This window comes from Micromonospora sp. CPCC 205554, assembly GCF_036902745.1.
GTDB lineage: Bacteria > Actinomycetota > Actinomycetes > Mycobacteriales > Micromonosporaceae > Micromonospora > Micromonospora tulbaghiae.
This window is the reverse complement of record NZ_JBAKHP010000005.1, coordinates 114529-171157: the sequence shown is the minus strand read 5'-3', so window position 1 is coordinate 171157 and position 56629 is coordinate 114529. Positions and strand designations below refer to the sequence as shown.

50 protein-coding genes (2 of these 50 running past the window's edge) are annotated in these 56629 nt (G+C 74.4%); 16 read left to right on the top strand and 34 right to left on the bottom strand.

Translation table 11 applies throughout. The features are described 5' to 3' along the window. From V6U82_RS09935 to V6U82_RS09875, 13 genes are all read right to left on the bottom strand, one after another. Positions 1 to 252, bottom strand: partial view of a chorismate mutase gene (locus V6U82_RS09935; RefSeq protein WP_334460634.1) — the 5' portion only. 105 nt of this gene lie to the left of the window's left edge; 252 of the gene's 357 nt are visible here — the first part of the coding sequence; it begins with the start codon at positions 250 to 252; the stop codon falls past the left edge of the window. Further along, positions 249 to 596, bottom strand: coding sequence for a cupin domain-containing protein (locus tag V6U82_RS09930; RefSeq protein WP_128137331.1), 348 nt, complete (start codon positions 594 to 596; stop codon positions 249 to 251). The genes V6U82_RS09935 and V6U82_RS09930 overlap by 4 nt, the downstream gene beginning before the upstream one ends. Then, positions 586 to 1290: a flavodoxin family protein gene (locus V6U82_RS09925; protein ID WP_258544894.1), complete on the bottom strand. Its 705-nt coding sequence runs from the start codon at positions 1288 to 1290 to the stop codon at positions 586 to 588. The genes V6U82_RS09930 and V6U82_RS09925 overlap by 11 nt, the downstream gene beginning before the upstream one ends. A 57-nt stretch (positions 1291 to 1347) precedes the next feature. After that, positions 1348 to 2652 (bottom strand): TrpB-like pyridoxal phosphate-dependent enzyme, encoded by a 1305-nt coding sequence (locus V6U82_RS09920; RefSeq protein ID WP_128137333.1) that lies wholly within the window; start codon positions 2650 to 2652, stop codon positions 1348 to 1350. A gap of 28 nt (positions 2653 to 2680) precedes the next feature. Continuing rightward, positions 2681 to 3904, bottom strand: coding sequence for an MFS transporter (locus V6U82_RS09915; protein WP_334460632.1), 1224 nt, complete (start codon positions 3902 to 3904; stop codon positions 2681 to 2683). Next, positions 3895 to 5130, bottom strand: a complete 1236-nt coding sequence (locus V6U82_RS09910; protein ID WP_128137335.1) for an ATP-grasp domain-containing protein — start codon at positions 5128 to 5130, stop codon at positions 3895 to 3897. The genes V6U82_RS09915 and V6U82_RS09910 overlap by 10 nt, the downstream gene beginning before the upstream one ends. Then, positions 5127 to 5912 carry a B3/B4 domain-containing protein gene (locus tag V6U82_RS09905; protein WP_334460629.1) on the bottom strand — a complete coding sequence of 262 codons (786 nt, stop codon included), beginning with the start codon at positions 5910 to 5912 and terminating at the stop codon, positions 5127 to 5129. The genes V6U82_RS09910 and V6U82_RS09905 overlap by 4 nt, the downstream gene beginning before the upstream one ends. Before the next feature lie 133 nt (positions 5913 to 6045). Then, a complete protein-coding gene (locus tag V6U82_RS09900; protein ID WP_334460627.1) occupies positions 6046 to 7344 on the bottom strand; it encodes an amidohydrolase family protein in 1299 nt (432 codons plus the stop codon). Beyond that, positions 7341 to 8033 carry a prephenate dehydratase gene (locus V6U82_RS09895; RefSeq protein WP_334460625.1) on the bottom strand — a complete coding sequence of 231 codons (693 nt, stop codon included), beginning with the start codon at positions 8031 to 8033 and terminating at the stop codon, positions 7341 to 7343. The genes V6U82_RS09900 and V6U82_RS09895 overlap by 4 nt, the downstream gene beginning before the upstream one ends. After that, the gene (locus tag V6U82_RS09890) at positions 8017 to 9438 is read right to left on the bottom strand and encodes a phenylacetate--CoA ligase family protein (protein WP_334460623.1); all 1422 of its coding nucleotides are present in this window, start codon (positions 9436 to 9438) and stop codon (positions 8017 to 8019) included. The genes V6U82_RS09895 and V6U82_RS09890 overlap by 17 nt, the downstream gene beginning before the upstream one ends. A gap of 24 nt (positions 9439 to 9462) precedes the next feature. Next, positions 9463 to 10173 carry an SDR family NAD(P)-dependent oxidoreductase gene (locus V6U82_RS09885; protein ID WP_334460621.1) on the bottom strand — a complete coding sequence of 237 codons (711 nt, stop codon included), beginning with the start codon at positions 10171 to 10173 and terminating at the stop codon, positions 9463 to 9465. A 16-nt stretch (positions 10174 to 10189) separates the two neighbouring features. Beyond that, positions 10190 to 10780 (bottom strand): anthranilate synthase component II, encoded by a 591-nt coding sequence (locus tag V6U82_RS09880; RefSeq protein WP_334460620.1) that lies wholly within the window; start codon positions 10778 to 10780, stop codon positions 10190 to 10192. Further along, positions 10777 to 12234: an anthranilate synthase component I family protein gene (locus V6U82_RS09875; protein WP_334460619.1), complete on the bottom strand. Its 1458-nt coding sequence runs from the start codon at positions 12232 to 12234 to the stop codon at positions 10777 to 10779. The genes V6U82_RS09880 and V6U82_RS09875 overlap by 4 nt, the downstream gene beginning before the upstream one ends. Before the next feature lie 302 nt (positions 12235 to 12536). Between V6U82_RS09875 and pdxR the strand changes: the two genes are divergently transcribed. The 5 genes from pdxR to V6U82_RS09850 are packed head-to-tail and all read left to right on the top strand — an operon-like array spanning position 12537 to position 18916. Beyond that, positions 12537 to 13991: a MocR-like pyridoxine biosynthesis transcription factor PdxR gene (gene pdxR / locus V6U82_RS09870; RefSeq protein WP_334460618.1), complete on the top strand. Its 1455-nt coding sequence runs from the start codon at positions 12537 to 12539 to the stop codon at positions 13989 to 13991. Positions 13992 to 14032: 41 nt separating this feature from the next. Then, positions 14033 to 14842: an ABC transporter ATP-binding protein gene (locus V6U82_RS09865; protein ID WP_128138713.1), complete on the top strand. Its 810-nt coding sequence runs from the start codon at positions 14033 to 14035 to the stop codon at positions 14840 to 14842. Positions 14843 to 14870: 28 nt separating this feature from the next. Next, positions 14871 to 15860 (top strand): iron-siderophore ABC transporter substrate-binding protein, encoded by a 990-nt coding sequence (locus V6U82_RS09860; RefSeq protein ID WP_334460617.1) that lies wholly within the window; start codon positions 14871 to 14873, stop codon positions 15858 to 15860. 5 nt (positions 15861 to 15865) lie between these two features. Then, entirely contained in the window at positions 15866 to 17968 is a 2103-nt protein-coding gene (locus V6U82_RS09855) for an iron ABC transporter permease (RefSeq protein ID WP_334460721.1), read from the top strand. Between the two features lie 45 nt (positions 17969 to 18013). After that, the gene (locus tag V6U82_RS09850; protein WP_334460616.1) at positions 18014 to 18916 is read left to right on the top strand and encodes a siderophore-interacting protein; all 903 of its coding nucleotides are present in this window, start codon (positions 18014 to 18016) and stop codon (positions 18914 to 18916) included. A 54-nt stretch (positions 18917 to 18970) separates the two neighbouring features. Here V6U82_RS09850 and V6U82_RS09845 read toward each other — a convergent pair whose 3' ends face one another. From V6U82_RS09845 to V6U82_RS09830, 4 genes are read right to left on the bottom strand one after another with little or no spacing between them, the layout of a single operon-like run. After that, positions 18971 to 20755 (bottom strand): IucA/IucC family protein, encoded by a 1785-nt coding sequence (locus V6U82_RS09845; protein WP_334460615.1) that lies wholly within the window; start codon positions 20753 to 20755, stop codon positions 18971 to 18973. Next, entirely contained in the window at positions 20752 to 21336 is a 585-nt protein-coding gene (locus tag V6U82_RS09840) for a GNAT family N-acetyltransferase (protein WP_334460614.1), read from the bottom strand. Before V6U82_RS09840 ends, V6U82_RS09845 begins: the two co-directional genes overlap by 4 nt. Continuing rightward, positions 21333 to 22619, bottom strand: a complete 1287-nt coding sequence (locus V6U82_RS09835; RefSeq protein ID WP_334460613.1) for a lysine N(6)-hydroxylase/L-ornithine N(5)-oxygenase family protein — start codon at positions 22617 to 22619, stop codon at positions 21333 to 21335. Before V6U82_RS09835 ends, V6U82_RS09840 begins: the two co-directional genes overlap by 4 nt. 23 nt (positions 22620 to 22642) lie before the next feature. Beyond that, positions 22643 to 24196 carry a pyridoxal phosphate-dependent decarboxylase family protein gene (locus V6U82_RS09830; RefSeq protein ID WP_334460612.1) on the bottom strand — a complete coding sequence of 518 codons (1554 nt, stop codon included), beginning with the start codon at positions 24194 to 24196 and terminating at the stop codon, positions 22643 to 22645. Between the two features lie 228 nt (positions 24197 to 24424). Here V6U82_RS09830 and V6U82_RS09825 point away from each other — a divergent pair, with 228 nt between their 5' ends. Together V6U82_RS09825 and V6U82_RS09820 are read left to right on the top strand one after the other, a co-directional pair. Further along, positions 24425 to 26461 (top strand): penicillin acylase family protein, encoded by a 2037-nt coding sequence (locus V6U82_RS09825; RefSeq protein ID WP_334460611.1) that lies wholly within the window; start codon positions 24425 to 24427, stop codon positions 26459 to 26461. Continuing rightward, positions 26458 to 27015, top strand: a complete 558-nt coding sequence (locus tag V6U82_RS09820) for a GNAT family N-acetyltransferase (RefSeq protein ID WP_128139218.1) — start codon at positions 26458 to 26460, stop codon at positions 27013 to 27015. Before V6U82_RS09825 ends, V6U82_RS09820 begins: the two co-directional genes overlap by 4 nt. A gap of 13 nt (positions 27016 to 27028) precedes the next feature. On the opposite strand, the gene V6U82_RS09815 is transcribed toward V6U82_RS09820, so the two are convergent. Continuing rightward, positions 27029 to 29254 carry a hypothetical protein gene (locus V6U82_RS09815; RefSeq protein WP_334460610.1) on the bottom strand — a complete coding sequence of 742 codons (2226 nt, stop codon included), beginning with the start codon at positions 29252 to 29254 and terminating at the stop codon, positions 27029 to 27031. A gap of 185 nt (positions 29255 to 29439) precedes the next feature. Here V6U82_RS09815 and V6U82_RS09810 point away from each other — a divergent pair, with 185 nt between their 5' ends. The 3 genes from V6U82_RS09810 to V6U82_RS09800 are packed head-to-tail and all read left to right on the top strand — an operon-like array spanning position 29440 to position 32295. Beyond that, positions 29440 to 30141, top strand: coding sequence for a DUF1223 domain-containing protein (locus tag V6U82_RS09810; protein WP_334460609.1), 702 nt, complete (start codon positions 29440 to 29442; stop codon positions 30139 to 30141). Further along, positions 30141 to 31043: a redoxin gene (locus tag V6U82_RS09805; RefSeq protein WP_334460608.1), complete on the top strand. Its 903-nt coding sequence runs from the start codon at positions 30141 to 30143 to the stop codon at positions 31041 to 31043. Before V6U82_RS09810 ends, V6U82_RS09805 begins: the two co-directional genes overlap by 1 nt. 22 nt (positions 31044 to 31065) lie before the next feature. Next, positions 31066 to 32295, top strand: coding sequence for an epoxide hydrolase family protein (locus V6U82_RS09800; protein ID WP_334460606.1), 1230 nt, complete (start codon positions 31066 to 31068; stop codon positions 32293 to 32295). Between the two features lie 52 nt (positions 32296 to 32347). Here V6U82_RS09800 and V6U82_RS09795 read toward each other — a convergent pair whose 3' ends face one another. Further along, positions 32348 to 33313, bottom strand: a complete 966-nt coding sequence (locus tag V6U82_RS09795; protein WP_128138080.1) for a golvesin C-terminal-like domain-containing protein — start codon at positions 33311 to 33313, stop codon at positions 32348 to 32350. After that, the gene (locus V6U82_RS09790) at positions 33313 to 33465 is read right to left on the bottom strand and encodes a hypothetical protein (protein ID WP_181726665.1); all 153 of its coding nucleotides are present in this window, start codon (positions 33463 to 33465) and stop codon (positions 33313 to 33315) included. The genes V6U82_RS09795 and V6U82_RS09790 overlap by 1 nt, the downstream gene beginning before the upstream one ends. A 210-nt stretch (positions 33466 to 33675) precedes the next feature. Between V6U82_RS09790 and V6U82_RS09785 the strand changes: the two genes are divergently transcribed. Next, a complete protein-coding gene (locus V6U82_RS09785; protein ID WP_334460604.1) occupies positions 33676 to 34959 on the top strand; it encodes a glycoside hydrolase domain-containing protein in 1284 nt (427 codons plus the stop codon). A gap of 73 nt (positions 34960 to 35032) precedes the next feature. Continuing rightward, positions 35033 to 35839: a cysteine hydrolase family protein gene (locus tag V6U82_RS09780; protein ID WP_128138079.1), complete on the top strand. Its 807-nt coding sequence runs from the start codon at positions 35033 to 35035 to the stop codon at positions 35837 to 35839. Between the two features lie 40 nt (positions 35840 to 35879). Here V6U82_RS09780 and V6U82_RS09775 read toward each other — a convergent pair whose 3' ends face one another. After that, entirely contained in the window at positions 35880 to 36770 is an 891-nt protein-coding gene (locus V6U82_RS09775) for an SGNH/GDSL hydrolase family protein (protein ID WP_334460601.1), read from the bottom strand. Positions 36771 to 37169: 399 nt separating this feature from the next. Here V6U82_RS09775 and V6U82_RS09770 point away from each other — a divergent pair, with 399 nt between their 5' ends. Beyond that, positions 37170 to 38207 (top strand): hypothetical protein, encoded by a 1038-nt coding sequence (locus V6U82_RS09770; protein ID WP_334460599.1) that lies wholly within the window; start codon positions 37170 to 37172, stop codon positions 38205 to 38207. 54 nt (positions 38208 to 38261) lie between these two features. On the opposite strand, the gene V6U82_RS09765 is transcribed toward V6U82_RS09770, so the two are convergent. From V6U82_RS09765 to V6U82_RS09705, 13 genes are all read right to left on the bottom strand, one after another. Continuing rightward, entirely contained in the window at positions 38262 to 40115 is a 1854-nt protein-coding gene (locus V6U82_RS09765) for an AfsR/SARP family transcriptional regulator (protein ID WP_334460597.1), read from the bottom strand. 101 nt (positions 40116 to 40216) lie between these two features. Next, complete coding sequence (locus V6U82_RS09760) at positions 40217 to 41173, bottom strand: Gfo/Idh/MocA family oxidoreductase (protein WP_334460595.1); 957 nt, start codon at positions 41171 to 41173, stop codon at positions 40217 to 40219. Then, complete coding sequence (locus tag V6U82_RS09755) at positions 41157 to 42029, bottom strand: inositol monophosphatase family protein (protein ID WP_334460594.1); 873 nt, start codon at positions 42027 to 42029, stop codon at positions 41157 to 41159. The genes V6U82_RS09760 and V6U82_RS09755 overlap by 17 nt, the downstream gene beginning before the upstream one ends. Beyond that, entirely contained in the window at positions 42026 to 42559 is a 534-nt protein-coding gene (locus V6U82_RS09750; protein WP_334460593.1) for a flavin reductase family protein, read from the bottom strand. The genes V6U82_RS09755 and V6U82_RS09750 overlap by 4 nt, the downstream gene beginning before the upstream one ends. Further along, on the bottom strand, positions 42559 to 44049 hold the full coding sequence (locus V6U82_RS09745) for an amino acid adenylation domain-containing protein (RefSeq protein ID WP_334460592.1): 1491 nt from the start codon (positions 44047 to 44049) through the stop codon (positions 42559 to 42561). Before V6U82_RS09745 ends, V6U82_RS09750 begins: the two co-directional genes overlap by 1 nt. 67 nt (positions 44050 to 44116) lie before the next feature. Beyond that, the gene (locus V6U82_RS09740; RefSeq protein WP_334460591.1) at positions 44117 to 45157 is read right to left on the bottom strand and encodes an acyl-CoA dehydrogenase family protein; all 1041 of its coding nucleotides are present in this window, start codon (positions 45155 to 45157) and stop codon (positions 44117 to 44119) included. Between the two features lie 67 nt (positions 45158 to 45224). Next, on the bottom strand, positions 45225 to 46385 hold the full coding sequence (locus V6U82_RS09735; RefSeq protein WP_334460590.1) for an acyl-CoA dehydrogenase family protein: 1161 nt from the start codon (positions 46383 to 46385) through the stop codon (positions 45225 to 45227). Next, a complete protein-coding gene (locus V6U82_RS09730) occupies positions 46382 to 46636 on the bottom strand; it encodes a phosphopantetheine-binding protein (protein ID WP_334460588.1) in 255 nt (84 codons plus the stop codon). The genes V6U82_RS09735 and V6U82_RS09730 overlap by 4 nt, the downstream gene beginning before the upstream one ends. Positions 46637 to 46640: 4 nt before the next feature. Then, positions 46641 to 47888 (bottom strand): type III PLP-dependent enzyme, encoded by a 1248-nt coding sequence (locus V6U82_RS09725; protein WP_334460587.1) that lies wholly within the window; start codon positions 47886 to 47888, stop codon positions 46641 to 46643. After that, positions 47881 to 49380, bottom strand: coding sequence for a class I adenylate-forming enzyme family protein (locus V6U82_RS09720; protein ID WP_334460586.1), 1500 nt, complete (start codon positions 49378 to 49380; stop codon positions 47881 to 47883). Before V6U82_RS09720 ends, V6U82_RS09725 begins: the two co-directional genes overlap by 8 nt. Continuing rightward, a complete protein-coding gene (locus V6U82_RS09715; protein ID WP_334460584.1) occupies positions 49377 to 50621 on the bottom strand; it encodes an acyl carrier protein in 1245 nt (414 codons plus the stop codon). Before V6U82_RS09715 ends, V6U82_RS09720 begins: the two co-directional genes overlap by 4 nt. A 77-nt stretch (positions 50622 to 50698) precedes the next feature. Then, positions 50699 to 51919, bottom strand: coding sequence for an inositol-3-phosphate synthase (locus V6U82_RS09710; RefSeq protein ID WP_334460583.1), 1221 nt, complete (start codon positions 51917 to 51919; stop codon positions 50699 to 50701). A gap of 37 nt (positions 51920 to 51956) precedes the next feature. Beyond that, the gene (locus V6U82_RS09705; RefSeq protein WP_334460582.1) at positions 51957 to 53231 is read right to left on the bottom strand and encodes a DegT/DnrJ/EryC1/StrS family aminotransferase; all 1275 of its coding nucleotides are present in this window, start codon (positions 53229 to 53231) and stop codon (positions 51957 to 51959) included. A 126-nt stretch (positions 53232 to 53357) separates the two neighbouring features. On the opposite strand from V6U82_RS09705, the gene V6U82_RS09700 reads away from it, so the two are divergent. The 3 genes in view from V6U82_RS09700 to V6U82_RS09690 are tightly spaced (at most 38 nt apart) and all read left to right on the top strand, a layout consistent with a single transcriptional unit that may run on beyond the window. Further along, entirely contained in the window at positions 53358 to 54494 is a 1137-nt protein-coding gene (locus V6U82_RS09700; protein ID WP_334460581.1) for a glycosyltransferase, read from the top strand. A gap of 14 nt (positions 54495 to 54508) precedes the next feature. Continuing rightward, on the top strand, positions 54509 to 55948 hold the full coding sequence (locus V6U82_RS09695) for a condensation domain-containing protein (RefSeq protein ID WP_334460580.1): 1440 nt from the start codon (positions 54509 to 54511) through the stop codon (positions 55946 to 55948). A 38-nt stretch (positions 55949 to 55986) separates the two neighbouring features. After that, positions 55987 to 56629, top strand: partial view of an MFS transporter gene (locus V6U82_RS09690; RefSeq protein WP_121684151.1) — the 5' portion only. The gene runs 593 nt beyond the window's last position; 643 of the gene's 1236 nt are visible here — the first part of the coding sequence; it begins with the start codon at positions 55987 to 55989; its stop codon lies off the right edge, out of view.

The window sequence follows — 56629 nt, the reverse complement described above, 5'->3', positions numbered from 1 at the left end:
GTACGTGGCCACCGCGACCTCCGGCGGCATGCCGTGCCGGCCGGCCAGCTCGGCGACCCGGTCGAGCACCTGCCGGACCCGGTCCGGCGACCGCACGGCCGCCTCGTCGGACTTGTGCGCGGTCAGTTCCCGGACCACCCGGGTACGGACCGCCAGCAACTCGACGATCCGCTGGTCGAGCCGGTCCACGGCGGCCCGCAGCTCGGTGATGCGGGCCGCACCGTCGGTCCCGGCGCCGGGCGCGTCGCTCACGGCTGGCCGGTCCGGTCGACCACGAACACGACGGTGGGCTCGTCCGCGCTGCCCTGCGAGCGGTGCTCCTCGTCGTCGGGGATGACGAAGCCCATGCCGGGGCGGCAGGGCACCGAGCGGTCCCGGAAGTGGATGGTGAACTCGCCCCGCAGCACGTAGCCGGTGTGCCCGCGCAGGCACCAGTGGTGCTCGTCGAACCCGGCGGGCAGCTCCAGCAGGCGCAGCCGCTGCCCCCCGACGTACGCGATCTTGACCCGGCCCTCGGCGCCGGGCTTGTCCCACTTCTCCCACTCGGCGGCGGGGAAGTCGATGCCGACCGGGACGGTCGCCTGCTCAGTGGACATTCTCGGTGTCTCCTCTGGTCGGTAGGGATTCGGCGCGGCGGGGCCGCGGCACGCGTTCGTTGCGGTCCCGCGAGGGCAGCACCGGGCCGCCGGCGACCCGCTGGTGGCGTTTGAGCAGCTGCACCATGTCGACCATGCGGTGCACCATGCGTTCCAGCGCGTCGACGCCCTCGGGGTCGGTCAGGCCGGGCGTGCCGGTGGTGTTGCGCAGCAGGACCGGGAAACCGCTGCCCACCAGGATCATGCGGTTGAGCAGCAGATTGTTGACGATCTGGTTGTGCACCGACGAGTCGCTGTAGCGGCGGCCGGTGACGATGATGCCGCCGACCTTGTCGGCCAGCGGGCGGGTGAAGCGCAGGTAGCCGACCCCGGCCCGCTCGATGAAGATCTGCATCAGGTGGGCCAGGCCGAACCCGTGCACCGGCGCCGCGTAGATCAGCCCGTCGGCACTGACCATCTGCTCCACCAGGGCGGGGACGTCGTCGTCCACTGTGCACGGCAGCGTACGGCTGTTGCAGTCGCCGCACGGGCTGCACGGCGAGATCCGGTGCTCGCGCAGCCGGATGGTGCGCAGGACGGCCCCGCGCTCGGCGATCAGGCGTCCGGCGTGCGCGACCGCGAGGTCGGTGTTGCCGCCCGCCCGTTCGGAACCGTTGATGGCCAGGATGGTGGCTGCTTCGCTGGGCAATCGCACCCCCGAGGGCTCGTCGGCCGGGACGCGGCGCCGCACCGCGCCGCGTCCCGCCCGGTGTCAGTCCGTCAGCTTTCCGGCGAAGTAGTCGATGTACGCCTGCATGTCGAAGTGGCCGTGCCCGGACAGGGAGAACAGGATCGCCTTCTCCTCGCCGGTCTCCCGGCAGCGCAGCGCCTCGTCCACGGCGACCCGTACCGCGTGGCTGGACTCCGGCGCCGGCACGATCCCCTCGCTGCGGGCGAACCGCACGCCCGCCTCGAAGCAGGCGGTCTGCGGCACGGCCCGCGCCTCGATCAGGTCCACCTCGCGCAGCGCGCTCACGATCGGCGCCATGCCGTGGTAGCGCAGCCCGCCGGCGTGGATCGCGGGCGGCCGGAAGTCGTGGCCGAGCGTGTGCATCTTGGCCAGCGGGGTGAGTCCGGCCGTGTCGCCGAAGTCGTAGTCGTAGCTGCCCCGGGTCAGCGACGGGCAGGACGCCGGCTCGGCGGCCACGAACCGCACCGTGGGACCGCCGTCGAGCTGGCGGCGCAGGAACGGCAGGGCCAGGCCGGCGAAGTTGGAGCCGCCGCCGGCCGCGCCGACCACCACGTCCGGGTAGTCGCCGGCCAGCCCCATCTGCGCCAGCGCCTCCTGGCCGATGATCGTCTGGTGCATGAGCACGAGGTTCAGCACCGAGCCGAGTGCGTACCGGGCGGCGCCGCCGCTGTGCAGCGCGGCCTCCACCGCCTCGGAGATGGCCAGGCCGAGGCTGCCGGTGGAGTCCGGGTCGGTGGCCAGCACCGCCCGGCCGGCCTCGGTGCGGTCGCTGGGACTGGCGGTGACCGAGGCGCCGAACGTCTCCATCAGGCCCCGCCGGTACGGCTTCTGGTCGTAGCTGACCCGCACCATGAAGACCTCGCACTCGAGGTCGAAGTACGCGCACGCCATCGACAGCGAGCTGCCCCACTGGCCGGCGCCGGTCTCGGTGGTCAGCCGCCGTACGCCGTCGAGCTTGCTGTAGTACGCCTGCGGGACGGCGGTGTTCGGCTTGTGGCTGCCGGCGGGGCTGACCCCCTCGTACTTGAAGTAGATCCGCGCCGGGGTGTCCAGGTCGCGTTCCAGCCGGCGGGCCCGGATCAGCGGGCTGGGCCGCCACTGCCGGTAGATGTCGAGCACCGGGCCGGGGATGTCCACGTCCCGTTCGGTGGAGAACTCCTGCGCGATCAGCTCGGACGCGAACAGCGGCGCCAGGTCGGCCGGGGTGATCGGCTCCCGGGTGCCGGGGTGCAGCATCGGCGGCAGCCCCTTGGGCAGGTCGGGAACCACGTTGTACCAGGTCGTCGGGATGTCGCTCTCGGGCAGGACGAACTTCGTGGCGGTCATGGGCCTCTTCCGGTGAGGGGTCGGGCGGTCAGGGACGGGCGGGGGCCGGCGCGGCGGACTCCGGCACCGGCCGGGCCTCGGGCCGGATCCGCAGCGCGGCGAACGCGAGGACGCCGGCCAGCGGGGTCAGCAGCAGCAGGAGCAGCACGGGCCGGTGCCCGTGCGCCTGCCAGACGAAGCCCAGCCCCATCGGCACCACCAGCCGGGCGGAGCTGAGCACGAAACCGTTGAGCGCCATGAAGGCGCTGACCCGGCGTGGTTCGACGTGGTCGGCGATGTAGGTGGGCACCACCACCGAGGCGATGATCTCGCCGAGCGTCCAGACGACGGTGGACAGCAGCACGGCGGGCAGCGAGAACGCGAACACCAGCACCGCCATCCCGGCCGACCAGAGCAGGCCGGCGACGACGAGCAGCGTGCGCGTCGGGTACGCCTCGATCCGCTTCTCGATCAACATGCCGGCGCCCACCACGACGATGCTGTTGATGGTGTAGACCGCGCCGACCACCGCCACCGACGAGTTCAGCACCCCGGTGACCGCCAGCGGCAGCGTGTACTCCAGCCCGATCAGCGGCGCCACGTAGCAGAACGAGAGCACCACCAGCACCGCGACGTCCAGGTCGCGCCGCAGCGCCGCCCGGCGCAGCCCGGCCTTCGCCGGTGTCCCGGCCGCGTCGCGGCGGGTGTCGGCGGGCACGCTGAGCCGGATGGTGAGCGCCGCGAGCAGCCCGAGCAGGATGTTCCCGGCGAACATCAGGCCGTACGAGTACGCCGCGGCCAGGCCGCCCAGCAGCGGCCCGACGCCCATGCCGAGGTTGTTGGCGATGTAGCTGACGGTGTATGCGAACGGCCGCTGCTCGGGCTCGGCGAGGTCGGCGATCAGCGTGTTGGCCGCGGGCGCGAACATGCCCATGCCGACCAGCGCGACGAACAGCAGCGCCGCGTACGTCCACGGCGGGCCGTCCAGCACCGCCAGCCCCAGGTATCCGGCCGCGTTGAGCAGCAGGCTGGACACCAGCGCGGCCCGCCGCCCGGCGCGGGCGCAGACCGGGCCGCTGAGCAGGCTCCCGGCGAGCAGGCCGGTGCTGCCGACCGAGATCAGCACACCCGCCTCGCCGGTGCTCAACCCTCGGCTGCGCACCAGGTAGACCGCGAGCAGCGGGAAGACGAACATGCCCGCGCGGTTGATGAACGAGGCGAGCACCAGCATCCGCAGCGGGCGGGGCAGCGCCCGGAACCGGCTCAGCCACATGACGCCTCCCCGGCCGGCTCGGTACGCACCCGGAAGGCGTCCCGGATGGTCTTGAACCGGGCGCGTACGTCGTCGAAGTCCCGGCCCTCGCAGACGTACCAGCCCAGCACGTCGTTGGAGGCGGTCGGCGGGGCGAGCACGTCGCCGACGCCCTTCCACACGTCGGCGTCGAGGACCGAGTCCAGTGCCCGCAGCTCGTCGGCGGTGGTGATCGCGGTGATCCGGCCGTACCGGTCGGAGCAGAGGTATTCGGTGCCGGTCTCCGCGCCCAGCGCGGCGGCGGGCCGGTGCCCGGGGTCCAGTTCCAGCCGGCACCACTCGCCGGCCAGGTTGATGCCGCGCCCGGCCTCGATGGCCGGGACGATCGACCCGCCGCCGGCCCGGGCCGCCGCCTCGCCGAAGATCACCTCGCCGTCGTCGCGGAGGAAGAACTCGACGTGCGCGACACCGGTACGCATGCCGAAGCCGCGCAGAAGGCCCGCGTTGGCGGTCAGGATGCGCCGCTCCGCGGGGGTCAGGTCGTGCTTGCGGGAGATCGTGCCGCCGGGCTCGTCGCGGAACTCCAGCACCGAGTACGTGTAGCGGGAGAGCTGCTCGAAGACCACCTCGCCGTCGCGCAGCAGCGAGTCGACGTGGTACTCCGCGCCGCGGACGTACTCCTCGACCCGGTAGTCGTGGCGCGCGTCGGCCACCAGCGGCCACACCCGGGCCAGGTCGTCGGCCGAGTCCACCCGGTGGGTGTCGCCGCAGGCCCAGCCGGCGTACGGCTTGACCACGACCGGCCAGCCCACCTCGGCGGCGAACTCGGCGACCGCGCCGATGGTGTCCGGGCGGCAGGAGCGGGCCACCGGCACGCCCAGCTCGACGGCGCGGCGGTGCATCACGTTCTTGTCCCGGAAGGCGAGCGCCTGCTCCGGGTCCAGGCCGGGGATGCCGTGGTCGCGCCGGCACCGCGCGGCGGTCAGCACGTCGCCCTCGAACAGCGGGAAGATCCGCTCGATCGGACGGTCGGCGACGATCGCCGCGACCGCCGCCCGGACCGCGTCCGGGTCGTCCAGGTCGGCCCGGTGGCAGGACAGCCCGGCGGTCTCCGGCGCCGGCTGGCCGGTGGGCAGCAGCACCACGCTGTCCACACCGAGGTCGGTGGCGGCGGCGACCACGCTGCGGAACTGGGCGGCGTAGCGACCGGCCGCGGGCCGGTAGACGATCAGGATCGCGCGGTTCACGAGCGGCCTCCCGGGGTGCCGGCGGGGCTGAGCGGCGCCTCGACGGCGAACACGGCGTCACGGGTGTCCCGGTCCAGCACCGCCCGGTGGCGGGGCGCGATGGTCAGCTCGCCGAGCACGGCGCCGAGCCGGTCCAGCGCCGCCTCCACCTCCGCCCGGCCGCCCGGATGAGCCGCCTCGACGGTGAGCAGCAGCCGCCGCCGGCCCAGGTCGGTACGGACCAGGTGGCCCTGGCGCCAGTTCCAGCGCCGGGAGTGGGCCCGCCCGTGGTCGTCGGCGTAGACGATCTCGCCCGGTTCGGGCCGCTCCGGCGCGTCGGGCGCGCCCAGCGGCAGGTACGTCTCGGTGCCGTCGGCCGGCCGGACGGCGAGCGCGGCGATGCCGTCCACCGCGCACGAGGCGACCGGCAGCGCCGAGTCCAGCGAGACGGCGTTGCAGAGGTCCACGAGCGCGTTGATCCGGGGCAGCCGGTCGCCCCGGGCCACCCGCCGGGCGATCGACTCGGCGGCGCACGGGAACCGGTTCGGGTTCACCGCCACCGCCCGGTACGCCGCCCGCCAGCCGGCGACGCCTGGCAGCTCGGAGACCCCGGCCTTGTCCAGGCCGGCCCGGTGCAGCGCGTCCTCGGCGGCGGTGAGCCGGTCCGCCACGGCCGGGTGGGCCGGCCCGACCTCGATCGCCGGCACGGCGAGCAGGCCGAGGACGTAGTCCGGCACGCTCGCCGCCACCCGGTCGTCGATCCGGACGGACAGCCGGCCGGCGCCGTCGCTGAGCTGGGTCATCGTCATCCCCGTCGGTTCGGTTCACACGGTCGCCCCGACCGTACGAAGCGGCGCCGCCACCGGTTGTGGCCAATCCCCGCCGATCCGGTGAGGCCAATCCGGGGCTGTGGGCCGCTTCGCCGTGCCGGCCGCATCAGGCCACCCCGGCCGGCCGGCGGTCCCGGAATGCGGCGGCGTCCCCGGCGACCACCCGTCCGCCCAGCAGGACCATCTCGATCGCCTCCGGCCGACCCAGCACGGTGATGTCCCGCGCCGGGTCGCCGTCGGTGACCACCAGGTCGGCCAGCCGGCCCGGCTGCACCGTCCCGGCCTCGTCGCCGCGCCCGGCCAGCCGCGCGCCGTTGGCGGTGGCCCAGGTCAGCACCGTCGGCGCGGGGATGCCGGCCATGCTCACGTACGTCTCCAGCTCCTCGGCGTACCGGCCGTGCGGGGTCCAGGCGAAGCCGAAGTCGTCACCGGCCACGATCGGGATGCCCATCTCCACCATCAGCGGCAGGATCCGCAGGGTGTTCTCCACCTCGGCCCGGAACTCCAGCGTCTCCAGGTATTCCGGGGTCTTGCCGTGCGCGGTGCCGGTGGTCAGCAGCCGGTGCGGCTGGTGCAGGCTGGGCACCACGAAGATGCCGCGCTCGGCGATCGCCTCCAGCGCCGCGTCGTCGGCGTACGTGGCGTGGTCGATCACGTCCACCCCGGCGGCGATCGCGTTGCGGATGCCGCCCAGCCCGCGCGAGTGCGCCCGGATCCGTACCCCCCGCTCGTGAGCGGCGCGGGCCGCGACCACCAGCTCCTCGGCGGTGAACAGCAGCTCGTGCGAGCGGCCGTTGGGGAAAGTGTCGTCGCCGGTGGAGAACACCTTGATGATCTCGGCGCCCTGGGCGACCTCGGTGTCGACGTACTCGACCAGCTCCTCCGGGGTGTCGGCCAGCCGCATCAGGTCGGTGGGGATGCGCTGCTTGACCGCCGGACTGCGCCGCTGCGGCGGCCCGGAGACCATCAGGTCCCGGCTGCACGGCGTGATCCGCGGCCCGGGCAGCCGCCCGGCGTCGATCGCCCGGCGCAGCGCCATGTCGATGCCGGCCACCGAGCCGGCGCCGACGAACGCGGTGTAGCCCAGCCGGAGCATGGCGGCCGCGTTCGCCGCCGCGCCCAGCGTCACCTCCGGGATCGAGTACTTGAACAGCGTCTCCCGGCCGTCGAGCACGTCGAGGTAGGCGATGTGGGTGTGGCCGAGCGTCATGCCCGGCATCACCGTCCGCCCGTCCAGGTCGAGCACGTCGACGTCCGGGTCGTGCAGCGGGGCCTGCGCCTCGGGCAGCACCGCGACGATCCGATCCCCGTCGAGCAGCACGCTGTGGTGCGGCCGGGACGCCGCCCCCAGCCCTTCCTGGACGGTGGCGCGGTGCAGCAACGTTCGTCGGGACACGACTGTCACTCCGGTTCTCCTCGAAGGTGCGGGCGGCGGTGGCCGAAGATCAGCCAGACGATCTCCGCGCCGGGGCGGCGGACCACCCAGCGCAGCGCGTGCCGGCGTACCCCCGGGGCATTCGTCACCGCGAGGTCGGCGGCCCCGGCGGCGAGCAGCTCGGCGGCGTGCTGGGTGGACTCGGCGTCGAGCCACCGCATCGGACGGTCGCGCAGCGCGGGCGGGGCGAGGTCGGCGAAGATCCGCCGGACCTCCCAGAGCGCGGCGACGGTCACCTCCCCGTCGCCGCGGGGCGCGTCCCGCTCCCGCGCCGCGATGCCGTACTCCGGGGTGGCCTGGGCGAAGTAGGCGTCCAGGCGCAGGTCGCGGTGCCAGTGGAAGCGGGTGGCGCCCTGGTAGGCGCTCGGCACCAACGCCTGGTCCACGCGTCGTTCCACGAGCGCGCCGAGCACCTCCTCGAACGTGTCGCACAGCTCGATGCGCAGCCCGTGCCGCTCGGCCAGGAACGCGGCGGTCAGGTGGCTGGACGTGCCGGCCGGGCCCAGCGTCGCCACCGCCGTGCCGGGGTGGCCCGCCCACCGGTCCACCACCGTCCGCCACCGCCGCCCGTACGCCCCGGCGAGCGGACCGGGCAGCGCGGGCACCGGCTCGGCGGCTGTGGTGTCGGGTGTCGCCGTGGTGTCAGGTGTCGTAGCCACGCCTGCCCGCCATCCGCCGGGCCGCCCGGGTCTCGTGGTCGTCGGCGACCCGCCGGTCCACGATCCGCGCGGCCTTCCAGCTCACGAACGCGCCGGTGCTGACGATCGGGTCCAGCCCGTCGCTCAGCTCGACCTCCACCGGCACGCCGAGCGCGGCGGCGGCCCGGCGGCGCACCCCGTCGGCCACCGCGGCCGGATCGTCGACCAGGTCCTTGAGCAGCTCCAGCCGGACGGTGAGCCGGTCGCCGCCGGCCGGGTCGCTGTCGATCACCACCTGGTAGCCGGCCGAGCCGGTGACGCCGGTGAGCACCGCGCTCTCGATCTGCCCCGCGGTACGGCGCTGCCCGCCCAGGTCGATGCGGTCGAGCGTCCGCCCGACGATCCGCACCAGGTCGCCGGGCATCTCGCAGTCGCAGTCCGGCGCACCGACCACCACCGCGTCGCCGGTGCGGTAGCGGATCAGCGGCTTCACGCCGTCGACCAGCATGGTCACGGTCAGCTCGCCGGTGCCGCGCGGGCCGTGCGACGCACCGGTCTCCGGGTCGACCACCTCGATCAGGTAGTTGGTCTGGGACAGGTGCATCCGCTTGTTGCGGCAGGCGGTGGCGATCACGAACGCCTCCTGCGAGCCGTACAGGATGTTGTAGACGTCGGCGCCCCAGACCGACTCCAGGTTGCGCGCCAGCGCCGGCGTGCACATCTCGCCGGTGACGAACAGCAGCTTGACCGCGAAGTCCTCGCGCAGCCGGTAGCCGTGGTGCTCGGCGGCCTTGGCCAGCATCAGCGCCACGCCCGGCGTACAGCAGATCACCTCCAGTTCCAGGTCCCGCATGAGCTGGAGGGCCTTGGCGAACCCGATCACCGGCGAGTACGGCCAGATCTTGGCGTTCATCGCGCCGGTGTTGCGGGCCACGTCGCCGAGCGTGTCGCCGAACGAGTGCACCTCGGTCGGGCCCATCAGCCCGACCCGGGGCGCGTGGTCGCCGAAGTGGTGGCGGAAGATCGACGCCCAGGACTCGGTGACGTGCGCGTTGCTGGCCACCACCTCGCGGCCGTCGCGGGGACACGGCGTGGCGGGCCCGGTCGTGCCGGTGGTCTCGTAGAAGAAGACGGCCTCGGCCAGCGGCCGGCTGAGCACGTCGAGCATCTCGTCGCGCAGGTGCGCCTTCGTGGTGAAGGGCAGCTGGTCGAGCGTGGCCGGGGTGATCGTGGTCAGGTCGATCCCGGCGAGGTGCCGGGCGTAGAACGGCGAGCCGGTGCCGACCTGGTCGAGCACCCGGCGCAGTTGCCGGTCCCGCCAGTCACCGAGCTGTGCGTCGGTGAGCGTGCGGTCGTAGAACGCGCGGTGCAGGCGCAGGTAGTCGGCGGCGAAGCCGGCCGCCGGGCCGGTGGTGGGAAGCCACATGGATCGGGGTCCTCTCGGTGTACGTCAGTGCAGGCCGCCGTCGACGTCCAGCACGGAGGCGGTGACGTAGCTGCTGTCCGGGCCGGCCAGCCAGGCGACGGCGGCGGCGATCTCGTCCGGGGCGCCGAAGCGGCCGGCCGGGATGCGGGCCCGGTAGTCGTCCCGGCGGGCCGCCGGGATCCGGGCGGCCATCGGCGTCTCGACCAGCCCGGGGGCCACCGCGTTGACCCGGATGCGGTGCACGGCCAGCGCCCGGCCGAGGCTGCGGGTGAGCGCGACGACAGCGCCCTTCGAGGCGCCGTACGCGGCGTCCGGGCTGCCGATCCGGCCGCTGATCGAGGCGACGTTGACCACCGTGCCCGGACGTCCGGCGGCCACCAGCGCCCGGGCGTACGCGAGCGTGCCGAAGAACGTCGCGCCGAGGTTGGTGTCCAGCACCTCGGCGTACGTGCGCGGGTCGTAGTCGAGGAAGTCCCGGGCCGGGTAGACGCCGGCGTTGTTGACCAGCACGGCGGGCAGGCCGTACCGCTCGTGCACGTCGTCCAGCAGCCGCTGCGCCTGTTCCGGCACGGCCAGGTCGGCGACGAGTGCCGCGTACGCCGACGGGTCGGCGGCCGGCTCGCGGTCCACGCTGAGCACCCGGTGCCCGGCCCGGGTCAGGGCCGCGGTGACGGCCCGGCCGATGCCGCCCGCGCCGCCGGTGACCACGGCGAGCGGGGGTACGGAGTCGGACATGATCGGTCTCCGCCGCTCAGCCGGCGACCGGCAGCGCCGCCGGTACGCCGCGCAGGAAGTTGTCGAACAACCGCAGCCCGTCCTGGGTGGTCACGCTCTCCGGATGGAACTGCACCCCCTCGACGGCGAGCGTGCGGTGGCGCAGGCCCATCACGTAGCCGTCGTCGCCGGAACGGGCGGTCACCTCCAGCGGGGGCGGCACCGGGTCGTCGACGACGAGCGAGTGGTACCGGGTGACGGTCAGCGGCGCCGCCGCCCCGGCGTAGACGCCCCGGCCGTCGTGCGTGACCTCGCTGGTCTTGCCGTGCATCAGGTGCCGGGCCACCGCGATCGTGCCGCCGTACGCCAGGCCGATCGCCTGGTGGCCGAGGCAGACGCCGAGCAGCGGCACCCGGCCGGCGAAGGCGTGGACCAGCTCGACGTGGCCGGAGTCGCCGGGATGGCCGGGCCCGGGTCCGAGCACCACCGCGTCCGGCCGCAGCGCGGCGAGCTGCCGGGGGCTGCGTACGCGGGACCGGACCACGACCGTGCGCGCGCCGAGTGTGCGCAGGTACTGGTCGATGATGTGGGTGAAGCTGTCGTACGCGTCGACGAGCAGGACCTTCACGGCAGCAGCTCCTCGCCGGTCAGGGCCCAGTAGGCGGCGCTCATCTTGGCCAGCGTCTCCCGCCACTCGGCGGCCGGTGTGGAGTCGGCGACCACCCCGGCGGACGCCTGGGTGTGGTAGCGGTGGCCGTCGTGCACGACGGTGCGGATGCAGAGCGCGAGCACCGCGAACCCGCGGACGTCGACCAGGCCGATCGCGCCCGCGTAGATGCCCCGGGGCTCCGCCTCCAGCCCGTCGATGATCTCCATCGACCTCAGCTTCGGCGCGCCGGTCATGGTGCCGGCCGGGAACGCGGCGCGGACCGCCGCCCACACGTCGGCGCCGTCGTCGAGGCGGCCGGACACGGTGGAGACCAGGTGGTGCACGTACGCGAACGGCTCGACGTCGAGCATCGCGTCCACCGACAGCGTGCCCGGCTCGCAGACCCGGCCGATGTCGTTGCGGCACAGGTCGACCAGCATGACGTGCTCGGCGCGCTCCTTCTCGCTGGCCCGCAGCTCGGCCACCCGGCGGCGGTCGGTCAGCGGGTCGGCCGAGCGGGCGGCGGTGCCGGCGATCGGGCGCATCGAGAGCCGGTCGCCGCTGAGGCGCAGGAACAGTTCCGGGCTGGCGCCGATCACGGTGCGCCCGGCCCAGGGCGCCAGGTACATGTACGGCGACGGGCTGCGGTGCCGCAGGCGGCGGTAGACGTCCAGCGGGGTGAGGGCGGTCTCCACCTCGATGCGGTGGCCGATCTGCACCTGGTAGCTGTCGCCGACCCGGATGTGCCGCAGGCACCGCCGCACCCGCTCGGCGAACGTCTCCTCGTCGACGGTGTCGCGTACCCGGGCCGGCGTGGGCGCGGGTGGCGGCTGGTCGCCGGGCGCGCCGGTGAGCAACCGCGTCACCGGCGGTGCCGGCTGCGGCGGCAGGTGCGGGCCGCCGGCGTGCAGTTGGTGCGCGGTCCCGGCGTGCAGGTCCCACCAGACGGTGTGCCGGAACAGCGTCAGCGCGAAGCGGGGGAGGTCGTCGTGCGCCCGGCCGAGCGTCAGCTCGTCCATGTCGCGGGCGGCCTCGTAGCTCAGGGTGGTGAGGAAGCCGAAGGCGAACCGGTCGGCCGGCACGGGCGTCTCGACGGCGAAGGCCCGCTGCACGGCGCGGACCACCGACCAGAGCTGCGCCGGGCCGGGCACGTGCCAGGCGGACGTGGTGTCGTACCGCCGGGCCGGCGCGCCGAGGACGCCGGTGACCACTTCGCCCAGCGCGTCGCCCAGCGGCCCGGCGGCGGTCAGCTCGCACCCGTCGGCCAGGAACCGCAGCTCGGCGAGACGGCCCCAGCCCACCGCCGCGGCCTGCCGGTCCGCGACCGGCCCGTCCAGGGTTTCGAAGAGGTACGCGTCGTGCGCGGCATGGCTTTGTGTCAATGCGGTGTACAACGCGAGCGGATTGATCGACGGCAGTGTGATTGAGGTCACGGAAATTGGAATACGGTCGGCCGGTGTCGTGCGTCCCGGCGTCTCCGAACGGTGGTCTGCGGTTTCCGCGCCCACCGTGGACGACAGTGAGGACACTGTGGAACCCCCCTTTGAGCAGCCCGGATGCCCCGACGTGGACCGGCTGGACCGCGTTCGGTGACAGATCGGACTTCCCCCGTTGAAAAGGACGCGCGGCACCTCCCGGGTTCGGTCGGGAATGGGTTGCGGTCCCGGGAAACACTTTCACCAAGTGCGGTTCCCGCTGTCCATACCACTTCGGAGACCGGGGAGAGGACCAATCGGTGTGGCATCTGAATCTGTCAATTGACGGCGATGCGCGTGAGACGTTGTCGGCGCAGCTCCGCAACGCTCTGCGCGGCCGGATCACCGACGGCACGCTGCGCCCCGGGACGCGCGTGCCGTCCACCCGGCAGCTCGCGACGGACCTCGGCGTGTCCCGCACCGTGGTCGTCGAGGCGTACGAGCAGCTCTGCGCCGAGGGTTATCTGACCTCGCAGCGCGGCTCCGGCACCTCGGTGGCGGACTCCGCGCACGCCGACGTCGCCTCCGCGCTCACCGCCGACGAGGCGCCCGCGCCCGAGGTGTGGGACCTGCGCGCCGGCGGAACCGACGTGTCGACGTTCCCGCGCCAGGACTGGATCCGCTGCGTCAGCTCGGTGCTCCGCTCGGCCGGGCCGCGGGAGCTGGGCTACGCCCCGCCGTCCGGGCTGCCGCCGGTGCGCCGCACGCTCGCCGGCTACCTGGGCCGGGTCCGGGGCGTCCGCGTCCGCCCCGAGCACCTGATGATCACGTCCGGTTTCGCCCAGGGGCTGGCGCTGCTCTGCCGGGTGCTGCGCGACCAGGGACACGAGGCGATCGGCGTGGAGGATCCCGGGCACCCGGGGGAGTGGGCGTTCGTCGCCGACGCCGGGCTGCGGCCGGTCGGTGTGCCGGTGGACCGGGAGGGCATCCGCGTCGACGAGCTGGCCGCGACCGGCGTACGGGCCGTGCTCACCACCCCGGCCAGCCAGTTCCCCACCGGCGCGCCGCTGAGCCGGCGACGCCGGGAGCAGCTCGTCGACTGGGCGCGTGCGGTGGACGGGTACGTCGTCGAGGACGACTTCGACGCCGCGTTCGTGGCGCCGGCGCAGCGGATGCCCGCGCTGCAGAGCGTCGCGCCGGACCGGGTGGTGTACGCGGGCAGCGCCAGCAAGGTCCTCGCCCCGGCGCTGCGGCTCGGCTGGCTGGCCGCGCCGACCGGGCTGGCCGCCTCGATCGAGCGGGTCCGGGCCGGCTGGGACATCGGCTGTTCCGGGCTGGATCAGCTCGCCTTCGCCCGGCTCGTGGACACCGGCGCGTTCGACCGGCACCTGCGCCGGCTGCGGGCCGAGTTCCAGCGGCGCGGCCAGGCGGTACGCCAGCACGTCGCACGCCACCTGCCCGGCGTGGCGCCGCTCGACGCCAGTGGCGGCCTCCAGACGTACCTGGTGCTGCCTCGCTGGTGCGCGGAGGAGTCCATGGTGGCCGCCGCGCGGCGCCGGTCCGTGCTGGTGCGCGGTGGCCGGTTCTACGCCCTGCGCGCCGACGACCGGCCGCCGGCGCTGGTCATCGGGTACGCCGGGGTGCGCGGCGCCGAGCTGGGGCGAGGGCTGGCCGGGGTCGCCGCGGCCTACCGCGACGTGACCGCGCGCCACGCGTCAGGTGTCAATGTGCGGCGGGGTGCGGAATCCGACCGAAGGACCGGCTTGACAGCGTGATCAGCGCTTAGGTTAGCCTAACCTCCGTGACGAGCAGAACGGTGCGAGCCGACGGCTTGAGCGGCAGCGACCTGCGGCTGGGCTACCACGGCACGACGGTGGTGCACGACGCCGCCATCACGCTTCGGCCCGCGGCCGTGACCGCGTTGGTCGGCCCGAACGGCAGCGGCAAGTCGACGCTGCTGCGCGGGCTGGCCCGCCTGCACCCGCTGGAGCACGGCGAGATCGTGCTGGCCGACGGCACGCCGGCCCGGGCGCTGTCCGCCCGGGACTTCGCCCGCCGGGTCACGCTGCTCGCGCAGAGCCGGCCCACCCCCAGCGGGGTGACGGTGCGCGACGTGGTCGGGTACGGCCGGCACCCGTACCGCCAGCGGTGGCGCGCGAACGACCTCGACGGACCGGCCGCGATCGACCGGGCCATGCGGGTGACGGGCGTCGACGGCATGGCCGGACGGCCGGTCGACGAGTTGTCCGGCGGCGAGCTGCAGCGGGTCTGGCTGGCCACCTGCCTGGCCCAGGACACCGCGATCCTGCTGCTCGACGAGCCGACCACGTTCCTGGACCTGCGCTACCAGGTGGAGATCCTCGACCTGATGCGCGAACTCGCCGACACCGCCGGCGTCGCCGTCGGTGTGGTGCTGCACGACCTGAACCAGGCCGCGGCCGTCGCCGACCAGGTCGTGCTCCTGCACGAAGGCCGGGTCCGCGGCGCCGGCACGCCGCACGAGGTGTTCACCGAGGCGGCGCTCACCGAGGCGTACGGCATTCGTGTCGAGGTGAGCGTCGACCCGGTCACCAACCTGCTCTCCACTCGTCCCGTCGGCCGGCACACGACCCGCGTCTCCGCCTGACCGACTCCTGCCCACAGAAGAGAAACCGATGTTGCGTACCCGTCTGACCCTGCTCGCCGCCGCCGCGGCCAGCGCGCTGATGATCGCCGGCTGCGGCACCACCGAGGAGCCCGCCGCCGCACCGTCCCCCTCCGACGCCGCGTCCACCGGCCCGGTCACCGTCACCGACAGCCGGGGCAAGACCATCACCCTCGAGAGCCCCGCCACCAAGGTCGTCGGCCTGGAGTGGGGCGAGGTCGAGATGCTCGTCGGTCTCGGCGTGATGCCGGTCGGCGTGGCCGACCCGAAGGGGTACGCCACCTGGGTGACCGCCGCCCCGCTCGACGCGGGCGTCAAGGACGTCGGCACCCGGGGTGAGCCGAGCGTCGACTCCATCGTCGCCCTCCAGCCGGACCTCGTGGTGATGGAGGCCGAGCGTGGCTCCGCCGTCGTCACCCAGCTGGAGAAGTACGTCCCGGTGCTGGTCACCAAGGGCAGTGACGCCTCCGACAACATCGGCCGGATGCGCGCGGACCTGAAGATGATCGCCACCGCGACCGGCCGTACCGCCCAGGCGGACAAGCTGCTCGCCGACTTCGACGCCGCGCTCGCCGACGGCAAGAAGAAGATCGCCGACGCCGGGGCGGCCGGCAAGCAGTTCGCCATCGCCGACGGCTGGAAGGAGGGCAGCACCGTCTCGATCCGCATGTTCGGCCAGGGCGCGCTCGTCTCCCAGCTCGGCATCCAGCTCGGCCTCAAGAACGCCTGGACCGGCAAGACCGACGAGATGTGGGGCCTGGGCCAGACCGACGTCGAGGGCATGAACGTCCTCAAGAGCCAGGACCTGCACTTCTTCTACAACGCCTCGGACGGCAACGACGTGTTCGCCGACGGCCTCGCCGGCAACGCCATCTGGCGCTCCCTGCCGTTCGTCCAGCAGAACAAGCTGCACAAGATGCCCAACGGCATCTGGACGTTCGGCGGCACGCTGTCCGCCAAGCAGTACATCGACGAGCTGGTGAAGGTCTACACGGCTTGAGCGCGATGACCGCCCCCGCCCCGCCGGGGCCGGCCACCCGGCCGGCCCCGGTCGGGCCGCCGCCCGCCCGGCGCAGCCGGGTCGCCGGCGCGTTCACCCTCGCCGCGGTGGTGCTCGTCGCGATCACCGCGGTGCACCTCACCCAGGGCACGTCGTCGGTGGGGGCGCTGGACCTGCTCCGGCTGCTCACCGGCGGCGACGACGAGACCGCCCGGGTGCTCGTCGCCTCCCGCCTGCCCCGGCTGCTCACCGGCCTGGCCGTCGGCGTCGCGCTCGGTTTCGCCGGCGCGGCGTTGCAGTCGACCACCCGCAACCCGCTCGCCTCGCCGGACACGCTCGCCGTCAACGCGGGCGCGCACCTGGCGATCGTCGCCACCGCCGCGTTCGGGATCGCGCTGCCGGCGCTGCCCGCGGGCGGGCTGGCGTTCTGCGGCGGTCTCGCCGCCGCCTCCCTGGTCATGCTGCTCTCGGCCGGCGGTCAGGCCGCCACCACCCGGCTCATCCTCGCCGGCTCGGCCACCGCGATGGCGCTCGCCTCGCTGACCATGCTGCTCCTGCTGCTCTTCGAGCAGTCCACCATCGGCCTGTTCGCCTGGGGCAACGGCTCGCTCGTGCAGGGCGACCTGGTCGCGTTCACCCAGCTCGCCCCCGTGATCGGGGTCGCCGCGCTGCTGCTCGTGACGCTCGGGCACCGGCTGGACCTGCTCGCCCTCGGCGACGACACCGCCACCGTGCTCGGGCTCAACGTGCGCCGTACCCGGCTGACAGTCGTGCTGCTGGCCGTGCTGCTCTCCGCCGCGGCGGTCACCCTGGCCGGGCCGATCGGCTTCGTCGGCCTCGCCGCGCCGGTGATCGTCCGGCTGCTCGGCCGGTGGGTGCCCGAGGTACACCGGCACCGCATCCTGATGCCGCTGGCCGGGATCGTCGGCGTCGTCATCGTGCTCGGCTCCGACGTGCTGCTGCGCGCCGTGCTCGGTGGGCAGGCCGGGGTCGACGTGCCGACCGGCGTGGTGACCACGCTCTTCGGCGCGGTGCTGCTGGTCTGGCTGGCCCGCCGCCACCGCGACGCCGGGCCGACCCGGCAGGCGCCCGGCGGCCACGCCGCAGTCCGCTCCCGCGGCTTCGTCGCCGTCGTCGTCGCGGTCTGCGCGGTCGTCGTCACCGCCGCGCTGGTGCTCGGCATGCTCGCCGGTGACACCTGGGTGCTGCTCGGCGACATCGTCAACTGGGTGCAGGGCCGCACCGGGCCGGCGTACACCTTCGTGCTGGACGCCCGCTGGCCGCGGGTCGCCGCGGCGCTGCTGGCCGGCGCCGCGCTGGCCCTGGCCGGTACCACGGTGCAGGCGGTGTGCCGCAACCCGCTCGCCGAACCGGGCATCCTCGGCATCACCGGCGGCGCCGGCATCGGCGCGGTGTCGCTGCTGACGTTCGCGCCGATGGCCGGCGTGCTCGCCCTGTCCGGCGCCGCCGGTCTCGGCGCGGTCGCCGCGTTCGCGCTGGTCTACGGCCTGGCGCGGCGGCGGGGCCTCAACTCCGACCGGCTGGTGCTGATCGGGTTCGCGGTCTGGCAGGGCGGTACGGCGATCATCACGTTCATCGTGGTGTCGTCCGACCCGTGGAACACCGGCAAGGCGCTGACCTGGCTGTCCGGCTCCACCTACGGACGTACCGCCCCGCAGGTGCTGCCGGTGGCGATCGCGCTGCTGATCGCGCTGCCGGTGGTGGCCGCCGTGCGGCGCGAACTGGACCTGCTGGCGCTCGACGACGACACGCCCCGGGTGCTCGGCGTCCGGCTGGAACGCGCCCGGCTGATCGCGCTCGGCCTGGCGGCGCTGCTCACCGCCACCGCGGTGTCGGCGGTCGGCGTGATCGGCTTCGTCGGCCTGGTCGCGCCGCACGCGGCCCGCGCACTGGTCGGCGGGCGGCACACCCGCGTCCTGCCGGTCGCGGTGCTGCTCGGTGCCACCCTGGTCAGCCTCGCGGACACGCTCGGCCGCAGCGTGATCGCCCCCGCCCAGGTCCCCGCCGGTCTGGTCACCGCCCTGATCGGCACCCCGTACTTCGTCTGGCTGCTGTGGCGTTCCCGCGCCGCGGCCGCCGCCCGTTAGCCCGTTCACCGACGCACCCCACACCGGCCGTGAGAGGAATGACGCATGACCAGCACCCTGGCCGTCGCGCCCTGGCGAGTCTTCACCGTTGAGGTCCGCGCGCTACGGCGGCTCGGCCCGTCGTTCCTGCGGGTGACGCTCACCGGCCCGGACCTGGACCGGTTCGCCGACAACGGGTACGACCAGCGGATCAAGCTGGCCCTGCCGCCGGTCGACGGGGCGCCGGGTGAGCTGCCCGACGGGCCGGACTGGTTCCCGCGGTGGCGGGAGTTGCCGGACGGGCTGCGCAGCCCGATCCGCACCTATACGGTCCGCGCCGTCCGGCCGGAGGCGTACGAGGTGGACGTGGACATGGCGCTGCACGGCGACGGCGGCCCGGCCACCCGGTGGGCTCGGCGAGCCCGCCTCGGTGACCGGATCGCCGTTGTCGGCCCTGATGCCGGGTGGGACGGCCCGCACGGCGGGGTCGAGTTCCAGCCGCCGGCCGGTGCGACGCTGCTGCTCGCCGGCGACGAGACGGCCGCGCCGGCGATCTGCGCGATCCTGGAGCGGCTGCCCGCCGAGGCGCGCGGGCACGCGCTGGTGGAGGTGCCGGAGACGGGCGACGAGCTTCCCTGCCGGGCCCCGGCCGGTGTCACGGTGACCTGGCTGCCGCGCGACGGCGCCCGGCACGGCAGCCGGCTCACCCCGGCCGTGACGAGCCTGGCCGGCCGGCTGGTGCCCGTACCGGCCGGGCCGGCCGCCGCGCCGCTGGCCGAGGTGGACGTGGACCGGGACATCCTGTGGGAGGTGCCGGAGCGGCCCGACGGCGCGGCGCTCTACGCCTGGCTGGCCGGGGAGGCGGCGGTGATCCGCGGCCTGCGCCGGCACCTGGTCACCGAGCGCGGCATGGACCGGCGCGCGGTGGCGTTCATGGGCTACTGGCGGGCCGGTCGCGCGGAGAACTGATCGTCTCCACCGCTGTGTGAAGCGGGCCGGCGCATGGTGCGCCGGCCCGCTTCGTCATGCGCGCGGTGCGTACGGGGCGAGCGGATTGACCAGCGTGCCGGCGAACTGCAGCGCGGCCGACGGGTCGGACAGGTCCACCATCTGCTGGTTGTTGCGCAGCTGGAGCCGGTTGAGGCAGGACAGCGTGAACTCCGGCGCGAACAGGTCGTGCCGGCGCATCCGGTCGGCCAGGTGCGGCACCGTGGCGGCGTAGCCGGCGGCGCACTCGGCCACTGTGCGCCAGAACCCGTCCTGGTCGAGCACGCCCTGGGTGTGCAGGGCGGCGCTGAGGTGCCGCAGGAAGCAGTCGAACACGTCGGTGAAGATGGACAGGATCTTCTCGTCCTCCGGAATGGCGGCCCGGATCCGCCGCACCCGCTCGGGCAGGTCCGCGTCCGGGTCCATCACCACGATCTCCTCGGCGATGTCCTTGAAGACGACCCGCTCCACCACGCCGCCGTCCAGCACCAGGATGACGTTCTCGCCGTGCGGCATGAACGCCAGGTCGTGGGCGTACAGGCTGTGCAGCAGCGGCACCAGGTAGGCGTCCAGGTAGCGGCGCAGCCAGTCGGCCGGGGCCAGCCCCGACTCGTCGATCAGCGCCGCGGCCAGCGAGCGCCCGTCGGAGTCCAGGTGCAGCAGCGACGCCATGGTGGCCAGCCGCCGCCCGGGTTCCAGCCCGGGCACCGGGCTCTCCCGCCACAGCGCCGCCAGCATCTTCCGGTACGGGGAGTACCTGTCGGTCGCCGCCTCGTACTGCCGGTGCCGGTAGCCGATCGCGGCCCGCTCCCGGATGATCGACAGGCCGGTGCGCTTGAGCACCGGGTCGCCCTCGATCAGCCCGGCCAGCCAGTCGTTGATGGCCGGCGTCGCCTCCATGTACGCGGCGGACAGCCCGCGCATGAAGCCCATGTTCAGCACCGACAGCGCCGTCTTCACGTAGTGCTTGGCCGGGTCGCTGACGTTGAAGAAGGTGCGGATGGACTGCTGCGCGAGATACTCGTCCGGTCCCTCGCCGAGGCAGACCAGCCGGCGGCGGGCCACCTCACCGGCGAACGTGACGGCGAGCTTGTTCCACCACTGCCACGGGTGCACCGGCACGAGCAGGTAGTCGGCCGGGTCCAAGCCCAGCCCGGTGAGCGTGGCGGTGAACCCGGCAAGCGTCTCCTCGCCCAGCTCGGCCCGCACCAGCGTGTCGTAGTCCAGGTCGTCGGCGCAGGTGAACGTGGTGTGGTCGCGGTGCGCGGCGAGCCAGAGCAGCCGTACCGGCCTGGCGGCCTCCGGGGCGTACGCGTGGTATTCGTGCACGCCGAAGCCGATGCGGCCGTTGTTGGCCACGAAGCAGGGATGCCCCTCGGTCATGCCGGTCTCGATCGCCTGGAAGTCGGCGGCGGCCAGCTCGGCGGCGCTCAGCGCCGGCTTGGCCAGCTTGTACGCGGTCCCGGCCAGCGTGGAGGTGATCTCCTCCAGGTAGACCGGCAGGATGGCGTCGGTGAGGCCGAGCGCGCCGCGCAGCTCCACGCACAGGTCCACGGCGTCGGGCGGCAGGTCCGCGCCGTCGCGGCGGCGCACGATGCTGTCCGCGTCGACCTGCCAGTGGTCCAGCGCCAGCCGCTGCGCGGCGAACCGGTACTCGACGGCGCCGTCGTCGCTGCGGACCAGCCACTGGTCCGGGCCGACGGGCTCGGGGGTGATCAGGCGCTCGTGGGCGAACTCGGCGAGCGCCTTGCGCACCAGCAGCCGGTTGGCCGTCGCCCACGCCTCGGGGGTCAGGTGGTCCACGGATGCGCTGGCGTTCACGCCGGTGCCCCTTCCTCGCTGGTGGGCGCGCCGGTGGCGGCCCGGAACTGGTCCCGGGTGCAGACGCTGAGCAGCGCCTCCTTCTCGGGCTTGCGGATCGGGCCGACGACGGTGAAGCCGACGGCCGCGTTGAGCGCGTGCACGGCGGTGTTGCGCACGTCCGGCTCCACCACCACCCGACGGGTCGCCGGGTCGGCGAACAGCCAGGCCATCACAGTGGTGATGACGGCCCGGGTGAAGCCGTGCACCGGCGTGCCCGCGGGCGCGCAGAGGAAGTGCATGCCGACGTCGCCGGGCTCCGGGTCGTACAGGCCGGTCAACTCCACGTGCGCCGGGTCGTACCGCTCGGCCAGGAACGCCGGGGTGCCGCGCCACGACCCGAGGTACGCGTCGTGGTGCGGGTGGTCGGCGATGCGCCGGTACTCGGCGGCGACGGCGTCCACGTCGGCGTCCTGCATGAGCCAGAACGCGGACTTGGGGTGGGTGACCCAGCGGTGCAGCAGCGCGGCGTCGGCATCCGGGTCCAGCGGGCGCAGCGTGAACTCGCCCAGCGCGTCGTCGACGCGGGTGAACGCGGTCATGAGGGCACTCCGGCGGGCGCGCCGAACTCCTGGAACGCGATCGCCTTCTCGATCGGGTAGTGCTCCCGCCCGGTCATCTCCCGGATCAGCCACGAGTTGCGGTACGGGCCCATGCCCAGGTCGGGTGAGGTGATGCTGTGCGTGTGGGTGCCGCCGTTCTGGAGGAACACGCCCCGGCCGGTGTGGTCGACGCTGTAGTTGCGGGCCACGTCGAAGCGGCCGTGCGCGTCGAAGCGCAGCCGGTCGCGCACCGGGGCGAGGAACTCCGGCACCCGGTAGTGGTAGCCGGTGGCCAGCACCAGTCCCGCCGTGTCGAGCGTGAACGCGCGGTCCTGCTCGGTGTGGCGCAGCCCGAGCCGGTAGCGGCCGTCGGCGTACGCCGCCTCGACCAGCTCGGTGTTGGTCAGCAGCCGGGTCGGCGCCGGGCCGTGCAGGCTCTTGGCGTACAGCAGGTCGTAGATGTCGTTGATCAGGTCGGCGTTGATGCCCTTGAACAGCGGCTTCTGCGCGGCCTCCAGCGCGTAGCGGGTCGGCTCGGGCAGCGCGTGGAAGTAGTCCACGTAGTCCGGCGAGGTCATCTCCAGCGTGAGCTTGGTGTACTCCAGCGGGAAGAACCGGGGCGAGCGGGTCACCCAGGTGAGCTGGTAGCCGTACGTGTCGATGTCGCCGAGCAGGTCGTAATAGATCTCCGCGGCGCTCTGGCCGCTGCCGACGATCGTGATGCTGTCCTTGGCCCGCAGCGCCTCCCGGTGCTCCAGGTAGCGCGAGTTGTGGATCATGTCACCGCCCAGCCCGGCGCAGGCCGGCGGCAGGTACGGCGGGGTGCCGGTACCGAGCACCAGGTGCCGGGCCCGGTGCGTGACCGGCCCGTCCGGCGTGTCCGCGTGCACCACGTACCGGTCGCCGGCCTCGTCGTACTCGACGGCGGTGACGGTGTGCCGGAAGCGCAGGTTCGGCAGCTTGGCGGCGGCCCAGCGGCAGTAGTCGTTGTACTCGGCGCGCAGCGGGAAGAAGCTCTCCCGGATGTAGAACGGGTAGAGCCGGCCGGTCTCCTTCAGGTAGCTCAGGAACGAGTACGGCGAGGTGGGGTCCGCGAGTGTGACCAGGTCGGCGATGAACGGCGTCTGGAGCCGGGTGGATTCCAGCAGCATGCCGGGATGCCAGTCGAAGCTGTCGCGCGCCTCCAGGAACAGCCCGTCGAGGTCGTCGATCGGCGCGGTGAGGCAGGCCAGGCCGAGGTTGTAGGGGCCCAGCCCGACGGCGATGAAGTCGTGGGTCGACATGGTTCTCGTTCTCCTCGGCGGGGTCAGACCGGGCAGGACAGCTCGGCGGTGGCCGCGGTCCGGGCGTACCAGGCGGCGTGGTCGGCGATGAGGTCCAGCACGTGGGCGATGTCGTCCACTGTGGTCTCGGGATTGAGCAGGGTGAGCTTCAGGTGGTGGGCGCCGTCGACCTTGGTGCCGGCGACCAGGGCCGCGCCGGACGCGGCGAGCGCGTCGCGGGCGTGCAGGTTGGCCTCGTCGACCAGGTCGGGGGCGAGGCCGGACGGCCGGTACCGGAAGACCACTGTGCTCAGCTGCGACGGCGCGGCCACCTCGAAGCGCGGGTCGGCGTCGAGCCGCCGCCACGCCTGCGCCGCGAGGTCGACGACCTGGTCGAACAGCGCGCCGATCGCGTCCGGCCCCATGATCCGCAGGGTCAGCCAGAGCTTGCACGCGTCGAACCGGCGGGTGGTCTGGATGCTCTTGTCGACCTGGTTCGGGATGCCCTGCTCGACCGCGCGGGCCGGGTTGAGGTAGTCGGCGTGCCAGGTGGCGTGGCGCAGCGTCCGGCCGTCGCGGACCAGCAGCGCGCTGGAGCTGACCGGCTGGAAGAACGACTTGTGGTAGTCCACGGTCACCGACGCGGCCCGTTCGATGCCGTCGAGCAGGTGTCGGCGGGTGGGGGAGACCAGCAGCCCGCAGCCGTACGCGGCGTCGACGTGCAGCCAGACGCCCGCGGCGGCGCAGATGTCGGCGATCTCGGGCAGCGGGTCGACGGTGCCGAAGTCGGTGGTGCCGGCGGTGGCGACGACGGCCATCACCACCTGGCCGTCACGGTGGCAGCGGTCGATCGCGCGGGCCAGCTCGTCGGTGCGCATCCGGCGGGTCGCGTCGGTGGGCACGGTGAGCACCGCGTCGGCGGCCAGGCCGAGCAGTTTGGCGGCCTTCTGCACGCTGAAGTGCCCGGCCGCGGAGGTGAGGATGCGCAGCCGGGACAGCACCTGCGGCCGGTCGGGCCGGGTGGCGGAGCCGCCCACCACCGTGCGGTACGCCTCCTCGCGCGCCAGCAGCATCGCCTGGAGGTTCGACTGGGTGCCGCCGCTGGTGAAGACCCCGTCGGCGCCGGCGCCGAGCCCGATCCGCCCGGCCGTCCACTCGATCAGGCGCCGCTCCATCAGCGTCGCGCCGACGCTCTGGTCCCACGTGTCCAGTGAGGAGTTGACGGCGCTGAGCACCGCCTCGCCGAGCAGGGCCGGGATGACCACCGGGCAGTTCAGGTGGGCCAGGTAGCGCGGGTGGTGGAAGTAGACCGCGTCGCGCAGCCACACGTCGTGCAGCTCGTCCAGGGCGGCGTCGGTGTCGCCGAGCGGCCGGTCCAGGTCGATGGCGCCGATGAGCGGCGCCAGCTCGTCGGGGGTGACGCCGGTGAACGGCCGGTCCGCCTCGCCCACCCGGCGGGCCACCCGGTCGACGCCGCGCGCCAGCACGTCCCGGTACCGTCCGAGCGAGCCGGCGTTGAACAGGTGGCCGCGTGCCGTGGCGGCGGCGCGGCCGGTGTCGGCGGGCGCGGCGCCGGTCGGGCTCCCGATCGAACTCATGCGACTTCCCAGCGGTCGTACGGACAGGACGCGCGGCGACGGCCGCGGCGATCAGGTTAGGTTAGGCTTGCCTAACTATCAAGCACGACTCGGGGTGCTTTGTCCCGCATGAACCGCCGGTTGGCGCCCCGCCCACGTCGCGGTAAGGTCGCCCTCGGTTAGGGGAGGTTATCCTAAGTTGACTGTGGAACGGAACCGGCGTCCGGCGCGCCGAGACGGCGCGAGACGATGACACACGTCGATCGCGACAGGTGGGGTGTGCCCCGGTTGTGGGCCGCCGACGTCGACGCGCTCGCGCGTCTGCAGGGGCGCGTCGCCGCGCTGGACCGGGCCTGGCAGATCAGCGTCGAACGATGGCGCGCCGAGGGCCGGCTGGCCGCCCACGTCGGCGCGGCCGAGGTGGCGTGGGACCGGTTCGCCAGGCGCGTACGGCTGGACGACACCGCCCGCCGCTGCTATGAGCGGCTGGACCCGGACACCCGGCGGTGGGTCGAGGCGTACGTCGACGGGATCAACTCCGGACTCGCCGAGGGCGCCGGCGACGCGCCGGAGTTCGCCGCCACCGGCACCGCGCCCGAACCCTGGCACCCCTGGTCACCGCTCGGCGTCTTCCTCGTCCAGCACGTGCTGTTCTCCACGTTCCCGAACAAGCTCTGGCACGCGCACGTGGCCCGTAGGCTCGGCCCCGAGGCGGTCGGGCTGTTCGCGGTCGAAGGACCGGCGTCCTCCGGCAGCAACGCCTGGGCGCTGCCCGCCGACCCGGTCACCGGGCGCGGCCCGGTGATCGCCGGTGACCCGCACCGGCTGCTCGAACTCCCCGGCGTCTACCAGCAGGTCCGGCTCGCCTGCCCGGAGTTCGACGTGATCGGCCTCGCGTTCCCCGGCGTGCCCGGCCTGCCGCACTTCGGCCACACCGGCCACGTGGCCTGGGCCGTCACCAACGCGATGGCCGACTACCAGGACCTCTACCGCGAACGGCTGCGCCGCGACGGCGACCGGGTGCTGGTGCGCGACGCCGGCGGCTGGACGCCCGCCGCACGCCACGTCGAGGAGATCGAGGTCCGTGGCGGAGCCCCGGAGGCGGTCGAGGTGATCGAGACGCCGCGCGGCCCGGTGATCGACCACGACCGGGTCACCGGCGAGGCGATCGCCCTGCGCACCCCGAGCCGGGTCGAGGCCCGCCTCGGCTTCGAGGCGTTGCTGCCGCTGCTGCGCGCCCGGCACACCGGTGACGTCGCCGAGGCGCTGCGCCACTGGGTCGAGCCGGTCAACAGCGTGCTCGCCGCCGACACCGGGGGCGGTGTGCGCCGCCTGGTCGCCGGCCTGGTCCCGGTACGCGACGAGCGGTGCCGGCGGGAACCCGTGCCGGCCTGGGAGCCGCGGTACCGCTGGCGGGGCGACTACCTGCCGCCGGTGGACGAGCCGGTCGACGGCGTGGCGGTGTGCGCCAACGACCGGCGCGCCGACGTGGCCGCACACGGCGCCGACTTCGCCCCGCCGCACCGGGCCCGCCGGATCCGGGCGCTGCTCGCCGACGGCGCCGAGGCGTCCATCGTGCACACCGACGACCGGCTCCCGGCCGGACCGCTGTACCGGCTGCTCGACCGGCTCGACCCGGGCCGGCTCGACGAACCCGCCCGCGCTCTGCTGCTGCGGCTGCGCGGATGGGACCGGACGATGGCGGCCGGTTCGGCCGAGGCCGGGGCGTACGCGGCCTGGCGTGCGGCGCTCGCCCGGCGGTTGCGCGTACACCCGAGGTTGCGTGCCCTCGACGAGCCGTGCGGTTTCGACGAGCTGTTCGCCCCCTGGACCGACCCGGCCGCCCGGATCGGCCTGGCGCTGGACCACCTCGCGGCCGGGTTCGACCTCGCGGAACCGGCGGCCGAGGCGCTGGCCGAGGTGGCCGCCGGCCCGCCGCCCGGTGCGTGGGGCAGCCGGCACGTGCTGCACCCGGTGCACCTGGGCGTCGCCGCCGCGGTCACCGACGCGGTGGCGGCGATGCGGCTGCGGGTGGCGCTCGCCGGTGACACCGACTGCGTGCTGGCCACCTCCAGCGTGCCGGGAATCTCCGACGCCTGCTGGCGCGGCCCGGTGGCCCGCTACGTGTGGGACCTGACCGACCGGGCGGCCAGCCGCTGGATCGTCCCGTTCGGCGCCTCCGGGCGCCCCGGCGACCCGCACTTCGCCGACCAACTGACCCACTGGGCCGCCGGGACGCTGATCCCGGTGCCCGCCGGCCCACTGACGGGAGACGAGACGACGTGATCCACCTGGAGCGGATCCCCGGCCTCGGCGAGCTGGCGCTGGAGCCGGTACGCCCCGACCGGCACGCCGAACTGCTGCACGGCTGGGTGGTCCGGCCCCGCAACCGGTTCTGGGGCATGGGCTCGCACACCGTCGACGAGGTACGCGAGATCTACGCGTTCGTCGACGGGCTGGACACCCACCACGCCTACCTGATCCGGCTCGACGGCGAGCCGATCGGGCTGTTCCAGACCTACCAGCCGGAGGCGGACCCGGTCGGCGAGCGCTACCCGGTGCAACCCGGCGACGTGGGGACGCACCTGCTGCTCGACCCGCCCCGGCGGTACCCGCGCGGCGTGACCGGTGCGGTCTTCCCGGCCCTGGTCCGGTTCCTGCTGCGCGATCCGGCCGCGCGTCGCGTGGTGGTCGAGCCGGACGTGCGCAACGACGCCATGCTGCGCCGGCTGCGGATCGAGGGCTTCACGCTCGGCGACGAGGTCGACATGCCGGACAAGCGGGCCCGGCTGGCGTTCCTGACCCGCGAGCGGTTCGAGGCGGACCACCCGGCGGCGTGACGGCTCGACGGCGTCACGGCCCGGTGGCGCGCAGCCGCCCGGCCAGGTAACGCACCGTCTCGGCGTACGCCGGGTCGTCCTCGGACGGAAGGTGGCCCTTGATCGGCGGCGGGACGCTGTCCCAGGGCGGGGCCACCAGGCTCTCCGGATCCCGGAGGCGGCGGTCGACAGTCGCCTCCGGGCCGGTGACGCCGGCCGGCTCGTCCGCGCGGTGCGGGGAGAAGATCCATCCGCCCAGCGCGTCGGTGTCCCGCCACAGGTTGCGCCACCGCCAGCCGAGCCGGCCGCCGATCCCGCGCAGCATCCCGTCGCCCACGTAGGCGGGGAACAGCCGGGCGTAGAGCCGGCGCAGCGGCGAGCTGTACGTGAGCAGGGCGACCCGCGCGCTGATCTCCGCCGGCAGTTGCAGGACGGTGGCGGCGACGAGCACCGAGCCGTGGCTGTAGCCGGACAGCAGCACCCCGTTGCCGCTGCGCACCAGGTACGTGATGCGCCGGGCCAGCTCCGGCACGGCCCGCTCGGCGTAGCAGGGCGGCGCGAACGGGTGCGCGGCCCGGGGCCAGAACGTGGCGAGGTCGAAGAGCACGCCGACGTGGTGGCGGAACCCGGGACTGCGGTAGGCGAAGATCCCGGCCACACCCAGGGCCAGCACCGCCGCCGAGAGCGCCACCCCGCCCACCTCGATGCCGAACATGACCAGCTCGGCCGGCACGTGCGTGCGGCGTTCCAGGGCCTCGCCCGGCTCGGGACGGACCAGCGCCATCGCGGTGGTCGCCGCGCCCGCCCCGGCCATGACGGCGAACAGCACCGCCAACGGCACCAGCAGGTCGGTGAACCGGGCCCGGACGATCATCGTCCGGACCTGCCGCAGCCGGGGCGCCGCCTCGGCCGGCGGTGCCGGGAAGTCGCGTTCGACGATCGCCTGGGCGGCCCGGACCCGGCCGCGCCGGGACACCAGCGCCACCACGGCGGCGGCCGCCAGCGTGACCAGCAACGCGCGGAAGAAGCCGTAGATGGCCCAGGTGTACGCGCGGGCCGGACCCGGTATGTCGTCCGCCGGGGACATGCCCCGGTCCAGCAGGTCGGCGGTGCGCTGGACCAGCTCGGCGGAGTACGCCACAGCGAGCCCGCCCGCCGCCGCCGCGACCACGAGCGCGCCGAGCCCGTTCGGCGGCTGGTGGCCGCGTACCCGCAGCCGGTGCCAGAGCAGCACGGCGCCCAGGCCGCCGAGCAGGACCGCGTGCGTGACCAGCAGCCAGGTCAGGATCGAGCCGTAGCCGGGCAGGCCTCCGCCGGTACGCCAGCGGGCCGGGGCGAACAGCAGGTGCCCGGCCACCGCGACGGTGAGCCCGACCGCTGCGGCGCGCAGCGCCCGGGCGACCCGGTCGCGTCGCGGGTCGGCGGGCGCCCGGTCGACGAGCGGCGGCGCGCAGACCAGGACCACGCAGGCCAGCAGGACCACGCCGGTGACCGCCAGCAGCGCCGCCACAGTGGGCGGGACGCCCTGCGCGGCCCGGGCGGCGAGGAGACAGCCGTCGAGGGTGGCGAAGGCCGCCGCGATGTGGATCGAGCGCAGCCGGCCCATCAACGGTTCGGTGTCCCACTGGCCGATCGTGCTCAGCGGGGGCCCGGCGGATGCCCGCTCCGGCGCCCGGAACGCGGTGAACGAGCGTCCCGGCCGCCGGGCGCCCCACCAGACCAGGCTCACCGCGGCGGCCGGGACCAGCGCCAGCACCACGAGCCGCAGTCCCACCGGCCGCCCACCCATCCAGGACAGCCACTCGCGGTCGGCGATGCAGGCCGGGACGGACAGGCACTGCCAGGCCACCAGGTCCAGCGCCACCCCGGCGCCGGCGAGCACGTACAGCGCGGTCAGGCTCAACCCGAGCACCCGGCACAGCGCCCGCACCACCGCGCCGCCGACCGCGTCCCCCGGCCGCATCCACACGGCCACGTTGATCAGCATGAAGGGCATCAGGAACAGCAGCGACAGGGTACGCAGCGCGGTGCCGGACGGCAGGTCGTTCCACCGGTACGCCTCCAGCGTCACCCCGCTCGCCCCGTGCTCGTCGGCGTGCCCGGGGCGGGGCCGGTAGAAGCCGGCGCTGCGGTCGCCCGCGACCTGCCGTACCAGCGGCCGGCCCAGCACCTCGGCGGCGCCGGCCGAGGAGACGCCGTGCACCCGCAGCTCCACCACCTCGCTCGACGGCTCCTGTGCCCGCCCTGGTCCAGCCGTCATCGACCCTCCGCGACGTCCCGGCCGCCCACGCCGCCCGGCACGGCCCGCCCTCGGGTGGCGCAGCGTCCTACCCGGCCGGGCCGGGGGCAAACGCCCGTGGGCCCGGCGGGCGGCCCGTTCGAAGCCGCGCCGTCCGGGTAACCGCGGCGGACGTCCTCGGACGTCCTCGGACGAAGGGAGCCCGCATGACCGGCGCATCGCCCCCGCGCGACGGCTTCGCCGTCGTGGAGATGTTCACCTCCCAGGGCTGCGACAGTTGCCCGCCCGCCGAGGAGGTGCTGTCCGGGATCGACCGGGACGCGCGTGAGCGCGGGGAGCGGGTCTACACGCTCGGCTTCCACGTCGACTACTGGGACCACCTGGGCTGGGCCGACCCGTACGGCGCGCAGGCGCACACGCTGCGGCAGGAGCGGTACGCGCGGACGCTGCGCTCCGGCGGGCTCTACACCCCGCAGATGATCGTCAACGGAACGGTCGAGTTCGTCGGGTCGGACCGCCGGCAGGCCGCCTCGGCGATCGACGCCGCGCTGGCCGCTTCGCCCGGCACGCCGGTGACGCTGTCCGTCGTGACGGCCGACGCCGGGCACGTGGTGCTCGACTACGAGACCGGAGCGCTGCCCGAGCAGGCCCGGCTGAACGTGGCGGTGGTGGAGCGCGGCCTGGAGAACGACGTCCCCCGGGGTGAGAACGCCGGGCGGCGGCTGCGCCAGGACACGGTGGTGCGCGCGTTCAGCTCCACCGAGCTGAACGGTGAGCGGGGCCGGATGGAGATCGACGTGCCCGCGGCGCCCGACCCGCGCCGCACCTCGGTCGTCGGATACGTGCAGCAGGGCGACCGGGCGGTGGTCGGCGCGACCGCCGTCGACCTCGGCGACGGGAGCCGGTGATGACCCGGGCCGCGGCGGCGACTCGGCTGCCGCCGGTCGACGTCGGCCGCTGGGTGAACTCCGCGCCGCTGACGCCGCAGGATCTGCGCGGACGTGTGGTCCTCGTCGACGTCTGGGAGTACACCTGCGTGAACTGGATCCGCACCGCCCCGTACGTGCGGGCGTGGCACCGCGACTACCGCGACCTGGGGCTCACGGTCATCGGCGCGCACGCGCCGGAGTTCGCGTTCGGCCGGCTGCCGGAGAACATCGACCGGGCGATCCGCGACCACGGGCTCACCTACCCGATCGCGATCGACGACGACTACACGTTCTGGCGTGCCCTGCGCAACGACGCCTGGCCCGCGAGGTACCTCTTCGACGCCGACGGGCGGCTGGCCGGCCGCTGGGTGGGCGAGGGCGACTACGACCGGACCGAGGCGCTGATCCGGCGGCTGGTCGAGGCCGCCGCGCCCGCGACCGCGCTGCCGCCGGTCACCCCGGAGGTGACCGCGTTCGTGACCGGCCCGCAGCCCACGTACGCCGGGATCACCCCGGAGACCTACCTCGGCGCCGGCCGTGGTGTGCCCGGCACGTACGCGCTGACCGGCGACTGGCGGGTCGAGGGCGAGTACGTCGAGACCGGCGATGCCGGCGCCGAGCTGGTCCTGCCGTTCACCGCCGGTGAGGTGAACCTGGTGGCCGACCCGGGACCGGAGGGACCGGCCGGGATTCGGGTGCTGCTGGACGGGAAACCGGCCGCTGACGCGCGCGGCGCCGACGTGGGCCCGGACGGTCGGGCACTCGTCGACCGGGCGGCCATGATCCGGCTGGTCGACGGTGCGACGCCGGGGGAGCACCGGCTCACCCTGCGCGCCGGGCGGCCCGGCTTCCGCGCGTACGTCTTCACGTTCGGTCCCTGACCCGACCCGAGGAGGACAATCCGTGGCCGTCAAGACCATGACGCCGACGCGTACCGGCGCCGGCATCCGTGAGTTCCGCATCGAGGTGCCGGAGGCGGACCTGGAGGACCTGCGGGCCCGGATCGCGGCCACCCGCTGGCCGGAGCGCCAGACCGTGGACGACCAGTCGCAGGGCGTGCCGCTGGAGACCAGTCAGGCGCTCGCCCGCTACTGGGCCACCGAGTACGACTGGCGCCGGGTCGAGGCGCGGCTCAACGACCTGCCGAACTTCGTCACCGAGATCGACGGCCTGGACATCCACTTCATCCACGTACGCTCGCCGCACGCCGACGCGCTGCCGCTGATCGTCACGCACGGCTGGCCCGGTTCGGTGATCGAGCAGTTGAAGATCATCGGCCCGCTGACCGACCCGACGGCGCACGGCGGCCGCGCCTCGGACGCGTTCCACCTGGTGATCCCGTCGATGCCCGGCTACGGCTTCTCCGGCCAGCCGGACCGGCCCGGCTGGGATCCGCAGCACATCGCCCGCGCCTGGACCGAGTTGATGCGGCGGCTGGGTTACACCCGGTTCGTGGCGCAGGGCGGCGACTGGGGCGCGCTGATCACCGACATGCTCGGCGTGCAGGCCCCGCCGGAACTGGCCGGCATCCACACGAACATGCCCTGCGTGGTGCCGCCGGAGATCGACGCGCTGCTGCAGAGCGGCATCACCGGTGTCAACAACCCGCTCGCGGAGCTGCCGTCCGGGCTCTCGGCCGAGGAGCGGGCCGCCTGCGAGCGGATCGACTTCTTCTGGAAGCACTCCGCGTACGCGCTGATCATGACGACCCGTCCGGAGACGCTCATGGCGCTCGCCGACTCGCCGGTCGGCCTGGCGACGTTCATGCTCGACCACGACGCGGCGAGCCTGGAGCTGATCTGCGCCGCCTTCGCCGGCCGGCCCGGCGGGCTGAGCCGCGACGACATCCTGGACAACGTCACGCTCTACTGGCTCACCAACACGGGTGTGTCCTCGGCCCGGCTGTACGCGCAGAACGCGCTGTCGTTCTTCGCCGCCAAGGGCGTCCGGGTGCCGGCCGCGGTGAGTCAGTTCCCGGACGAGATCCTGCTCGCGCCGCGCAGCTGGGCCGAGCGGGCGTACCCGAACCTGATCCACTACAACAAGGTGGACCGGGGCGGGCACTTCGCCGCCTGGGAGCAGCCGGAGCTGTTCGCCCAGGAGATGCGGGCGGCCTTCCGGTCGCTGCGCTGACGCCGGGGCGGATGCGGCCGGGTGGGGGTGCCACCCGGCCGCATCCCCGGGTTCAGACCTCGGTCAGCCGGACCGCGTCGGCGATGACCAGGCCGGCGGCGGAGCTCCACCGGCTGACCGCCACGCGGTTGGCGTCCCCGGCCGGCAGCGTGAACGTGCCGAGCGAGCGCCACTGCCCGCCGGTCGCCCGCTGGTCGACCACGACCGTCCGGTTGCCGGTGGTCGTGGCGACGATGTACGGCGTGGCAGCGTTGTAGCCCGCGTTCGCCGGCCACCACGCCTCGACCCGGTAGTTGCCGGTACGCGGGACGTTGAACTTGTACCAGGCCGCGTCGCTCGCGGCGACCGGGTCCGCGTAGCGGTAGTCGGCGCCGTAGCGCTGCCCGGAGTACGTCGAGGTGCCCCAGTTGGCGCTCGCGGTGAACCGGCCCGCGGTGGCGTTGTCCACGATCGACGTCCAGCCGGTGCCGCCGCCGGCCATCTTGGCGGCCACGTCGGCGCGCATGGTGTTCAGGTCGATGAAGGACGGGTCGATCTTGCCGGTGGTGCTGGTCTCCCGGTGCCCCCGGGCGTAGCTGGAGTCCCGGCCGAGCCGCTTGAGCACGGCGGCTGTGGCCGCGATGCTGGCGTTGTACTGGGCGGTGGTCATCCGCTGGTCGACGCCGTTGTAGTCGATCTCCCACCCGATCATCAGGGTGTTCCCGTCCCCGGCCGGGATCGGTCCGCTGCCGCCGCTGGTGCCGGCGTGGTTGCACCGTCCGGCGGAGATCACGTGGAACACACCGTTGTAGTCCACGAGCGCCTGGCAGAGCGGGCCGGGCAGGTCGGACCGGCCGTTGATGCAGATGTTCAGCGCCGGGTGCGGGTTGCCGGCGCTGGAGGTGGCCGCGGTGTGGTGCCAGAGCACCCCGATCGGGTCGAAGGAGCCGGGGCGCATCCGGTTGAGCCAGTCGCCCTCGACGACCACCTGCACGCCGGCGGCCCGCAGCACGTCCACGAGCCAGGGAATGGTGGCCATCACTGCTCCCCGAGCAGGTCGGCGAGGCACTCGGCCTTCGGCGCCGCGAGCGCCGTGCCGGGCCGGACGGCCACGGCGAGGGCGGCGGCCACCAGGGCGGGTACGCCGAGCAGACCTCGGCGTCGCAGACGGGGGAATCGTGACGTGGGCATGGCGCTCCTCGGGTGACGGCGCTTCACCGATCGACGGATGTGAGTGCGGGCACGCTATACCGACATCCGCCGTCTTGTCGATACCCTTCAATGATCGTTTCTGTCGTGAAAACTTTCGCCACCGCCACCTGTCGTCATCCGTCGATGCGTGGTAGAAATCCTGCCCAAGTCTCGCCGTCGGGCGAGGAATCCTGCACAGGAGGGGCGCCGATGAGAGCGATCACCACGGCCCTGACGCTGCTCGCCGTGGTCGCGTCCGCGGCCGTCCCGGCGACGGCGTCGGCCGTTCCGGCCCGGGCCGGGACACCGGCCGCCGCCGAGACACCGGCTGTCGCCGAGCCGCAGCCCGCTCTGGCCGCGGTCGGCCCGCAGCCCGGCACCTTCACCGGCAAGGGCTTCGACACCTGCACAGCGCCGTCGCAGGCCGCGATGGACGCCTGGCTGACCGCCTCGCCGTACCGCGCGGTCGGCGTCTACATCAGCGGCGGCAGCCGGACGTGCGCCCAGCCCAATCTCACCGCGACCTGGGTCGCCGACCAGACCCGCAAGGGCTGGCGGCTCATCCCCATCGAGCTGGGCTACCAGGCGCCGTGCGGCACCCGTACGCCGAAGATGTCCGCCGACCCGGCCACCGCCCGCGGGCAGGGGAGGACCGCGGCGGACAGCGCGGCCGGGGCGGCCCAGGCGCTCGGCATCGGTGCCGGCAGCACGCTCTACAACGACATCGAGCAGTACCCGACGACCACCGCCTGCCGGGCCGCGGTTCTCTCCTTCCTCTCCGGCTGGGTCGAGCGCCTGCACGCGCGCGGCTACCTCGCCGGCATGTACTCCAGCGGCTCGTCCGGCATCAAGGACGTCTGCGACGCCTACCACGACACCCGGTACCTGCGCCTGGACCAGATCTGGATCGCCTGGTGGAACGGCGTCGCGGACACCGACGGGGGCACGTACTGCGCCGACGACCGCTACGCCGACCAGCAGCGCCTGCACCAGTACGCCGGCGACGTCACCGAGACGTGGGGCGGCGTGACCATGAAGATCGACCGCAACTACCTCGACGTACGGGCCGGTACGCCGCCCGCGTCGTGGAGCGTCACAGTCGACAACGCCACGGCGGGCGGGTTCACCGCCGGCGCGGCCTGGGGCACCTCCGCGTACTCCGGGCAGCGCCACGGCGCCGACTACCGCTTCGCCGCGCCGGTGGCGGCCAGCGACGTGGCCTGGTTCCGGACCACCCTGCCCACGACCGGCGCCTACGAGGTCTCCGTGTGGTACCCGGCCGACCCCGGATACAACGACCGCACGCCGTACCTGGTGGCCACCACGACCGGCAACCGGACGGTGGCTGTCGACCAGCGCACCGGCGGCGGACGCTGGGTCTCGCTCGGCGTGTTCACGCTCGCCGCGGGCACCGGGGACAAGGTCGGGGTGAGCCGCTGGAGCGCCGGTGCGGGCTACGTGGTCGCCGACGCGGTCCGCATCACCCGGGTCTGATCCCCGCACCCGTACGGATGCACTGCCCGCCGTCGCCGCCCGGCCGGTCCGCCGGGCGGCTAGAACGGACGGTATGGCGGGGCGACGGGCGATCTACGGGGACACGGGCGACGGCGGCGTGCAGCTCGCCGCCAGCACCGACAGGTGGCACCTCTATCCGGATCACGTCCTGCTCGCCCCGGACGACCCGCCGGAGGATCTGCTCCGCTTCGACGCGGAGCTGATGCCGTTCGCCGACAACCCGCGACGGGGCGCGCTGGCGGTGGTGGACATGCAGAACGACTTCTGCGCCGAGGGCGGCTGGACCCACCGCTCAGGGCTGGACTACCAGGCATGCCGGGAGGCCATTCCGGGGGTGGTACGCGCGGTCGAGGCCGCCCGCCGTCACGACATGTTCGTCATCTGGGTGTACTGGCACAACCGTCCCGACCTGCGCAACCTGGGCGCACCGACGCTGCACTCGTTCAAGCACACGCCCGACCAGTGCGGCATCGGCCAGCCGTTGGACCGCGGGCGGGTGCTCACCGCCGGGGAGTGGGGCGCGGAGATGGTCGACGAGCTGAAGCCGCTGATCCGCGACGACGACGTCATGATCGAGAAGGTGCGGATGAGCGGGTTCTACGGCACGCATCTCGACCAGGTGCTACGCACCCAGGGCATCCACACGCTGTTCGTCTGCGGCGTCAACGCGGACCAGTGCGTCAGCACCACGATCGAGAGCGCCTACTTCCGCGACTACAACCCGGTCCTGGTCGCCGACGCCACCGCCACGTCCAGCCCGGCGTACTGCAAGGACGCGGTCGTGTTCAACACCAAGCAGTGCTGGGGGTTCGTCACGACCACCGACCGGTTCGCCGACCCGCGGCCCTATCGGCGGTGAGCCGGTCCCGCGGCGGCGGGACCGGCTCACCCCGGCCGGCTCAGTTCAGGTGCGCCAGCAGGGCGGTGGCCATGCCCTGCTCACCCCGGGCGTTGGGGTGGAACGGCGCGGCGGCGTTCTGCGGCACCAGCCCCTCCACCCAGCGGGTGCCGCTGCTCTTGCACGCGTCCCGGCCGATCGACGGCGTGTAGACGTCGGCGTAGCTCGCGCCGCCCGCCGCCGCGGTGTCGGCGAGCATCGTGTTGAGCGCCTTCTGGACGCCGCGCAGGTACGGCACGTCCTGGTAGGCGATCGGTACCACCGGCCAGCAGCCGTATCCGCTGTCGGGCAGGATCGCCGGGTACCCGAGCACCACCACGCGCGCGTTCGGCGCGGCCTGGCGGACCGCCCGCAGCACCGCCGTCACCTTCGGCGCGGTGGCGGCGATCCGGGCCCGCAACTGGTCGGTGCCGCCGGCGGTGAACCGGTCCTTGCAGGGTGAGCCGAGCGGGCTGCTCACGCTCGCCTCGGCGCAGTCGCTGATGATGCCGGAGAAGCCGATGTCGTTTCCGCCGATCTGGACGGTCACCAGCGCGGTGGCCGAGGTGACGGCGTTGACCTGCGGCGGCAGCGCGATGCCCAGCGCGCCGTCGCCGCCGTACAGGATGTCCTCGGTGGTGGCGCCGGAGCAGCTCACGTCGGCGAACGACGCCGACCCGGCGGACGCCGCGACCAGGGACGGGTAGTTGCGGTTGGAGCGCAGGCAGTTCAGGTCGACCTGGGTGGGGACGAGCGGGGCGGAGGTGTAGGAGTCGCCGAGCGCGACGTAGCGCCCGGCGGGCGCGGCGGCGACGGCGGGTGCGGCGGCGGCGAGCAGCACGCCGGCGGCGGCCGCGACGAGCGCGGTCATCCGGCCGGCGGTCCGCAGGAGCGGCAGGCGGGGACGGTTCATGGGGCCCTCCCGGAGGGGTCCTGGTGGTGGTGCTGGGATTCTGTCCGCGCCTGTGACATGCGTCAATATCGACGACCCTCACTAAACGACGGTCCAGGATGTGGTCCGCCGCCGTCCGCTCACACGGCCACGGGTGTCGCGTACGTCACACTTTTCGGCGTCGCCGATGTCGGGTACAGGCCGGTCGCCGAACGGTCGATCCGTTGCGCCACAACGGTCCCCGGCCCGTCACGCCTGCTGGGCGGCCGGATGCCGGATCGGGGCACGTACGCACCGGAGTGACCCCGGCACGGCTGGTGAAGAACGTATCGAGTGTCGGCGATCGTGAATTTGCAGGCGTCATTACGCTGCGGGGTGGTTGATCGCCGGAACCACGGACGACAGGTGGAAGAACCTCAGATGAGTGACAATCACCCTCCCTACGGAGGCTATCCGGACCCGAACGCCGGAGCGTGGGGCAACCAGCCCGACCCGAACGCCCCGTACGGCGCGCAGCCGGCCTCCGGTGCGCCCTACGGATCGCAGCCGGCTTCGGGCGCCCCCTACGGCGCCCAGCCCGGGTCGGGCGCGCCCTATGGCGCCCAGCCCGCGTCGGGTGCGCCCTACGGCGCTCAGCCCGGGTCGGGCGCGCCCTACGGTGCGCAGCCCGCGGCGCCGTTCCCCGGCCAGCCGGGCTACCCCGCGCAGCCGGCGCCGTACGCGCCCACCCCGCCCCCGAGCGGCGGCAAGAGCAAGGGCCTCATCGTCGGCCTCGCCGCGGGCGCGGTCACGCTGACGCTGCTGTGCTGCGGCGGTGGCCTCGCCTACGTCGCCTTCAACGGCGACGAGGAGGACCCGAAGCCGGTGGCGTCGGGCAGCGCCACCCCCGGGCCGGACAACAGTCCGTCCGCGACCCCCAGCGCGGGCGGGCCGGAGTCGAGCGGGCCGGACGGGCCCACCAACAACGACTCGATCACCGCGCGGTACGCCAGCGAGATGTCGGCGGTCTGCGACGGCGGCGCGATCCTCAACGCCGCGCCGTACACCGCGCCGGCGGGCTCGAAGGCGTACGTCTTCTCCAACTCCCCGGACCGGCCGTCGTTCTGGTCGCAGAAGACGATCAGCTCGGCCAAGCCGTACTACGCGAAGTCGGCCGACTTCGCCACGGTGTCCGTCATCGGCTGCCTCAAGATGGTCGAGGGCAGCGAGGGCACGCCGAAGAAGTGCCAGTACAAGAACAGCGAGGACAAGGTCGTCACGGTCGACTACATCTCCTCGCGGTACACCCTGACCTTCCACGCCGCCAAGACCGGCGAGAAGGTCGGCGACGGCGGCACGGTGACCGCGCCCGCCGCCCGGTGCCCGAGCTTCATCTCCTACAACAAGGTGACGATGAAGTCGTACGCGTCGCCGGACAGCGGCACCATCGAGGCCGCGCTGGATCGGTTCCTCAAGTAGCTCCACCCGGATCGCGGTGTGCGGGCCGGCCGGCCCGCACACCGCGATCCGCGCTCAGGTCGCGGGCAGCGGCCGACCGTGCGCGTCCACGCACTCGCGGGCGAAGATCCGCAGCAGTTCCGGCAGGTGGAAACGCTCGCCCGGGGCGCCGGAGTCGACCGGGACCAGCAGGTTGTGCTGGATCAGGTGCTCCACCATCCGGTTGGCCTGCTGCCGGGGCAGGCGCAGGATCTCCACCGCGCTCGACGGGGTGATGAACGAGTCTGCACGGGCCAGCGCCAGCAGTGCCCGGCGGGCGTCCACGTCCAGCGCCTGGTAGCTGACCGAGAGGCTGTCGCGTACGGAGATGTCCCCGACGGACAGCTCCGACAGCCGGTTCTCCTCGTCCTCCAGATGCGCGGCGAAGCCGGGCAGGGCGACGTCGGGCTGGGTGACGAGCCGGCTGCCGACGATCCGCAGGGCCAGCGGCAACTGGTCGCAGGCCGCCGCGATCCGGCCGAACACCTCCGGCTGCTCCCGTACCCGCCGCTCGCCCGCGATCGTGGCCAGCAGCTCCACCGCGTCGGCCCGGTCGAGCGCGCCGAGCGTCAACCGCCAGCCCACGTCCAGGTCCAGCAGGCGCTGCCGGCTGTTGATCAGCACCAGGCTGCGACCCGCCCCGGGCAGCAACGGGCGCACCTGCTGCGCGCAGTTGACGTCGTCGATGATGAGCAGCAGCCGCCGGCCGGCGAGCGCGCACCGCAGCACGGCGGAGCGTTCCCGGATGTCCTCGGACACGTCGGTCAGCGGCACGCCCAGCTCGACCAGCAGCTCCCGGATCAGCTCCCCGCTGCCGCGTGGCGGCTCGTCGCCGCTGTCGAAGCTGACGAAGAGCTGACCGTCGGGAAAGAGGTCGGCCAGGTCGTACCCGCTGGTCACGGAGAACGAGGACTTGCCGACGCCCGGCGCGCCGGAGACGAGCACGACCCCGGCGTGCTCGTCGGCGTCGGCCGGGTCGGCGATCCCCTCGGCGATGGCGCGCAGCTGGCCCGCAGTGGTGTCCCGGCCGACCAGGGACGGCGGCTTCATCGGCAGGGCCTGCGGGCTCGGCGGCGGGCCGGGCGGCGGCGCGGCCCCGGCGCCGGGAACCGCGGGCCGGCCGGACGGTGGACGGACCTCGGCGGAGTCCGCGTCCAACGCGGTCTGCAGGGCGCCCTGGAGCGTGGGGCCGGGGTCGACGCCCAGCTCGTCGACGATTCCGCGCCGGGCCTGCTGGTAGACGGCCAGCGCCTCGGCCACGCGTCCCTCCTGCGTCAGCGCCGTCACCAGCTGCGCCTGCCGGCGTTCGTCGAGCGGCTCCTCGGCCACCATCCGGCGCAGCGACGGGATGACCCGGGCCGGCTGGCCCAGCCGCAGGCGCAGGTCGATCAGCTCGGTCCTCATCTCCCGGTGCTGCTCCCGCAAGGCGGTGACCGTCGCGCCCAGCTCGGTGCCCGGGTCCGCCAGGTCCTCCAGCGGATGCCCGCCCCACAGCTCGACCGCCCGGTCGAACAGGTCGGCGGCGGCCTCCGGCCGGTCCCCCCGCGCCGCCCGGCGGGCCTCGTCGGCGAGACGCCGGAACCGCAGCAGGTCCAGTTCGTCCTCGTCGACCCGCAGGTGGTAGCCGGTGCCGTCGTGAACCAGCCGGTCGGCCGAGTCGCCGCCGCGGTCCAGCGCCTGCCGCAGCCGGTGCACGTACGTGCGCAGGTTGCGTACCGCCGACGCGGGCGGCGAGTCCGGCCACAGGCCGTCGACCAGCCGGGAGGTGGCGACAGTGCGTCCCGGGCTCAGCAGCAGCACGGCGAGCAGGAGGCGGGGCTTGGTGCCGGTGAGCGCGACCGGGCGGTCGTCCACGTGAATGGTCAACGGGCCGAGAACACTGAACCACATCGATGTATTCCCCCGCTCCGCAGTACCGTCCACAGTGTGGTGTACGGCTGGATTTCCCACCTGCGGCTGGGGAATACCTCGCTCCCAGATGGTGCAAGTAGTCACCGATCGGTGTGTACTTCGTGACCCCGGGTGAGTTGCGCCGTCGCCCGCCGCGCCGCGTCGAGCACCGCCACCGCGTCCGCCACCCCGGCGCCCGCCGACCGGCCCTCCCGGACCAGCCCGGCGAAGTCCTCCGCCTGACGGGCCAGGGCCGCGTACATGGTGGCGTCGCCGTCGGCCGGGTCGAGGAAGGTGAGCCGCTCGTGGTCCCGGGTGCCGAAGACCTCCACCGTCGCCATGTCGCCGCCCCGGTGGTGCCGGCCGAGCGAGACCAGCGCGGTGCCGCCGCCGGACAGGCCGAGCAACGCCTGGGCGCTGTCCACGTCCCGGCCGCGTACCGCCGGGTCGGTGACCGGCCCGGCCGGCTGCACCGCGACCCGGTCGACCTCCTGCCCGGTCAGCCACCGGATCTGGTCGAACTCGTGCACGCCCATGTCCACGAAGATCCCGCCGCTGCCGGTGCGGAACGCCGCCGCCGGCGGCTCGCCGTCCCACTGCGCCGCGGCCACGAACAGCACCTCACCCAGTTCGCCGCCGGCGATCCGCTCGCGCAGCCGGTGCAGCTGCGGGACGAACCGGCGCCAGTAGGCGACCTGGAACGGGATCCCGGCCGCGGCGGCCACCCGCCCCGCCTGGGCCGCCTCGGCCGGGCCGAGCCCGGCCGGCTTCTCGCACAGCACCGGCAGTCCGGCCTTGGCGGCGGCCGCGACCAGCGCGCCGTGCCGCCCGGTGGGCGCGGTCACCAAGAGACCGTCCGGCACGGCGTCCGCGAGCAGGTCCTCCACGCTCGGGTACGCCGGCAGCCCGGCCGCGGCGACCGCCTCCCGTGCCGCCGGAACCGGGTCCACCACGTACCGGATCCGGACCGCCGGGTGGCCGGCCAGGGCCCGCAGGTGGTGCCGGCCCATCCGGCCCGCTCCCACCAGCGCCAGCCGGAACTCATCGCTGCCCGTCATCGTCGCTTCCCCTCTCCTCGTCGGTGCCGTCCGTCCCGTCGATGCCGTCGCGGCCGTCCGTACCGTCGCCGCCCAGCCAGCCGGCCAGCGCGGCCACCACGGCCGGTGCGCCGGTGCCGAACACCTCGAACCCGTCGTGGCGCCACCGCCGGCTCACGCCGCCGGCGGCCTCGACCAGCGCGGCGCCGGCCGCGATGTCCCACGGCGCGGGGTCGAAGCTGACGAACGCGTCCAGTTCCCCGCGGGCCACCGCTGCCAGGTCGCAGACGGTGGAGCCGGTGTTGCGCAGGTCGGCGACGCGCGGCGCGACGCCGACGAGCGCCTGGTACGCCCGCCGTCGCGGCCCGGGCGCGTTCGGTACCGCGAACGCCACCAGCGCGTGCCCCGGCTCGGCCTCGCGGTTGACCGCGACCGGGGCGTCGCCGTCGAGCGCGCCGCCGTCGTCGAGCACCAGGCAGGCGCCGGTGGCCGGTTGCAGGACGGTGGCCGCGACCACCTGCCCGTCGCCCACGTCGCAGCCGGTCGCCACCGCGATGCTGACCGCGTAGCGGCTCGCGCCGTGGCTGAAGTTCAGCGTGCCGTCGAGCGGGTCGACGATCCAGCGCAGGCCGGAGCAGCCGGCGCTGGCCCCGGACTCCTCGGCCAGCACGGCGTCCTGCGGCCGGTCGCGGGCGAGCAGGCCGAGGATGGCCCGCTCGCTGGCGTGGTCGGCGCTGGTCACCGGATCCTGTGCCGCCCCACCCTTGTGTTCGGTCTGCAACCCCCGGCCCCGCGCCTCGCGGATCGCGTCCGCACCGGCCCGCGCCGCGCGCAGGCTCAGGTGGCGCAGGTCGCCGGGAGCGGCGCCGATGCTCATCGCGCCACCTGCGCTTCCCGCGGCGCGGCGACCCGCGCGTAGCCGCCGTCCACGAACAGCAGTGGCGGGGTCGGCCGGAGCAGGCCCGCGGAGCGGACCGCGCCCATCAGCACCGCGTGGTCGCCGGCCGGGTCGGCGGAGACCGCCTCGCAGCCGAAGTACGCCACCCCGTCGGTCAGGCGCGGGCAGCCGGTCGCCCGCTCGTGGTCGTAGGCCACACCCGCGAAGCCGTCGGCACCCATCGGCCGGCCCCGGCTGGCGAACCAAGCCGCCTCCTCGCGCTGGTCGTCGCCGAGCACCGTCACCGCGAACCGGCCGGTACGCCGCACCGCGCCGAGCAGCCGGCAGTCCCGCCGGAGGCAGACCAGCAGCATCCGTGGTGACAGCGACACGGTGGTGAAGGAGTTGACAGTCATCCCCACCGGGCCGTCGGGTCCGACGGCTGTCGCCACGGCCACTCCGGTGGCGAAGCGCCCGGCCACCGAACGGAACGCCCGTTCCTGGTCCTGTCCGTTCCCTGTGCTGGTCATCACCGTGCTCCTCTCGTCGCGCTGCCGACCAGGTCGGCGGTCCGGCGCCGGTCGGTCTTGCCGTTGGCGTTCGTGGGCAGGGCGGCCACGTGGTGGATGCGGGCCGGCACCATGTAGCCGGGCAGGCGTTCCGCGCACCGGCGGGTCAGCTCGCCGGTGATCCCGTCGGCGCCCGTGTAGACCGCCCGCAGGGAGACGTCGTCGCCCGCGCCGAACGCCAGCACCACCGCGTCCTGCACCCCCGGGTGGCCGCGCAGGACCATCTCGATCTCGCCCAGCTCGATCCGGTAACCGCGCACCTTCACCTGGTCGTCCAGGCGCCCGTGGTGCACGAGCGTGCCGTGCTCGCGGCGGACCCGGTCGCCGGTGCGGTAGTACCGGCGACCGGCGTCCGTGACGAACCGGCCCTCGTCGTCGGCCGGGTCGAGGTACCCGTCGAACCGCTGCGGCCCGTGCACGCACAGCTCGCCGTCGTCACCGCCGACCGTGCCGTCCTCCGCGCGCAGGATCGCGTCGAGCCCGGGGTGCGCGTCGCCGATCGGCACGGTGCCGTTCGAGGTCACCGGCCAGGCCGCCGGATCCGCGGGCAGCCGGTGACCGGTGCAGGTCACGGTCAGCTCGGTGGGACCGTAGAGGTTCTCCACCACGCTGCCCGGCGCCGCCGCCGCCCACGCCCGCGCCTGCTCCAGCGTCAGCGCCTCACCGGCGAAGAGGCTGTGCCGCAGACCGGGCATGGCGCCGGGGGAGAGCATCCGCATCCGGCGGGCCAGCGACACCACCGAGGGCACCGAGAACCAGTGCGTGATCCGCCGCTCGTTGACGAACCGCACCGGCGTCAGCACCTCGTCCGGCTGCGGCACCACGAGCGTGGCGCCGCCACCCCAGGCGACGAACATGTCGAACACGGACGGGTCGAAGGTCAGGTCGAAGGTCTGCGACAGGCGGTCACCCGGGCCGACCGGGTAGCGGTCCCGGCAGTACGCGAGGAACGCGTCCACGTTGCGGTGGCGGATCGGCACGCCCTTGGGCCGCCCGGTCGAGCCGGACGTGAACAGCAGGTACGCCACGTCGTCCGCCGTCACCGGGGCGGCCGGCGGCGGGACGTCCGGCGCGCCGTCGAGGCGTACCGTCACGGCGCCGCCCGCGACCTGCGCCGCCGTCGCGGCGCCCGTGTCGTCGACCACCAGCGCGTCCACGCCCGCGTCGCGGCACGCCCGGGCGGTGCGGGCCGGCGGGAAGGCCGGGTTGAGCGGCACCACCACCGCTCCGGCGCGCAGCGCGGCCAGATAACCGGCGTACGCGGGCAGGCTGCGGGCGGCCAGCAGGCCGACCGCGCGGGGACGCCGGCCCACCTCGGCGTGGATCCGCCCGGCGAGGCCGTCGGCGAGGTCGCGCAGCCGGCGGTAGGTCACCGGCTCCCCGCCGACCTCCAGCGCGACCGCTTCGGGCACGCGTGCCACGGTCCGCTCGAACCAGGAGTAGAGACTCACGGCGTTGCTCCCTTCACTGTGCTGTCGTCGATCGGTCTTCCGGCGCCACCGGCGCGGCACGCCGCGCTCAGGTCGCCGCGCCCGCCAGTTCGTCGGCGTGGTCGGCGATGCCGGCGAGCATCGCGCCGGTGGCGCCGCCGGCGATGCCGAACATGGCCGCCTCGGTGCGCAGCTGCGCCTCCCCGCCGTCGCGGAACGCGTCCGCGCCACGCAGGCGCACCGCCTCGGCGGCGACCCGGTCCACGGTCTCGGCGGCGCTGACCTTGAGCAGCATCCCGGTGACCGCGGACGGGACGGCGGCCGGTGCGTCCAGCAGCGGCGCGCACAGCGCGTCGAGCTGGTGCGTGGCGACCAGGCACCGGGCGTACCGCTCGCGGACCGCCGGGCGGTCCCAGAGGGTGCCCGCCCCGGCCGGCCGCCGCCGCAGCCAGTCGCGCAGGCCGGCCAGCATCCGGTGGCACATCGCCCGCGCCCACAGCGCCCCGGCGACCCGTTCGACGCCGACCTGCCGGGCGAACCCGGCCAGCGCCCGGCCGGGGCGGCCCAGCACGGCGTTCGGGCCGAGCGCCACGCCGGCGAAGCGCAGGTGGCCCACGCCGGACCCGGCGAACGCCCGGCCGGCGGACCCCACCGTCACGCCCGGCGCGCCGGCCGGCACCAGCAGCCAGCAGAAGCTGGTGAAGTGCCGCGCCTCGCGGTGCCGGGCCAGCACCAGCGCCGCGTCGCAGCTCGTCGCGTTGGTGATCCAGTCCTTGCCACCGTCCAGGACGGCGCCGTCGTCGCCCAGCTTCACCCGGGTCGCGGCGTCGAGCAGGTCAGAGCCCGACCCGGCGGCGTCGGTGACGGCCAGCGCCACCACCGTCTCGCCGCGCAGCATCCCGCGCCGCGCGCTCTCCGCCGGCCCGGTCGCGCCGGCCAGCAGCGGCAGTACGGTGGCGACCTGGACGCAGACCGACAGCGTCACGCCGAGCGGGCACCGGGCGTCCAGTTCGGTGAGCAGCACCGACAGCCGCCGGGGGTCCGGCTGCACGCCGTCCGGGTAGAGCGCCTCGACGATCCCGGCGGCGCCCAGCGCGCGCCACACGGCGCCGGGGTCGCTGAGGTCCACTCCGGACAGGGCAGCCCGTACGGACGCGGCCTGGTCCCCGGGCGGCGGCGTCGTCGGCGTCGTCGGCTCAGGCAAGACGCACCCCCGGGTCGCGCAGCGACAGCGCCCCGTTGGCCAGGCGCAGCCGGTCGTTGGCGTAGTTCAGCGAGGCCGAGCGCAGATCCCGGAACGTGCGCTCCAGCGTCAGCGGCGAGTCGGTCAGGTAGCCGTGGCGCAGGCCCGCCAGCTCGACCAGTTCGTGCGCGGCGGCGAAGGACTCCTCGGCCGCGCGGATCTTCAGCGTGTTGAGCAGCAGTTGCACCGGCGCCGCCGACATGTCCGGCGCGTCGGTCACCACCGAGACGGTGTGCCGCAGCAGCGCGTGCGCCGCGTCCAGCCGGGCCCGGACGCCGGCCAGCCGCAGCAGCACCAGCTCGGAGGAGGGGGCGAACTGCCGCCGTCCCGCCTCGCTGCGGGCGTGCCGCAGCACCCGGCCGTACGCGCCGGCCGCCGCCCCGATCCAGGCCGCCGCCCAGCCCACGTGCGCCAGCGGCGCGAAGACGGTGGTGGCGATCTCCCGGAACCCGCCGTGCTCGCCGACCACCTGCCACTGCGGCACCGCGCCGCGCAGCCGCATCGGCACGCTGTGCGTGGCCCGCATGCCCAGCGGCCGCCACCCGCCGGTCACCTCGATCTCCACCTGGTCCCGGTCGGCGTAGACCAGGTCCACCTGGGCGGCCGAGCCGGCCCCCGGTGCGCGGGTGGTGATCAGGAAGGCGTCGGCGTACGGGCCGCCGGTGACGATCGGCGCCTGCCGGTCGACGCGCAGCATCTCGCCGTCGTGCTCCAGCGCCGACTCGGCGGTCATCAGGTGCCCACCCTTGCCGGCCTCGGTGGTGACCGAGCCGAGATACCGCTCGCCCCGGGCCACCGCCGGCAGCACCTCGGCGCGCAGCTTCTCCCCGCCGTACGCGGTGATCGCGGCGACCTGCTGGCAGTGCATGGCGAAGACCATCGCCACCGACATGTCCACCCGGCCCAGCGCCAGCGTGACGTCGACCAGGTCCGGCAGCGTACCGCCGGCGCCGCCCTCGGCTTCGGGGACCAGCAGCCCCAGCAGCCCGGTACGGCGCATGGCGGCCAGCGCCTCGGTCGGGAAGACGGCGTTCTCGTCGGCCTCCCGGGCGTGCTCCGCCGCCACGTCGGCGACGGTCTCGACGGCCGGGGCGTACCCGGCGGGCGCGGTCATCGGGAACCACCGCCGACCGGAGTGCGCAGTTTCTCGACCACGCCCCACAGTCCACCGGCGGTGGCGAAGGTCGAGTCGACCAGCTTGTCGTCGGGCACGGCGACCCCGAACGTGTCCTCGATGGCGAACAGCAGCTCGATCTCGCGCATGGAGTCCAGGCCGAGGTCGCGCAGGCGGGACTCCTCGGTGATCTCCTCCGGGCCGGCGAACTTGAGGAACGGGCGGAGCAACTCGGTGAATTCGGCGTTCATGACGTCACCTTTCTTGTCGGGGTTCGGCAGGGGCACCCGGCGCGTCGACCGGATGCCGCGTCAGGGTCAGCCGGGACGTCTCGACGACGCGGTCGCCGTCGCAGACGACCTCGACCGGCGCCGGGTGGCCGAGGAAGGCCAGCAGGCTCGCCGAGAGCCCGTACGCCCCGACGTTCGGCACGGCCAGCACGTCGCCCGGCCGTACGTCGGGCAGGTTCGCGGCGCGGGCCCAGGTGTCCAGCGGCGTGCACAGCGGCCCGGCGACGATCGCGGCCTCCAGCGGCGCGCCGTCGCGGCCGTCGGCGGCGTGCAGGGCGGGTACGAGCGGCGGCAGCCGGCGCAGGCCGGACATCCCGCCGAGGTGGTTGATGCCGGACTCCAGCACCACCACCGGCGTGCCCTGCGACCGCTTGACGTCCAGCACGCGCGTCAGCAGCGTGCCGGCGGTGGCGGTGAGGAACCGCCCCGACTCGAAGGCGACCGTCGGCGCCCCGTCGCGCCAGCCGGGGAAGAGCTCGTCCAGGGCCGCGGCGGCCCGGTCGGCGAGGCCGGTCAGGTCCGCGTTGTGACCGGGCCGGGCGAACGGCGCGCCGAAGCCGCCGCCCAGGTCGAGCAGGGTCAGGTCGATGCCGAGCAGGTCCCGCAGCCGCCGGGCGGTACGCGCCGCGGCGGTGAACTGGGCCACCAGCGCGTCCACCGAGTCGACGTTGCTGCCGGTGTAGAGGTGGAATCCCCGTACCGGGGCCGACGGGCGGGAGCGGAACCGCTGCGGTTCCCGTTCGATCCAGTCGGCGTCGGCGCCGAACTGGGACGCGACGCCGGTCATGGTGAGCCCCTGGCCCGGGTTGGGCACCCGGTCGTTGACCCGCAGCAGGCAGCGCAGTTCCACGCCGTGCGCGGCGGCGATCCGGTCGGCCTGGTCCAGGCCCTCGGGCGAGTCGACGGAGAACCAGCGGACACCGGCGCGCACCGCCTCGGCCACCTCGGCGTCGCGCTTGCCGGGTCCGGTGTAGAGCATGCGGTCGGCGGGCACGCCGGCCCGCAGCGCCGCGGCCAGCTCACCCGGCGAGCAGATCTCCGCGTCGCAACCGGCGGTGTGCAGCGCCGCCACCAGTGCCGGGTGCGGGTTGGCCTTGAGCGAGTAGAACAGCCGGCTCGGCGCGGGCAGCGCCGCGACCAGGGTGGCGTGGCTGGCGCGTACCCGGGCCAGGTCGTAGCGGTACGCCGGGGTGTCGAAGGGCAGGTCAGCCATCGTGCTCACCCGCCAGCCGGGCCAGCGCCCGCCGGTCCACCTTGCCGTTGCCGGTCAATGGCAGGTCGGGCAGCACGACGCAGTGCGCCGGCACCTTCATCTCCTCCAGCTGTTCCCGCAGCCGGCGCAGCACGTCGGCGGGGGTCAGCTCGGCCACCACGAACAGCGTCGCGCCGTCGCGGCCGTCGGCCGGCGGCAGCACCCCGGCCGCGTCCACGCCGTCGACCCGGTACGCGGCGGCCTCCACCTCGGTGGCGCTGACCCGGGTGCCCTTCTCCTTGTAGACGTCGTCGCGGCGGCCGGCGAAGTGGACGTACCCGTCGGCGTCCACGTGACCGTGGTCGCCGGTGTGCAGCTGCGGGAACAGTCCGTGGGCGCGGCGGAACCGCTGGGCGGTCAGCTCGGGTCGCCGCCAGTAGCCGGCCATCACGTGCGGGCCGCGTACCACCAGCTCGCCGCGGACGCCCGGAGGCTGGCGGCGTCCCTCGGCGTCCACCGTGAAGATCTCGGTGCCGGGCAGCGCCCGCCCGCAGGCGCCGGGCCGGCGCAGGTCGGCGTCCGGCGGCATGATCGCCGCGCGTTTGCACTCGGTGAGGCCGAACATCAGCTGGACGGTCAGGCCCGGCAGCAGCCGGCGCAGGCCGGCCAGCACCTCCGGGGGCATGGCCGCGCCGGTGTTGGTGAGCAGGCGCAGCGGCGGGCGCGGCGCGCCCGCCCGGCCGAGCAGCCGCAGCAGGTTGATCGCGAGCGACGGCACGCAGGGCAGCACCGTGGCGCCGGACTCGACAAGGGTCGCCAGCAGGCGGCCACCGGTGTCCCCGGCGTCGCCCAGGCGCAGCCGGGCGCCGGCCACGGTGCTGAGGAAGATCTGGTAGAGGCCGTAGTCGAACGAGGGCGGCAGCAGGACGTGCACCACGTCGTCGGGCCGGTAGCGCAGCTCCGACTGGATCGCCCGCACCGCGAACGTGACCTGGGCGTGCGTGGAGACCACCGCCTTGGGCATGCCGGTGCTGCCGGAGGTGTAGATCAGGCAGACCGGGTCGACGGCGAGCGGGGCCGGGCCGGTGGGCGCGCCGCTGATCGCCGCGGCGGACGCGGCGCGGCGCGCCTCGTCCGCGCCGCGCACCGGGACGCCGCGGGCGCGGGACAGGCCGGCCAGGACCGGGTCGTCGGTGAGGACCAGGCCCGGCTCGGCGTCGTCGAGCACGTGGGCGAGGGCGACCTCGGGGGCCGGCGTCCGCAGGACGACGAAGACACCGCCGGTACGGGCGACCGCGTACAGCAGCGCCGGCAGGGTCGCGTCGGTGGGCAGCGCCACCAGCACCCGGTCGCCGCGCCGGACGCCCTGCCCGCGCAGCCACCCGGCGAGGCGCAGGCTGTCCGCCCGCACCTGACGGTACGTGCGCTCGACCGTCCCGTCCCCGGCGGCGGGCGCATCGGGGCGCGCGTCGGCGGTGCGGTCCAGCAGGTCGTGCAGGAGTTCGGTACTCATCGGGCACCTCCGGTGGCGGCGCCGAACATGGCGCACAGGGAGCCGACGTCGCGCAGGTCGGCCGCGGACAGCGCGGTGGCCGGAACCTCGACGCCGAGCCGGCGTTCGACCCGGTCGATGACGTCGACCAGCCGGAACGAGTCGAAGCCGGGCAGCTCCCGGAGCACGTCGCTGGTGCGCAGGGCCGAACCGTCCAGGTCCAGGGTGTCGCCGAGCGCGCCGAGCACCGCCGCGCGTACGCCGTCGTCGCCGGCCCGGTCCGGCGCGGCCGGTGCGGGGTCGTCGCCGGTTCCGGCGGCCGGTCCGGCGATCGACTCCAGCGTGGCCAGGTGGTCGGCGATCAGCGCGCCGAGCGCGTCCGCCAGGTCCGGCGCGGCAGGCCGGCCCGCCTGGGCCCGCCGCAGCGCCACGTAGCTGCGAGTGGCGAGTTGCTGCCAGCGCGCGGCCTGCCCGGCCAGCGCGGCGGCGGCCTCCGGCGCGACCGCGGCGAGCCAGCGTTCGTGCAGGTCGCGGGCGCGGGCCAGCAGCCAGACGTCGAGTACGAAGCGGTGCAGCCCGGCCACCGTGTCCAGGGCCGCGCCGGTGCGGGCCAGGTAGCTGTCGATCTCCGGGCGGGCCCGGCGGGCCCCGGCGGCGTTGCCGGCGAGCATGGCCGGCACGTCGATCTCCGGGGCCGGGTGCGCCGTCACCGCCAGCGTGTGCGCGCCCCCGGCCAGCGCCGTGTCGAACGCGGCGGCGGGCAGCCGCCACACGCCGGGCCGTGCGGGGCCCCAGGCGGTGTCGTTGTGGTACGCGTCGACCACTGTGACCTCGTCCGGCGCGGCGGCCGTGACGAGGAAGCTGTGCCGCATGTGTTCGTGCTCGTGGTAGGGACACCACGGCAGGTCGTACGCGTCGGCGGTGACGTAGAGCGGCTGGCCCGGCGCGCAGAGCCGGCGCACCTGCGGGCCGTCGAGCTGCATCCACCGGCCCTCGACCCGCAGGCCGAGCAGGTCGACCGCCTCGGTGGCCCGGTCGTCCGAGGTCGCCTCGACGGTGACCAGGCCGTCCTGGTCCCGGGTGCGGAACCCGTACCGGGCGCCGAGGGCGAGGTGGCTGCCGGACCCGTTCGCGTGGTCGGCCAGCAGGGCGAAGCTGGTCTGGAGACAGTCCAGCGCGGTCGCGTGCAGACCGGTCAGGATCGGTGTCCACACCGGATCCGTGGTCGGCCGGTCGGGCGCGTTCGGGACGTGGTGGGACATGGGGAACTCCTCGATGCGGATGCGTGGGGCGGGGCCGCCGGCGCGGAGGTGTGCCGCGCCGGCGGCCGGTGCGAAGGTCAGCTGTCGGCGCGGCCGTCCAGACCGTTGGCCCAGGTGGAGAGCGCCTGCGCCTGCTCGGCCAGCGCGTGCTCGTCGGTGCCGATCGGGTCCTTGAAGAAGAACCCCAGCTCCTCGATCGGGCCGACGTGCCCGGCGCGGTGCGCCGCAGCGGTCAGCCGGGCCAGGTCGAGCACCAGCGGCGCGGCCAGCGTCGAGTCCACCCCGCTCCAGGTCAGCTGCATGGACATCCGGACGCCGAGGAACCCCTCGAACGAGACGTGGTCCCACGCGGTCTTGTGGTCGCCCAGGTCCGGCACGTTGTCGATGTGCAGCGGGGCCGTGACGTCCTCACCGAGCAGCGCGGGCAGCACACCCGACTTCGAGCTGAGCTTGCTGCGGGCGTTGCGCGGATCCTCCAGCGTGGCGCCGTCGCCGCCGCCGAGCAGGTTGACCCCGGCCCAGGAGAGCACGTGCAGGGCGCGGGAGGTGAACATCGGCGCCAAGGCGGTACGCAGCAGCGTCTCCCCGGTCTTGCCGTCGGAGCCGGCGAACGGCACGCGCTCCCGCTGCGCCATCATCTCCAGCGCGGGCAGCCGGGCGCCGGTGGACGGGGTGAAGTCGACGAAGCCGCAACCGGCCTGGAACGCCGCGTACGCGACCACCGAGCTGGCCGGCAGCGCCTTGTCGTCCGGGTCGGCCATGGCGCGGGTCAGCGCGTCCAGGTCGTCGTGCTCGGGCCGGTGGTCGGCCGGCGGCTCGGTCGAGGACACGTTGATGACGACGACCCGGGACAGCCCGTTGCGGCTGCGGAACTCCTCGATGTCGCCGGCCAGCCGGTCGACCACCTCGGCCAGCGGTGCGGTCTCGGTACGCGCGTCGTATCCGGTGCACAGGTTCTGCTCGACCTCGGGCAGGCTGCCGCGCACGGCGGCCAGCACGGGTGCCGGGATGACGCCGGAGTCGACGAGCGACTCGGCCTTCTTCTCCAGCGGCGTGTCGACGATGTCGTGCCCGCCGACGACCAGGTCGTTCCAGCTCGCCAGCGGCGCGTCGCGCAGCATGCCGGTGTCGGTGACGCAGCCGGTCGAGTCGGCCATGCCGGCGCGCAGCGCCAGCAGACCGGTGATCGCGGTGGTGGCGACCGAACCGCGGGCGCCGTTGAGCCACACGCCGACGGGCGCGTCCGTGTCGGGGGACGAGGTCGGGGCGTGCGTGGTCTCGCGATGGGTGACGGTCACGGGAAGACTCCTTCTGTGGGTGCGCCGGTGGCGCGGATCAGCGGGCGAACACCTTGGCGACGGCGGCGGCGATGTCCTCCATGTCCTGGTCGGTGCCGAGGAAGGTGCTGTGGTGCGTCTGGACGGTGTGGGCGGCGAGCCATTCGGTGTTGGGGTACGTGCGCTCCCGGTGGATCGCCGCGAAGCGCTCGGCCAGCGGCGCGAGCAGCGGCTTCGTCCAGGGCTGGAGCAGCCGGCTGCGGTGCAGCGGCTCGTCGGTGCAGTAGAAGCGCCGGCCCAGCTCGGCGGTGAGCGCGGCGGCCACGGCGGCGTTGTCCGTGCCGGCCGGCAACTCGTCGAAGACGATCGTGCCCTCGTAGATCGAGATGCGGGTCTGTCCCGCCGCCGGTCGCAGCAGCCGGACGCCGTCGACGCCGGTGAGCATCTCGCCGAGCAGCCGGTAGTTGTGGTTGCGGACGCCGTGCTGCTCGTCCAGGGTGGTCAGTTGCGCACAGGCCACGGCCGCGGAGAACTCGTTCAGGCAGAAGTTGGCGCCCTGCACGCCGGCGCTCTCCTCCAGGTCCAGTTCGCCCGCCGGCGTCCGGTCGCCGCGGTAGCGGCGCGAGTCGGCCCGCAGTTCCTGGAGCACCGGTGCGAGCGTGTCGTCGTCGGTGACCACGGCCCCGCCCTCACCACAGGTGAGCACCTTGCCGTGCTGGAAGCTGAAGCAGCCGAGCCGGCCGAGCGAGCCGGCCTGACGGCCCTGCCAGGTGGCGCCGTGGGCCTGCGCGCAGTCCTCCACGACGGAGATGCCGCGCGGCCTCGTGACCGCGTCGAGCGCCGGCACGTCGGCCATGTTGGAGGCCCAGTGCACGGCGACCACGGCACGCGGGTCCACCGACAGGTCGAGGTCGTCCGGGCCGACGCAGCCGGTCTCCCGGTCGACGTCGACGAGCACCGGGACCAGGCCGGCGCGCAGCGCGGCGGTCGCGGAGGCGGTCCAGGTCAGCGCCGGTACGAGCACCGTCTCGCCGTAGCCGAGGCCGAGTGACTCCAGGGCCACGACCAGGGCGCTCGACCCGTGGTCGACCGGCACGCAGTGGCGGGTGCCGACGTAGCGGGCGAAGTCGGCGGCGAAGCGGCGCTCGAACAGGGCGGTGTCGCCGACGGACGGGCTGCTGATCGCCCACCGGCCGCCGGTCAGCACCTCGGTGAGGTTGCCGGCGGCGTCCGGCGCGGGGATCGGCCAGCGTGGCCACGGGCGGTCCGGTGGGCGGACCGGCCGGCCACCGTCCACGGCGAGCCGCCGGTCGAGGGGGATGGAGGTCGTCATGCCTTCGACCTTGATGCCCATCGATACATCGGCGGTACACACGCGATAGCCGGCACGGCCGGCGCCGTGTATCGGCGTTGTATCCCGGTGGTCGAACCTCGGTGCATGAGCCGATCCGCATCGCCTGTGAGCGAACCGACCGAACCTCGCGCCGTCGCGCGTGGCGTCTCCGTCGTCATCCCGGTCAAGGACCGGGTGGCGGAGATGCGCCGCCAGCTCCGCAGCCTGCGCGACGCCGCCCCGAACTGCCCGGAGCCGGTGGAGGTGGTGGTCGTCGACGACTCGGCGCCCGCCGCGGCCGCCGCGCACCGCGCCGCCTGCGCCGAGTACGGCGCCCGCTACGTGCGCGGACCCCGGCACGTCGGGGCCAAACGCAACCTGGGCGTCCGGCACGCCCGCTACGACCTGCTGCTGTTCACCGACTCCGACTGCCGCGTGCCGGCCGACCTGATCACCCGGTACGCGGCCCGGCTGCGTGCCTCCGGCGACGAGGTCGCCGGCGTCACCGGCCCGGTGATCGTCGAGCCCGGCGACAGCGCGTTCTTCCGCGTGATGCGCCGCTCCTACCTGCTGCTCGGCGACCTGACCCGGCCGCTGCACTACGAGCGCGTCTCCTGGGGCGCCGGGGCGAACATGGCCCTGAAACGCTCCGTCTTCGAGGCGGTCGGCGGATTCCCGGAGGACTCCCCGATGCCGCTGGGCGGGGAGGACCTGCACCTCGGGCTGCTCCTCACCGACGCCGGCTACGCGCTGCTCACCGACCCGGACGGGGTGATCACCCACGACACCGGCGTCGCCGACACCTTCCGCGCGGTCGCCTACCGGTTCACCACGTACGGGCGCTCCGAGCAGTGGCTCTGCCTCGCCCACCCGCACCGGCGCCGGTTCATGCTCAACACCGCCAGCACCCTCGCCGTGACCGCCCTGGCCGGGCTGCTGACGGCCCGGCGCAGCGGGGGACGCAGCCTGCTCGCGGTGCCGGCCGTCGCGGCCGCCGTGATCGCCGCGAAGACACCCGGCCGGCTCGGTGGCGACCGGGGACCGCGCGCGGTGGCCGAGTCGATGGCCTGCGCGGCCGTCGAGTCGCTCTTCGACGGCGCCGCGTTCGTCACCTCGCTCCGGCTCGGCCGCCCCGACCTGCTCTTCACCGGCTTCCGCGCGCCGGACGAGGCGGACTACCAGCCGGACGAGGTGGACCGCCGGCCGGACGGGGCCGAACACCGACCGGTCCCGCCGGTGGCCGCGCCGCCGGTGGCGGCCTGAGCGGGGGAGGAGCAGTGCCGACGACGTTTCCGCTGGCCCCCGGCCAGCAGATGATGTGGGAGTTCATGACCGCGCTCGACCCGGCTCACCCCGGCGCCGCGCGGCTCGTGGTGGTGGAGTTCCGCCGGTTGCGGGGCACCCTGCGGGTCGACGTGCTGCGGCAGGCGATGCAGGACGTGGTGGACCGGCACGACGCGTTGCGGATGCGGTTCGACCGCATCGGCGTGGAGCCCGAGGTGCGGATCCTGCCGCACGTCGAGTCGCCGCTGGAGTTCGTCGACCTGTCCGGACTGCCGCCGGCCGAGCAGCAGGCCCGCGTCGAGCGGATCGCGTACGCGCACCGCAACGACGCGTTCGACCCCGGCCGGGCGCCGCTGTGGCGGGCCGCCCTGGTCCGGCTCTCCGAGACCGAGCACGTGCTCGCGCTCTGCTTCTTCCACATGGTGTCCGACGGCTGGTCGTGCCGCGTCGTGGTGGAGGACCTGTGCCACGCGTACACGGCCCGGCTCGGCGCGGCCGACCCGCAACCGCCGCTGGGCGTGGACCCCACCGCGCTCGCCGCGCTCCAGGAGGCCGAGCAGGCCGGCAACGGCGTCGACGCCGCCGCCCGGGCCGCGTACTGGCGGGACCGGCTGCGGCCGGTGGAGCCGTACCAGCTCTTCCCGGCGTCGCCGCCGGCGCCGGACGTCGCGCTCAGCGCCGAGGTGGCCACCCGCTTCGCGTTCCCGCCCGAGATCACCGCGCGGCTGCGCCCGGCCGCCCGGCGGGCCCGCACCAGCCCGTACGTGCTGCTGCTCGCCGCGTACCTGGTGCTGCTGTCGCGCCGCGCCGGCCGGTCCCGGGTGGTGCTGGGCACCACCACGCTGGGCCGGGAGAGCCCGCTGTCCCGGCAGCTCGTCGGGCAGTTCACGAACAACGTCTACCTGCCGGTCGACGTCGCGCCGGACGCGCCGATGAGCGCGGTGGTCGACGCCGCGCACGCCTCGCTGGCCGGGGCCGTCGCGCACGCCACCGCGTTCCACCGGCTGGCCCGGGCGGTCCGTCCCGACTTCGCGGCGATCCGCCCCTGGCCGGACAACCACCTGTTCGACGCCTGGTTCCAGTCCGCCGCGTCGGCGTCGCCGGTGCTGCACTGCCCTGGGCTGCGGGTGGAGCCGGTCGACATCACCGCCCGGGCCGCGCCCGGCACGCCGCCGCCGGTGGTCGCCGCCGACGTGCCGCCCGAGTGCCTGCCCGTCTGGGTCAAGCGGGGCTCACCGATCGTCGTGGTGGACGACGACCGGGCCGGCGGCGTGGTGATCCGCAACCGGGGCGTCTTCGGCGACGACCTGGTCCGCGGGCTGATCGACGACTACGTCGCGGTGGTCTCGGCGCTCGTCACCGACCCGGGCACCACCCCGGAGCGGGTACGCCTTCCTGACGGTGCGTGCTTCCTCGACCACGCGATCGGGTAGGAGATCCGACGGACCGATCGGAGAGAGGTACGACGACCATGACGGACACCTCGACGAACCAGCACACGACGGAGCAGCCCGCGCCGCCGGTGCCACGCTCGGCCGTACGGGCCCGCTGGTCGGTGGCGCTGCTCTTCGTCATCATGGGCCTGGCCATCGGCGGGTGGTCGGCCCGCGTGCCGGAGGTGCGGGACGCGGTGGGCGTCGGCAACACCGGCTGGGGCCTGGCCAACATCGCCACGAACGCCGGGGAACTGGTCTCCCTGGTCGTGGTGGCGGTGCTGATCAGCCGGATCAACACCCGCCGGCTGGCACTGGCCGGGGCCGCGCTGATCCTGGTCAACGCGCCGCTGCTGGCCGCGTCCACCACTGTGGTGGCGCTGGTCGGCGGGCTCGCGGTCTGGGGCTTCGCGGCGAACCTGCTGGCCACGCCGATGAACGCCCAGTCGGTCGAGGTCCAGAAGCGGTACGGGCGGCCCATCCTGTCCACCTTCCACGCCGGCTTCAGCATCGGCATGTTGGCCGGCGGCCTCTGCGGCACCGGCGCCGCGGCGATCGGGATGTCCCCGTCGGCGCAGATGGCGGTCACCAGCGTCCTGCTGGGCGCGCTGCTGGTCGGCACGCACCGCTGGCTGCCGGACACGCCCCGGCAGGAGACGAAGGACGGCGAGGAACGGCGAC

Excerpts from the sequence above, each read along its gene's own strand:
- V6U82_RS09930 (WP_128137331.1), bottom strand. The coding sequence starts at position 596 with ATGTCCACTGAGCAGGCGACCGTCCCGGTCGGCATCGACTTCCCCGCC.
- V6U82_RS09920 (WP_128137333.1), bottom strand. The coding sequence starts at position 2,652 with ATGACCGCCACGAAGTTCGTCCTGCCCGAGAGCGACATCCCGACGACC.
- V6U82_RS09915 (WP_334460632.1), bottom strand. The coding sequence starts at position 3,904 with ATGTGGCTGAGCCGGTTCCGGGCGCTGCCCCGCCCGCTGCGGATGCTG.
- V6U82_RS09905 (WP_334460629.1), bottom strand. The coding sequence starts at position 5,912 with ATGACCCAGCTCAGCGACGGCGCCGGCCGGCTGTCCGTCCGGATCGAC.
- V6U82_RS09890 (WP_334460623.1), bottom strand. The coding sequence starts at position 9,438 with ATGTGGCTTCCCACCACCGGCCCGGCGGCCGGCTTCGCCGCCGACTAC.
- V6U82_RS09885 (WP_334460621.1), bottom strand. The coding sequence starts at position 10,173 with ATGTCCGACTCCGTACCCCCGCTCGCCGTGGTCACCGGCGGCGCGGGC.
- V6U82_RS09860 (WP_334460617.1), top strand. The coding sequence starts at position 14,871 with ATGTTGCGTACCCGTCTGACCCTGCTCGCCGCCGCCGCGGCCAGCGCG.
- V6U82_RS09855 (WP_334460721.1), top strand. The coding sequence starts at position 15,866 with ATGACCGCCCCCGCCCCGCCGGGGCCGGCCACCCGGCCGGCCCCGGTC.
- V6U82_RS09850 (WP_334460616.1), top strand. The coding sequence starts at position 18,014 with ATGACCAGCACCCTGGCCGTCGCGCCCTGGCGAGTCTTCACCGTTGAG.
- V6U82_RS09840 (WP_334460614.1), bottom strand. The coding sequence starts at position 21,336 with ATGACCGCGTTCACCCGCGTCGACGACGCGCTGGGCGAGTTCACGCTG.
- V6U82_RS09835 (WP_334460613.1), bottom strand. The coding sequence starts at position 22,619 with ATGTCGACCCACGACTTCATCGCCGTCGGGCTGGGCCCCTACAACCTC.
- V6U82_RS09830 (WP_334460612.1), bottom strand. The coding sequence starts at position 24,196 with ATGAGTTCGATCGGGAGCCCGACCGGCGCCGCGCCCGCCGACACCGGC.
- V6U82_RS09825 (WP_334460611.1), top strand. The coding sequence starts at position 24,425 with ATGACACACGTCGATCGCGACAGGTGGGGTGTGCCCCGGTTGTGGGCC.
- V6U82_RS09815 (WP_334460610.1), bottom strand. The coding sequence starts at position 29,254 with ATGACGGCTGGACCAGGGCGGGCACAGGAGCCGTCGAGCGAGGTGGTG.
- V6U82_RS09810 (WP_334460609.1), top strand. The coding sequence starts at position 29,440 with ATGACCGGCGCATCGCCCCCGCGCGACGGCTTCGCCGTCGTGGAGATG.
- V6U82_RS09805 (WP_334460608.1), top strand. The coding sequence starts at position 30,141 with ATGACCCGGGCCGCGGCGGCGACTCGGCTGCCGCCGGTCGACGTCGGC.
- V6U82_RS09795 (WP_128138080.1), bottom strand. The coding sequence starts at position 33,313 with ATGGCCACCATTCCCTGGCTCGTGGACGTGCTGCGGGCCGCCGGCGTG.
- V6U82_RS09790 (WP_181726665.1), bottom strand. The coding sequence starts at position 33,465 with ATGCCCACGTCACGATTCCCCCGTCTGCGACGCCGAGGTCTGCTCGGC.
- V6U82_RS09785 (WP_334460604.1), top strand. The coding sequence starts at position 33,676 with ATGAGAGCGATCACCACGGCCCTGACGCTGCTCGCCGTGGTCGCGTCC.
- V6U82_RS09780 (WP_128138079.1), top strand. The coding sequence starts at position 35,033 with ATGGCGGGGCGACGGGCGATCTACGGGGACACGGGCGACGGCGGCGTG.
- V6U82_RS09775 (WP_334460601.1), bottom strand. The coding sequence starts at position 36,770 with ATGAACCGTCCCCGCCTGCCGCTCCTGCGGACCGCCGGCCGGATGACC.
- V6U82_RS09770 (WP_334460599.1), top strand. The coding sequence starts at position 37,170 with ATGAGTGACAATCACCCTCCCTACGGAGGCTATCCGGACCCGAACGCC.
- V6U82_RS09765 (WP_334460597.1), bottom strand. The coding sequence starts at position 40,115 with ATGTGGTTCAGTGTTCTCGGCCCGTTGACCATTCACGTGGACGACCGC.
- V6U82_RS09760 (WP_334460595.1), bottom strand. The coding sequence starts at position 41,173 with ATGACGGGCAGCGATGAGTTCCGGCTGGCGCTGGTGGGAGCGGGCCGG.
- V6U82_RS09755 (WP_334460594.1), bottom strand. The coding sequence starts at position 42,029 with ATGAGCATCGGCGCCGCTCCCGGCGACCTGCGCCACCTGAGCCTGCGC.
- V6U82_RS09750 (WP_334460593.1), bottom strand. The coding sequence starts at position 42,559 with ATGACCAGCACAGGGAACGGACAGGACCAGGAACGGGCGTTCCGTTCG.
- V6U82_RS09735 (WP_334460590.1), bottom strand. The coding sequence starts at position 46,385 with ATGACCGCGCCCGCCGGGTACGCCCCGGCCGTCGAGACCGTCGCCGAC.
- V6U82_RS09730 (WP_334460588.1), bottom strand. The coding sequence starts at position 46,636 with ATGAACGCCGAATTCACCGAGTTGCTCCGCCCGTTCCTCAAGTTCGCC.
- V6U82_RS09725 (WP_334460587.1), bottom strand. The coding sequence starts at position 47,888 with ATGGCTGACCTGCCCTTCGACACCCCGGCGTACCGCTACGACCTGGCC.
- V6U82_RS09720 (WP_334460586.1), bottom strand. The coding sequence starts at position 49,380 with ATGAGTACCGAACTCCTGCACGACCTGCTGGACCGCACCGCCGACGCG.
- V6U82_RS09715 (WP_334460584.1), bottom strand. The coding sequence starts at position 50,621 with ATGTCCCACCACGTCCCGAACGCGCCCGACCGGCCGACCACGGATCCG.
- V6U82_RS09705 (WP_334460582.1), bottom strand. The coding sequence starts at position 53,231 with ATGACGACCTCCATCCCCCTCGACCGGCGGCTCGCCGTGGACGGTGGC.